58 protein-coding genes and 2 tRNA genes (1 of these 60 only partly in view) are annotated in these 54,319 nt (G+C 67.7%); 32 read left to right on the forward strand and 28 right to left on the reverse strand.

Going from position 1 to position 54,319, the window contains the following annotated elements; translation table 11 throughout:
• The first annotated feature begins 67 nt into the window (after positions 1-67).
• Both OXQ95_RS05790 and OXQ95_RS05795 read left to right on the forward strand, forming a co-directional pair.
• Positions 68-364, forward strand: coding sequence for a hypothetical protein (locus OXQ95_RS05790; RefSeq protein ID WP_267380525.1), 297 nt, complete (start codon positions 68-70; stop codon positions 362-364).
• The gene (locus OXQ95_RS05795) at positions 361-993 is read left to right on the forward strand and encodes a hypothetical protein (RefSeq protein ID WP_267380527.1); all 633 of its coding nucleotides are present in this window, start codon (positions 361-363) and stop codon (positions 991-993) included. Before OXQ95_RS05790 ends, OXQ95_RS05795 begins: the two co-directional genes overlap by 4 nt.
• Before the next feature lie 286 nt (positions 994-1,279).
• Here OXQ95_RS05795 and OXQ95_RS05800 read toward each other — a convergent pair whose 3' ends face one another.
• Together OXQ95_RS05800 and OXQ95_RS05805 are read right to left on the reverse strand one after the other, a co-directional pair.
• Positions 1,280-1,507 carry a hypothetical protein gene (locus tag OXQ95_RS05800; RefSeq protein ID WP_267380529.1) on the reverse strand — a complete coding sequence of 76 codons (228 nt, stop codon included), beginning with the start codon at positions 1,505-1,507 and terminating at the stop codon, positions 1,280-1,282.
• An 8-nt stretch (positions 1,508-1,515) separates the two neighbouring features.
• Positions 1,516-1,743, reverse strand: coding sequence for a hypothetical protein (locus OXQ95_RS05805; protein ID WP_267380530.1), 228 nt, complete (start codon positions 1,741-1,743; stop codon positions 1,516-1,518).
• A gap of 88 nt (positions 1,744-1,831) precedes the next feature.
• Here OXQ95_RS05805 and OXQ95_RS05810 point away from each other — a divergent pair, with 88 nt between their 5' ends.
• From OXQ95_RS05810 to OXQ95_RS05885, 16 genes are all read left to right on the forward strand, one after another.
• Positions 1,832-2,479 (forward strand): hypothetical protein, encoded by a 648-nt coding sequence (locus tag OXQ95_RS05810; RefSeq protein WP_267380532.1) that lies wholly within the window; start codon positions 1,832-1,834, stop codon positions 2,477-2,479.
• A complete protein-coding gene (locus OXQ95_RS05815; protein WP_267380534.1) occupies positions 2,476-3,219 on the forward strand; it encodes a hypothetical protein in 744 nt (247 codons plus the stop codon). The genes OXQ95_RS05810 and OXQ95_RS05815 overlap by 4 nt, the downstream gene beginning before the upstream one ends.
• Positions 3,212-3,472: a hypothetical protein gene (locus tag OXQ95_RS05820; protein WP_267380536.1), complete on the forward strand. Its 261-nt coding sequence runs from the start codon at positions 3,212-3,214 to the stop codon at positions 3,470-3,472. Before OXQ95_RS05815 ends, OXQ95_RS05820 begins: the two co-directional genes overlap by 8 nt.
• The gene (locus tag OXQ95_RS18790) at positions 3,465-4,472 is read left to right on the forward strand and encodes a tyrosine-type recombinase/integrase (RefSeq protein ID WP_267380538.1); all 1,008 of its coding nucleotides are present in this window, start codon (positions 3,465-3,467) and stop codon (positions 4,470-4,472) included. Before OXQ95_RS05820 ends, OXQ95_RS18790 begins: the two co-directional genes overlap by 8 nt.
• A gap of 94 nt (positions 4,473-4,566) precedes the next feature.
• Positions 4,567-4,640: transfer RNA gene (locus OXQ95_RS05830), tRNA-Cys, on the forward strand.
• Positions 4,641-5,268: 628 nt separating this feature from the next.
• Complete coding sequence (locus OXQ95_RS05835; protein ID WP_267380540.1) at positions 5,269-5,580, forward strand: STAS domain-containing protein; 312 nt, start codon at positions 5,269-5,271, stop codon at positions 5,578-5,580.
• Positions 5,577-5,945 carry a response regulator gene (locus OXQ95_RS05840; protein ID WP_267380542.1) on the forward strand — a complete coding sequence of 123 codons (369 nt, stop codon included), beginning with the start codon at positions 5,577-5,579 and terminating at the stop codon, positions 5,943-5,945. The genes OXQ95_RS05835 and OXQ95_RS05840 overlap by 4 nt, the downstream gene beginning before the upstream one ends.
• On the forward strand, positions 5,942-7,909 hold the full coding sequence (locus OXQ95_RS05845) for a chemotaxis protein CheA (RefSeq protein WP_267380544.1): 1,968 nt from the start codon (positions 5,942-5,944) through the stop codon (positions 7,907-7,909). Before OXQ95_RS05840 ends, OXQ95_RS05845 begins: the two co-directional genes overlap by 4 nt.
• Positions 7,896-8,423 carry a chemotaxis protein CheW gene (locus tag OXQ95_RS05850; RefSeq protein WP_242095354.1) on the forward strand — a complete coding sequence of 176 codons (528 nt, stop codon included), beginning with the start codon at positions 7,896-7,898 and terminating at the stop codon, positions 8,421-8,423. Before OXQ95_RS05845 ends, OXQ95_RS05850 begins: the two co-directional genes overlap by 14 nt.
• 41 nt (positions 8,424-8,464) lie before the next feature.
• Positions 8,465-10,276 (forward strand): methyl-accepting chemotaxis protein, encoded by a 1,812-nt coding sequence (locus tag OXQ95_RS05855; protein ID WP_267380547.1) that lies wholly within the window; start codon positions 8,465-8,467, stop codon positions 10,274-10,276.
• Entirely contained in the window at positions 10,273-10,752 is a 480-nt protein-coding gene (locus tag OXQ95_RS05860; RefSeq protein WP_267380549.1) for a chemotaxis protein CheW, read from the forward strand. The genes OXQ95_RS05855 and OXQ95_RS05860 overlap by 4 nt, the downstream gene beginning before the upstream one ends.
• Positions 10,753-10,841: 89 nt before the next feature.
• Entirely contained in the window at positions 10,842-11,699 is an 858-nt protein-coding gene (locus OXQ95_RS05865; RefSeq protein WP_242095351.1) for a CheR family methyltransferase, read from the forward strand.
• 1 nt (position 11,700) lies between these two features.
• Positions 11,701-12,783 (forward strand): chemotaxis response regulator protein-glutamate methylesterase, encoded by a 1,083-nt coding sequence (locus OXQ95_RS05870; protein ID WP_242095350.1) that lies wholly within the window; start codon positions 11,701-11,703, stop codon positions 12,781-12,783.
• 52 nt (positions 12,784-12,835) lie between these two features.
• Positions 12,836-14,545 carry a hypothetical protein gene (locus OXQ95_RS05875; RefSeq protein WP_267380559.1) on the forward strand — a complete coding sequence of 570 codons (1,710 nt, stop codon included), beginning with the start codon at positions 12,836-12,838 and terminating at the stop codon, positions 14,543-14,545.
• 118 nt (positions 14,546-14,663) lie between these two features.
• Complete coding sequence (locus OXQ95_RS05880; RefSeq protein ID WP_267380560.1) at positions 14,664-15,452, forward strand: alpha/beta hydrolase; 789 nt, start codon at positions 14,664-14,666, stop codon at positions 15,450-15,452.
• Positions 15,445-16,605, forward strand: a complete 1,161-nt coding sequence (locus OXQ95_RS05885) for a HAMP domain-containing sensor histidine kinase (protein ID WP_267380561.1) — start codon at positions 15,445-15,447, stop codon at positions 16,603-16,605. Before OXQ95_RS05880 ends, OXQ95_RS05885 begins: the two co-directional genes overlap by 8 nt.
• A 146-nt stretch (positions 16,606-16,751) precedes the next feature.
• On the opposite strand, the gene OXQ95_RS05890 is transcribed toward OXQ95_RS05885, so the two are convergent.
• Complete coding sequence (locus OXQ95_RS05890) at positions 16,752-18,233, reverse strand: trehalase family glycosidase (protein WP_267380562.1); 1,482 nt, start codon at positions 18,231-18,233, stop codon at positions 16,752-16,754.
• Positions 18,230-19,492, reverse strand: a complete 1,263-nt coding sequence (locus OXQ95_RS05895) for an MFS transporter (protein WP_267380563.1) — start codon at positions 19,490-19,492, stop codon at positions 18,230-18,232. Before OXQ95_RS05895 ends, OXQ95_RS05890 begins: the two co-directional genes overlap by 4 nt.
• A 223-nt stretch (positions 19,493-19,715) precedes the next feature.
• Between OXQ95_RS05895 and OXQ95_RS05900 the strand changes: the two genes are divergently transcribed.
• A complete protein-coding gene (locus tag OXQ95_RS05900; RefSeq protein ID WP_267380564.1) occupies positions 19,716-22,157 on the forward strand; it encodes a TonB-dependent receptor in 2,442 nt (813 codons plus the stop codon).
• A gap of 61 nt (positions 22,158-22,218) precedes the next feature.
• Here the strand turns inward: OXQ95_RS05900 and OXQ95_RS05905 are convergent, their stop codons facing one another.
• From OXQ95_RS05905 to OXQ95_RS05915, 3 genes are all read right to left on the reverse strand, one after another.
• Positions 22,219-24,198, reverse strand: coding sequence for a hybrid sensor histidine kinase/response regulator (locus OXQ95_RS05905; RefSeq protein ID WP_267380565.1), 1,980 nt, complete (start codon positions 24,196-24,198; stop codon positions 22,219-22,221).
• Between the two features lies 1 nt (position 24,199).
• The gene (locus tag OXQ95_RS05910) at positions 24,200-25,711 is read right to left on the reverse strand and encodes an ATPase domain-containing protein (protein WP_267380566.1); all 1,512 of its coding nucleotides are present in this window, start codon (positions 25,709-25,711) and stop codon (positions 24,200-24,202) included.
• Positions 25,712-25,801: 90 nt separating this feature from the next.
• Positions 25,802-26,224, reverse strand: a complete 423-nt coding sequence (locus OXQ95_RS05915) for a (deoxy)nucleoside triphosphate pyrophosphohydrolase (protein WP_267380567.1) — start codon at positions 26,222-26,224, stop codon at positions 25,802-25,804.
• 73 nt (positions 26,225-26,297) lie between these two features.
• Here OXQ95_RS05915 and OXQ95_RS05920 point away from each other — a divergent pair, with 73 nt between their 5' ends.
• Positions 26,298-26,465 (forward strand): Flp family type IVb pilin, encoded by a 168-nt coding sequence (locus tag OXQ95_RS05920; RefSeq protein WP_242095340.1) that lies wholly within the window; start codon positions 26,298-26,300, stop codon positions 26,463-26,465.
• 113 nt (positions 26,466-26,578) lie between these two features.
• Positions 26,579-26,746: a Flp family type IVb pilin gene (locus tag OXQ95_RS05925; RefSeq protein WP_242095339.1), complete on the forward strand. Its 168-nt coding sequence runs from the start codon at positions 26,579-26,581 to the stop codon at positions 26,744-26,746.
• 96 nt (positions 26,747-26,842) lie between these two features.
• Here OXQ95_RS05925 and OXQ95_RS05930 read toward each other — a convergent pair whose 3' ends face one another.
• Genes OXQ95_RS05930 through OXQ95_RS05945 form a run of 4 tightly spaced genes read right to left on the reverse strand, consistent with a single transcriptional unit; the run spans position 26,843 to position 30,676 of the window.
• The gene (locus OXQ95_RS05930) at positions 26,843-27,790 is read right to left on the reverse strand and encodes an acetyl-CoA carboxylase carboxyltransferase subunit alpha (RefSeq protein ID WP_242095338.1); all 948 of its coding nucleotides are present in this window, start codon (positions 27,788-27,790) and stop codon (positions 26,843-26,845) included.
• 10 nt (positions 27,791-27,800) lie between these two features.
• The gene (locus tag OXQ95_RS05935; protein WP_242095337.1) at positions 27,801-28,727 is read right to left on the reverse strand and encodes a tyrosine recombinase; all 927 of its coding nucleotides are present in this window, start codon (positions 28,725-28,727) and stop codon (positions 27,801-27,803) included.
• A 7-nt stretch (positions 28,728-28,734) separates the two neighbouring features.
• Positions 28,735-30,558: a hypothetical protein gene (locus tag OXQ95_RS05940; protein ID WP_267380568.1), complete on the reverse strand. Its 1,824-nt coding sequence runs from the start codon at positions 30,556-30,558 to the stop codon at positions 28,735-28,737.
• Positions 30,542-30,676 carry a hypothetical protein gene (locus tag OXQ95_RS05945; RefSeq protein ID WP_267380570.1) on the reverse strand — a complete coding sequence of 45 codons (135 nt, stop codon included), beginning with the start codon at positions 30,674-30,676 and terminating at the stop codon, positions 30,542-30,544. The genes OXQ95_RS05940 and OXQ95_RS05945 overlap by 17 nt, the downstream gene beginning before the upstream one ends.
• A gap of 75 nt (positions 30,677-30,751) precedes the next feature.
• Between OXQ95_RS05945 and OXQ95_RS05950 the strand changes: the two genes are divergently transcribed.
• The 4 genes from OXQ95_RS05950 to OXQ95_RS05965 all read left to right on the forward strand — a co-directional run bounded on the left by OXQ95_RS05950 (position 30,752) and on the right by OXQ95_RS05965 (position 33,254).
• Complete coding sequence (locus OXQ95_RS05950) at positions 30,752-31,324, forward strand: shikimate kinase (protein ID WP_242095335.1); 573 nt, start codon at positions 30,752-30,754, stop codon at positions 31,322-31,324.
• Positions 31,321-32,421, forward strand: coding sequence for a 3-dehydroquinate synthase (gene aroB, locus OXQ95_RS05955; protein WP_267380572.1), 1,101 nt, complete (start codon positions 31,321-31,323; stop codon positions 32,419-32,421). Before OXQ95_RS05950 ends, aroB begins: the two co-directional genes overlap by 4 nt.
• Entirely contained in the window at positions 32,421-32,561 is a 141-nt protein-coding gene (locus tag OXQ95_RS05960) for a DUF2256 domain-containing protein (protein ID WP_267380574.1), read from the forward strand. Before aroB ends, OXQ95_RS05960 begins: the two co-directional genes overlap by 1 nt.
• Positions 32,562-32,711: 150 nt before the next feature.
• Positions 32,712-33,254: a hypothetical protein gene (locus OXQ95_RS05965; protein ID WP_267380576.1), complete on the forward strand. Its 543-nt coding sequence runs from the start codon at positions 32,712-32,714 to the stop codon at positions 33,252-33,254.
• Between the two features lie 37 nt (positions 33,255-33,291).
• On the opposite strand, the gene OXQ95_RS05970 is transcribed toward OXQ95_RS05965, so the two are convergent.
• From OXQ95_RS05970 to radA, 5 genes are all read right to left on the reverse strand, one after another.
• A complete protein-coding gene (locus OXQ95_RS05970) occupies positions 33,292-33,621 on the reverse strand; it encodes a DUF423 domain-containing protein (protein ID WP_267380577.1) in 330 nt (109 codons plus the stop codon).
• Positions 33,618-35,369, reverse strand: coding sequence for a cation:proton antiporter (locus tag OXQ95_RS05975; protein ID WP_267380578.1), 1,752 nt, complete (start codon positions 35,367-35,369; stop codon positions 33,618-33,620). The genes OXQ95_RS05970 and OXQ95_RS05975 overlap by 4 nt, the downstream gene beginning before the upstream one ends.
• A complete protein-coding gene (locus tag OXQ95_RS05980) occupies positions 35,369-35,797 on the reverse strand; it encodes an iron-sulfur cluster assembly scaffold protein (RefSeq protein ID WP_267380579.1) in 429 nt (142 codons plus the stop codon). The genes OXQ95_RS05975 and OXQ95_RS05980 overlap by 1 nt, the downstream gene beginning before the upstream one ends.
• Positions 35,794-36,360 (reverse strand): CvpA family protein, encoded by a 567-nt coding sequence (locus OXQ95_RS05985; RefSeq protein WP_267380580.1) that lies wholly within the window; start codon positions 36,358-36,360, stop codon positions 35,794-35,796. Before OXQ95_RS05985 ends, OXQ95_RS05980 begins: the two co-directional genes overlap by 4 nt.
• Before the next feature lie 406 nt (positions 36,361-36,766).
• Complete coding sequence (radA, locus tag OXQ95_RS05990; RefSeq protein WP_242095328.1) at positions 36,767-38,140, reverse strand: DNA repair protein RadA; 1,374 nt, start codon at positions 38,138-38,140, stop codon at positions 36,767-36,769.
• A gap of 89 nt (positions 38,141-38,229) precedes the next feature.
• Between radA and OXQ95_RS05995 the strand changes: the two genes are divergently transcribed.
• Positions 38,230-39,384, forward strand: coding sequence for a glycosyltransferase family 1 protein (locus OXQ95_RS05995; protein ID WP_267380581.1), 1,155 nt, complete (start codon positions 38,230-38,232; stop codon positions 39,382-39,384).
• Positions 39,385-39,627: 243 nt separating this feature from the next.
• Here OXQ95_RS05995 and clpX read toward each other — a convergent pair whose 3' ends face one another.
• The 5 genes from clpX to OXQ95_RS06020 form a co-directional block, all read right to left on the reverse strand.
• The gene (gene clpX, locus OXQ95_RS06000) at positions 39,628-40,893 is read right to left on the reverse strand and encodes an ATP-dependent Clp protease ATP-binding subunit ClpX (RefSeq protein ID WP_242095326.1); all 1,266 of its coding nucleotides are present in this window, start codon (positions 40,891-40,893) and stop codon (positions 39,628-39,630) included.
• A gap of 111 nt (positions 40,894-41,004) precedes the next feature.
• Positions 41,005-41,694 carry an ATP-dependent Clp protease proteolytic subunit gene (locus tag OXQ95_RS06005; protein WP_242095325.1) on the reverse strand — a complete coding sequence of 230 codons (690 nt, stop codon included), beginning with the start codon at positions 41,692-41,694 and terminating at the stop codon, positions 41,005-41,007.
• A 54-nt stretch (positions 41,695-41,748) separates the two neighbouring features.
• Positions 41,749-42,681 carry a glycosyltransferase family 2 protein gene (locus OXQ95_RS06010; protein WP_267380584.1) on the reverse strand — a complete coding sequence of 311 codons (933 nt, stop codon included), beginning with the start codon at positions 42,679-42,681 and terminating at the stop codon, positions 41,749-41,751.
• Positions 42,682-42,814: 133 nt separating this feature from the next.
• Complete coding sequence (gene tig, locus OXQ95_RS06015) at positions 42,815-44,509, reverse strand: trigger factor (protein WP_267380586.1); 1,695 nt, start codon at positions 44,507-44,509, stop codon at positions 42,815-42,817.
• Positions 44,510-44,571: 62 nt separating this feature from the next.
• Positions 44,572-44,656, reverse strand: a tRNA-Leu gene (locus tag OXQ95_RS06020).
• Between the two features lie 108 nt (positions 44,657-44,764).
• Here OXQ95_RS06020 and OXQ95_RS06025 point away from each other — a divergent pair.
• Both OXQ95_RS06025 and OXQ95_RS06030 read left to right on the forward strand, forming a co-directional pair.
• Positions 44,765-45,040: a hypothetical protein gene (locus tag OXQ95_RS06025; RefSeq protein WP_242095322.1), complete on the forward strand. Its 276-nt coding sequence runs from the start codon at positions 44,765-44,767 to the stop codon at positions 45,038-45,040.
• A 30-nt stretch (positions 45,041-45,070) separates the two neighbouring features.
• The gene (locus OXQ95_RS06030) at positions 45,071-45,289 is read left to right on the forward strand and encodes a hypothetical protein (RefSeq protein WP_242095908.1); all 219 of its coding nucleotides are present in this window, start codon (positions 45,071-45,073) and stop codon (positions 45,287-45,289) included.
• A 168-nt stretch (positions 45,290-45,457) separates the two neighbouring features.
• Here the strand turns inward: OXQ95_RS06030 and OXQ95_RS06035 are convergent, their stop codons facing one another.
• Genes OXQ95_RS06035 through gatC form a run of 6 tightly spaced genes read right to left on the reverse strand, consistent with a single transcriptional unit; the run spans position 45,458 to position 50,119 of the window.
• Entirely contained in the window at positions 45,458-46,108 is a 651-nt protein-coding gene (locus OXQ95_RS06035; RefSeq protein ID WP_267380589.1) for a peptidylprolyl isomerase, read from the reverse strand.
• A complete protein-coding gene (gatB, locus tag OXQ95_RS06040; RefSeq protein ID WP_267380591.1) occupies positions 46,105-47,589 on the reverse strand; it encodes an Asp-tRNA(Asn)/Glu-tRNA(Gln) amidotransferase subunit GatB in 1,485 nt (494 codons plus the stop codon). Before gatB ends, OXQ95_RS06035 begins: the two co-directional genes overlap by 4 nt.
• On the reverse strand, positions 47,586-48,002 hold the full coding sequence (locus OXQ95_RS06045; RefSeq protein WP_242095319.1) for a type II toxin-antitoxin system VapC family toxin: 417 nt from the start codon (positions 48,000-48,002) through the stop codon (positions 47,586-47,588). Before OXQ95_RS06045 ends, gatB begins: the two co-directional genes overlap by 4 nt.
• A complete protein-coding gene (locus tag OXQ95_RS06050) occupies positions 47,999-48,301 on the reverse strand; it encodes an AbrB/MazE/SpoVT family DNA-binding domain-containing protein (protein WP_242095318.1) in 303 nt (100 codons plus the stop codon). Before OXQ95_RS06050 ends, OXQ95_RS06045 begins: the two co-directional genes overlap by 4 nt.
• Positions 48,302-48,347: 46 nt before the next feature.
• The gene (gene gatA / locus OXQ95_RS06055) at positions 48,348-49,832 is read right to left on the reverse strand and encodes an Asp-tRNA(Asn)/Glu-tRNA(Gln) amidotransferase subunit GatA (protein ID WP_267380595.1); all 1,485 of its coding nucleotides are present in this window, start codon (positions 49,830-49,832) and stop codon (positions 48,348-48,350) included.
• Positions 49,832-50,119, reverse strand: coding sequence for an Asp-tRNA(Asn)/Glu-tRNA(Gln) amidotransferase subunit GatC (gatC, locus tag OXQ95_RS06060; protein WP_242095316.1), 288 nt, complete (start codon positions 50,117-50,119; stop codon positions 49,832-49,834). The genes gatA and gatC overlap by 1 nt, the downstream gene beginning before the upstream one ends.
• Before the next feature lie 46 nt (positions 50,120-50,165).
• On the opposite strand from gatC, the gene OXQ95_RS06065 reads away from it, so the two are divergent.
• Together OXQ95_RS06065 and ruvX are read left to right on the forward strand one after the other, a co-directional pair.
• The gene (locus OXQ95_RS06065) at positions 50,166-51,278 is read left to right on the forward strand and encodes a DUF3089 domain-containing protein (protein ID WP_267380598.1); all 1,113 of its coding nucleotides are present in this window, start codon (positions 50,166-50,168) and stop codon (positions 51,276-51,278) included.
• Positions 51,275-51,754, forward strand: a complete 480-nt coding sequence (gene ruvX, locus OXQ95_RS06070; protein ID WP_267380600.1) for a Holliday junction resolvase RuvX — start codon at positions 51,275-51,277, stop codon at positions 51,752-51,754. Before OXQ95_RS06065 ends, ruvX begins: the two co-directional genes overlap by 4 nt.
• A gap of 9 nt (positions 51,755-51,763) precedes the next feature.
• Here ruvX and OXQ95_RS06075 read toward each other — a convergent pair whose 3' ends face one another.
• Complete coding sequence (locus tag OXQ95_RS06075) at positions 51,764-52,369, reverse strand: TIGR02466 family protein (protein ID WP_267380677.1); 606 nt, start codon at positions 52,367-52,369, stop codon at positions 51,764-51,766.
• A 245-nt stretch (positions 52,370-52,614) separates the two neighbouring features.
• Here OXQ95_RS06075 and OXQ95_RS06080 point away from each other — a divergent pair, with 245 nt between their 5' ends.
• Both OXQ95_RS06080 and OXQ95_RS06085 read left to right on the forward strand, forming a co-directional pair.
• Positions 52,615-53,598, forward strand: a complete 984-nt coding sequence (locus OXQ95_RS06080; protein WP_267380602.1) for an aspartate carbamoyltransferase catalytic subunit — start codon at positions 52,615-52,617, stop codon at positions 53,596-53,598.
• A protein-coding gene (locus OXQ95_RS06085) for an amidohydrolase family protein (RefSeq protein ID WP_267380604.1) crosses the window boundary here: on the forward strand, positions 53,595-54,319 show its 5' portion. Its footprint extends 508 nt past the window's final position; the window shows 725 of its 1,233 coding nt (coding positions 1-725); the start codon lies at positions 53,595-53,597; the stop codon falls past the right edge of the window. Before OXQ95_RS06080 ends, OXQ95_RS06085 begins: the two co-directional genes overlap by 4 nt.

Genomic DNA, 54,319 nt, shown 5'->3' on the forward strand with positions numbered 1-54,319 from the left:
GGGAGGGACCGCCCTGGGCTTCGACTTCGCCCCCTTTCATCCCTCCCGTCACACAATTGGACATTTCATGAGCAAGTTCCTTGCCACTGCCGCCGAGATCGTCGGCGGCATCGCGCTAGTCGCTACGGGACTCGGGGCCGTTCCCGGCCTGGGGCTCGGCGCAAGCGCTCTTCATGTCATCGGCGTCGTTGCCAAAGTTTCATCCTTTGCGGCTGCAGCCTTGGCTGCGGGTAGTGCACTGACCGCGAAACGTATTTCCAGCGCCTCGCCGGACGAGTGGTCTGCCAATCCAAACGCTGGAATGGATATCGTCTTCGGGCACGTCATGCCGGGGGCGGTGCGCTTTACAGGAGCAGCGCCATGAGCGCGGTGAGTGTAATCGTTCAGTCCTGTAGCGTCTCGCTACTGACCGATGGAGCCTTGTGTGCACATGACGGCACACTTCGCGCGATTGCTTCCAAGGTCGCGATCAACCAGCGCCTTCGGATGGCGATTGTAGGGATCGGTCGAATTCGGCCGAATGAGATTGCCGCCAAAATACCTGTCAGATCGCAGAACGAGGCCATACGAAGCCTGCCCGCCTTCCTTGCAATGCACCGCCAGTGGAACGCGGAAAACGCCGCCGACTATGAACGGGCCGGCCGAAACGACTGCCACCTAATTGTCGGCCTTTGGTCCGACGATGAAGACGCACCCGAGGCTTGGATTGTTGGTAGCAGCCAAGCGTTCTTCGGTCCCAGCTACCGCCCCTTCACCCTCGCGCAAATAGATCAACTATGTATGCCGCCGATCGCGGCCGGTGCGTTCGATCCTGCCGTGTTCGATCCCAGGGCATCAGGCGCGGCCGTGCTCTCCGAGCAGCGGAAACACCTGAACCGCGGAAAACACTGGGTAGGGGGGTTTGGCGAGTTGACAACAGTCACCGCCGAAGGGGTGAATTTTGATCGGCTATTAGGATGGTCTGACAAGGTTGGGGAGGCCATCACACCATGATCCCCCCCGTTGAACATCGTACTGTCGACAGCCGCCAGCTGGCTAACGTCTTCCATCAGCGGCATCACAACGTCCTTACTGCGATTGACCTAGTGTTACGCCAGTGCCCCGCCGCAGCACCGCACTATCGCTTTGATCGCCATCCCGTGACTGCTGGGCTCGGGGGCACCCGCTTTTGTCGCCACGCCGCAATTGATCGTGAAGGATTTATGCTTCTCGCGATGGCGTTCCCGTCAACACTTCGGGAGCAGGCGCTACATTGGCTGACGTGGCTTTCGGAAACAAGCTAAAGATATTGGACCTGAACTTGAACTCCAACTAGGTCGTCGTTCAAGGATATACCGGCCTTCACTTCTAAGAGATGGTTGACGGCGATTACCTTGAAGCGATCCTCTCGACGGTCGGGCCAACGAATAGTGATCTTTTCACCTACACGCGGAACAATAGGTAACTTCGTATCATGAATGATGGCCGCGTCCTCGATCGTGCCTTCATGAATGCGGACCAAAAACATGGGTTCTCCTAACGTGCCGGCTTCAACTGCATGGGAAAGTCGGGATCGGCATGCATGCCCATATTGAGTAAGCGTCGAATGGCTTGCGGCCGGGATAGCCCGAGGCCCGCGTTCTTCTCGATCCATCGATCTAGATCCGCCAGCTGCTCGGGTTGAAGGCGAACGCCAATCATCGTGCCGACACCAGTTGCGGGGCGGCCTCTTTTTTTGGCAACAGAAATGCTTGCGTCACTCATGAGTTTATGACTACATAAAAAACGAGCCGAGGCAAGGAGGCAACCTCGCACCCGGCTCTAACCGCAACCGATCATCTGGAGATCGATCATGGCTACTCGCGCCCTTAGCGCCGACGCCGGACGTGCGTCATCCGAAATCCCCGAGGAAATTTCCGCCCCGAGCCGGCGCGGTCTATTGGCGATCGTCGCCGGCGCGGGTGTCGGAGCATTCGCTATCAACGGTCCGCTTCAAGCCGTCGCGCCCGCGATGCGGCCTTGGGATCGTCTCTGCGCCATTTACGAGCATTCGGCCGCCAGCTCGGCCGATTATTTCGAGACCACGTTCAAGCCTGCGTGGGATTGCTTCGATGCGGTCGTGGGCGAGCCGCCACGGTTATCTTTCATCCATCGTGCCTCGAATGGGCATGAGTGCGAAGTGCCGGTCTCGCTCGAAGATGAGACGATCCCGCATCCTATTGGACCATACCGGACACAAGCCAAGGCGGCCGCGAGAGCGCACAGAGAGTGGCTGGAACGCCGAAGGGCAGCGGAGGCGAGCCCTCAGTGGCAGGCCATGAGCAAACACATGGACGGGCTGTATGACACCGAAGATCGGTCACGGGCCGCTCTTATGGCCACCGATGCGCCGGACGCATGGGCGTTGGCGTTCAAATTGCAACTCGCCCTAAGCAACGACGAAATGTGGGAAGCTGACCGCGAAGCGCTACTTAATGACGTAAAGCGGTTCCTCGCATGACCAACGACCTAGACCTGTTGGCGTTCGGCCCGAGCGATTGGGGCGAACGCCAGCTGGCGCGGCTGATCGATCGCGAATGCATCGCCAGCCATAAAACTTTGGGCGGGGTATTTACACCTGATCAGCTGTTAGCTAATCAAGCCTCAACAAGTGAGGTAATGATGAGCGACGGAATGATGATCCCGGCCTACATGCAGCCCGTTTGCACCGCCGGACAGGTGTCCTCGATCTTGGCGCGCCCACGTCCGACCATCACCGGCTGGATCAACCGGTACGAAGCGCTCGGCATTCCTCAGGTGGCGCAGGGATCGACGCGAATGTTCACCTGCGCTGACATCGGCAAGCTGACGGCGCTCCGGCTCGCGATCAGCGCCGGCAACATGGCGGACGCGTTGTTCAGCGGGCTTGACCTGATCGAGCCCGAGATCGCTTCCGAGTTCGAGGACCTTTTCGCGCAAGCGCAGCTGGACGAATGGGGCGCTAGCGGGAGCCTGCGCCCCCGCCTGCCTATGTTCGACGCCAAACAGCTGCGACTGGTCAATCGCGGACCCGCCGGTCTCGTCGCTGAAGGTTTCTTCCCGACGCGAGCCCGGCCGGACAGCGCGTACATCGCTGACCTCGCCGGCTTCCAGCTACCGGAAACGGTCCTGCCCCTCGGGCAGGCCCTCCGCAACGCATGGACTCGCATGCTGCATCTGCTGAACGGATTTAGCTTGGACGAGGAAGGTCGCGATGGCTGATCGTGCCACCCTCCCCCACTGGCCGCGCCTGATGCGCATCGACCTTGCCGCGCAGTATCTGGGTGTGAGCGCATCGACATTCCGGGGACTGGCTATCACTCCCCAGAATATCGGCGCGTGCGTCGTCTATGATCGGCAGTCGCTCGATCGCTTCGCCGATCACCTGGCAGGCCAGCCCCTCACGCCGGAAGAGCGGTCGGCGCAATCGGCCGATGTCGAGCGGGCGTTCCTTCAGAAGCGCCGCCGTGGGTAAGGCGCTCAAATATACCTACCGCGTCAAAGGGACATATTGGCGCTTCCGGCGCGCCGAACTGGACGTTGCGTTGCCGGGCTCCCCCGGCGACGCGCAGTTCCACGCGCGCTACGCTGAGCTGCTGGCGCTGGCCAACGCGAAGCCGAAGGCGGCGCCTTCGCGAACGTCCTGGGCATGGCTGGTGGGCCAGTATCTCACCAGCGCAGAGTTCCGCGCACTCGCTTCCGAAACCCGCGACGACTATGAGCGCACCTGCGATCTGATCGTAGTTGAGCTGGGTGACCAGCCGTTCGCGCTAACGACCCGGCGCATGATCAAAGCGGTCCGCGATGCCTACAGCGACACGCCCCGCAAGGCGGACAAGATCCGGCAGATGACGAGCCGCCTCTATAGCTGGGCGGACGAGAGCGAGCTTGTGCCCGAGGGCTTCAACCCCGTTAAGGGGCTCAAGAAGCTGAAGCACAAGGTCAACCCCTATGTGCCCTGGTCGGATGAAGAGATCGAACTGTTCCTCGACAAGGCGCCCGCTCATGCCCTGACGCCCGTCCTACTCGCTCTCTACACCGGGCAGCGTGCTTCTGACGTCGTGGCGATGACGTGGAACGACTACAAGGGATCGACCATCCGCGTCCGTCAGGACAAGACTGACGAGTTCTTGGACATCTACTGCCATCCCCGACTGCGAGACCACCTGGACCGCCTGAAGGCGACCGGTGGCAAGCGCGCCGTCGTCATGTCGCTCAGCGCGGCCGACAAGCCCTACAACGGCGGGAGCCTGTCGCAGGCACTTTCCCGCGCGATCGAGGCGATTGAGGAAATGCCGCATCGAACCATGCACGGCCTCCGCTACGCAGCGGCCGCTCGCCTGGAGGAAGCGGGCTGCACGATCGCCGAGATTTCGGCCGTCCTGGGCCACCGCACCTACCAGATGGCAATGAAGTATATCGAGCAGCGCAAGGCTGCCAAGCGGGCCGGCGAAAAGCTGGAGGCGCGCGCGTGATTGCGAACTCGCCTACAAAAAGTGCGAACTTTTCCCCCAGCGGCGTTGACGCGGCGGCAGAAAGCACGCAAACGCGCGCCTCCCACGCAATCGAGGCCCGATGGCGGAGTGGTGACGTAGAGGACTGCAAATCCTCGCACCCGGGTTCGATTCCCGGTCGGGCCTCCAGCGGTCAAGCCGTTGTTTTCAGCACCCTTATCGACATGACCCCGGCAGCAGTGGGGCTGCTTTCGATCACTGGCGTGTGTAGATCGCGTGCAACTGTGTAGCGATTGTTCGATCGGGTGCGCTGATGGCGGCATCAATATGCTGCCCGTACAGCCATCGGACAGACGTAGCGGGCCGATTAGCCGAATTCCATTTTCATCATCCCGACGGGACGGTCTTAGCCGCCCCCCCCCGGCCCCGCGTCGTCGCCGACGAACGGTCCAGCGACTGACGGGCAGTTCATTCTTGCATTCGACCGGATGAACACACCGCTCGGCCTTGTCCCGTGGAGCCCCTGCCGACGGCGGCTAATCGCTTTCCGTCACAGGTGACCTGCATGTCTCCCAAGCCCTTCAAAAGCCTCCATGATTAAGGACACAACAGCCCTTGTTCCCGGCGCCCTTTCGCCCGATCGCCTTGATCTCGACCTGAAGAGATCTGTTCATTTCGGTTCGTCTATTCCGATCGGCGGCTCCGCCCACAAACAACGAACAATAACGCTCGCCTTTCGGCGCCGATGAATAGAAACCGTTTTGGGGTTATTAACTTGTCTCCGCTATCCCCGGACCTCGGCACGGACGGGGGTTACATGGCAACAGAGATCAGGACCGCAGAGGCGGTCACCATACAGTCGGTCGCGGACCTGCACGCGGAGCTGTCCGACGGTTTGGCCGCGGGTGCGGACATCGTCATCGATGCATCGCCGATAAGGGCCGCCGATCTGAGTTTCGTCCAATTGGTCACGGCCGCGCGTATCGAAGCCGAACGGCGCGGCACGGCGCTGACGCTCGCGCAGCCCGCCAATGCCGTCCTCACCGCTTTGCTCGATCGGGCCGGCTTCACCGCACAGCCCGATCCCGCCTCTGCCCATTTCTGGTTCCACGGAGAATGTCCGCGATGAGCGCCTCTATCCTTACCGTCGACGACAGCGCCAGCCTGCGCATGGCGATCCGCATCGCGCTCACCGGCGCGGGCTATGCCGTGACCGAGGCGTGCGACGGCGTCGAGGGTCTCGCTAAGGCGGCCGACGCCGAGTTCGACCTGATCGTCACCGATCTCAACATGCCGAACATGGACGGCCTGACGATGATCCGCGAGCTTCGCAAGCAGCCCGCCCAGGCCGGCGTGCCGATCATCTTCCTGACCACCGAAAGCGACGCCGACATGAAGGCCCAGGCCAAGGCGGCCGGCGCGACCGGCTGGCTGGTCAAACCCTTCGTCGCCGACCAGCTCGTCAAGGTCGCGCGCAAGGTGCTCGGACGGTGAGCGCCGAGGATCCGGTCGCCGCCTTTCGGGTCGAGGCCGCCGAACTGCTCGATCAGGTCGAGCAGGGGTTGCTGGATCTCGGCCACCGGCTGGACGATCACGATCTCGTCAATGCGGTGTTTCGCGGGCTGCATACGCTCAAGGGTTCGGGCGCGATGTTCGGCTTCGACGCGCTGGCGGGTTTCACCCATCATTGCGAAAGCGCGTTCGACCGCGTGCGCAAGGGCCAGGTGCCAGCGACCGCCGAGCTGGTCGCGGTGATCCTGTCCGCGCAGGATCATATGCGGGCGCTGGTGGATGGCGATGCGCCTACTGCGGATGGCGACGCGATCCTCGCGCGGCTCCAGGCGGCGATCGACGGTGCCGCCTATACCGCGCCCGAACCGTGCATGGCGGCCGGATCCGAGGTGCGGCGCGGGTGGAAGATCCGCTTCCGCCTGCCGCCCGATGCCATGGCGAACGGCACCAATCCGCTCGTCCTGCTCGAGGAACTGCGCACGCTGGGCGACTGCACGATCGTTGCGGACACCGGCGGCATCCCCGCGCTCGCCGATCTCGATCCCACCCACTGCCATGTCGGCTGGAACGCGACGCTGTTCGGCGACGCGACGCGGGACGATATCGAGGACGTCTTCATCTTCGTCATGGACGACATGGTGCTGGCGATCGAATCCCTGATGCCCGAACCCGCCGCGATCGTGGCGCCGCTCGAGGCCGCGATCCCCGCCGCCCCCGCGCCGGTGGCGCCGGATCAGCCCACCCCCACCGCGAAAGCCGCAGCCGCCCGGACGGAGGAAACCGTCCGCGTTCCGGCGGAGCGGCTGGACGCGCTGATGGACCGCGTCGGCGAACTGGTGATCGCGCAGAGCCGCCTTTCGCAGCTCGCGCATGGTTGCCACGATCTGGTGCTGCGCTCGGTATCGGAGGAGATCGAGCGGCTGGCCGGCGAATTGCGCGACACGATGATGGTGCTGCGCATGGTGCCTGTCGCCTCGCTGTTCGGGCGCTTCCGCCGGCTGATCCACGATCTTGCGCGAGACACCGGCAAGACGATCGAACTCGCGACCGACGGCGAAGCGACCGAGGTCGACAAGACGGTGATCGAGCGGCTGTTCGATCCGATGGTCCACCTGATCCGCAACAGCTGCGATCATGGGCTGGAGGAGCCGGGCCAACGCACCGCCGCGAGCAAGGCGGCCGCCGGTACGGTGCGGCTGTCGGCGCATCAGGCAGGCGGCGAGGTGGTCATCACGATCCGCGACGACGGGCGCGGCATCGATCGCGGGCGTGTCCGCGCGAAGGCCGAGGCCAACGGGCTGATCCAGCCCGGTCAGGCGCTGACGGAACAGGAACTGCTCCAGCTCATCTTCGCGCCCGGCTTTTCCACCGCCGCGCAGGTCACCAGCCTGTCGGGCCGGGGCGTCGGCATGGACGTCGTCAAACGCACCATCGAGGGGTTGCGGGGGTCGATCGACGTCCAGTCGGTTGACGGCGCGGGATCGACGATCTCGCTGCGCATCCCGCTGACGCTCGCGATCATCGATGGGCTGCTCGTGCGGGTGGGTGCGGCCCGCTACGTGATCCCGCTGACCGCGGTCGAGGAATGCCTGGAGCTGAGCCTCGAAGACGATATGCGCCACCGCGGGCGCAGCCTCATCACCCTGCGCGAGCGGCTCGTGCCGTTCGTGCGGCTGCGCGAGCTGTTCGCGACCGATACCCGCCCCGATCCCTATCAGAAGATCGTGGTGGTCACGACCGCGCAGGGCCGCGTCGGGCTGGTCGTCGACCAGATCGTCGGCAACCACCAGACGGTCATCAAGCCGATGTCGTCGCTCCACCGCGATGCCGCCACCTTTGCCGGCGCCACGATCCTGGGCGACGGCGAGGTCGCGCTGATCCTCGACATCGCCCAGCTCGTGACGCTCGCCCAACCCGACGAGGAGAGCCGCCGTGCAGCCGGATGAGATCCAAACGGGCGTCGTCGCCCATCAGGACTGGACGAACGGCGAACTCGAGGTGCTCGTCTTCGATCTGGGCGGCCAGAGCTTCGCGGTCGAGGCGGTGCTGGTGCGCGAGATCCTGGACATGATGCCCGAAACGCGGGTGCCGGGCGCGCCCGCGCTGTTCGCCAGCGTCGTGAACTTCCGCGGCAAGATCATCCCGCTGGCCGATCTGCGGCTCGCCTTCGGCATTCCGGCCTCCGACGCCACGGTCGACAGCCGGATCGTCGTGATCGAGATCATGCTGGACGGCGAGGCGGTCACCGCCGGGCTCAAGACCGACAAGGTCCATGAGGTCGCGACCTTCGCGGCGAAATCGAGCGAGGACGTGCCGGTGGTGGGCCTGCGCTGGCGCCGCGATTTCGTCCGCGCGCTGGTGCGCCACGGCGCAGGCGACATCGTCGTGCTGCCCGATCTCCACGCGATCTTCGACGCGATCACACGGGGCGAGCCCGTCGCACCGCGATCCATTCACTGATCTGTCCTTTGGGGGGAACTACAATGCGTGCAACCATCAAAATGAAACTGGGGGCCACGTTCGGCATCCTGATCCTGATGATGCTGGCCGTCGTCGGCGTCGGCATCACCCGGATGAGCAGCCTCAACTCGGCTATCACCGAAGTCATCGGGGGGCCTGCGCACCGCCTGAACGTGGCGCAACAATTCGAGATCGAACTGGGCCTCGTCCTGCGGCTCGAAAAGAACATGGCGCTGACGACCGACGAGGCGCTGACGCGCGACTTCGACCGTCAGAGCGCCGAGCATCGCAAGAAGGCGGAGACGCTTCTCGGCGAAGGCATCGCCTCCGCGACCGTCAGCAAGCCTTTGTGGCTCAAGATGCAACAGGAATGGGATGTCTATAAGGCGATCAACGATCGGATCCGTGCGCTCGGAATGAAAAACGAGAACGCCGAAGCGGGCCGGCTCTCGATCACCGACGCGCGAAAGGCCGCGCTCGAACTCACCGCGTCCGCCGACGAAGTCGTCGCTCTGCTCCAGCAGCAGATGCACCAGGCCGACCTGGACACCGACGCCCTCTATGCCCAGGCCCGCGCGACGCTGCTGGCCGCCGCGGCGCTCGCGATTCTCGTCGCTGTCGCCGGAGCGCTGTGGATCTCCATGCTGGTGTCGCGGGGCCTGAAGCGGATCGGGGCCGCGATCGATGCCGTGGCCATCGGCGATCTCGATCAGGACGTCACGGTGACGAGCAACGACGAGATCAAGGACCTCGTCGCCACCGTCAACCGCATGACAACCAACCTGCGCATGAGCGCCTCGCTGGCGGACGCGATCGCGGGCGGCGACCTGACGGTCGATCACACGCCGCTGTCGGACAAGGACAAGCTGGGCCATGCGCTGATCGCGATGGTGGAGCGTCTGCGTCGCGTGGTGGGTGACGCATCCGCCGCCGCCGCCAATGTGGCAGCGGGGTCGCAGCAGCTCTCGGCCTCGTCCGAGCAGGTCTCGCAGGGCGCGACCGAACAGGCCGCCGCCGCCGAGGAGGCCTCGGCATCGATGGAGCAGATGGCCGCCAACATCAAACAGAACGCCGACAACGCCGCGCAGACGGAAAAGATCGCGCGCCAGTCGTCCAAGGATGCCGAGGCGAGCGGCGTGGCGGTCGACAAGGCGGTGGGCGCGATGCGCACCATCGCCGAGAAGATCGGCATCGTCCAGGAGATCGCCCGCCAGACCGACCTGCTGGCGCTGAACGCGGCGGTCGAGGCGGCGCGCGCCGGCGAGCACGGCAAAGGCTTCGCGGTCGTCGCCTCGGAGGTGCGCAAGCTGGCCGAGCGCAGTCAGACCGCGGCGGCCGAGATCGGTTCGGTGTCGACGGAGACGGTGAAGGCCGCGGCCGAAGCGGGCGACATGCTCACGCGCCTCGTGCCCGACATCCGCCGGACCGCCGAACTCGTCGCGGAGATCAGCGCGGCGTGCCGCGAGCAGGATATCGGGGCGAGTCAGATCAACCAGGCCATCCAGCAGCTCGACACCGTCACCCAGCAGAATGCGGGCGCCTCGGAACAGATCTCGTCCACCTCGGAAGAGCTGGCGGGTCAGGCCGAGGAATTGCAGACCAGCATCGCCTATTTCCGGGTCGACGATGGCGACGCCCGGGTGCAGCCGGTGACCGCCGCACGCAAGGCGCCGGCGTCGGCCCGCAAGGCGCCTGCCAAGGTGAAGGCGGCCGCCAAGGCCAAGCCCGCACCCGCCGGCAAGGCGCGGGCAGGTTCGGTCGGTGACCAGCAGGCGCGAGTCCGCGGCTTTGCGCTCGATCTGGCGCAGGGTGGCCCGGACGACGAAGACGCCGAATTCGGCCAGGCCGCATGAGCGCCGCCGCCCAGGTCCAGGCCGTCACCTTCGGCCTGGGCGACGAGGTCTTCGCCCTGTCGGTGACGATGGTGCGCGAGATCCTCGACTACACGCCCGCCTTCCGCGTCCCCCATGGGCCGGATTGGATGCTCGGCCTCACCGACGTTCGCGGCCAGGGCGTGCCGATGGTAGATCTGCGCACACGGCTGGGTCTGGCGCGCGCCGAACCCACGCTGGCCACGCGCGTGCTGATCGTGGATGTCCCGCTCGCCGATCGGCAGGTGGCGCTCGGGCTGGTGGTCGATCGCGTGCTGGCGGTCGCGACCTTCAGCGCCGACCGGATCGAGGCCGCGCCCGATATCGGGCTGCGGTGGCGTTCCGATTATATCCAGGGCGTCGTCCGCGACGCGGGCGCCTTCGTCGTCCTGGTGGACATCGCGCGGATCTTCGCTGCCGATGACTCCGATGTCGCCGCGCTTGGCGTCGCCGCCTGACCCGGCCCCGGTCGGAGCATGGCCCCGCGCCGCGCCGGCCGGGGCGTTCCGGAACCATCCCTTTGGCCGATCGACCGGAAACCGCTCCCATGTCCGCTGCCTCGACCCTCATGATCGCCCGCACCGGTGTCGATCGGCTCAGCCCGCAGAATCTGGCGCGCCTATCCGCCTTCGTCTTCGACCGGACCGGAATCAAGATGCCGCTGACCAAGGCGGTGATGCTGGAAGGCCGCCTGCGTCGGCGGTTGCGCGACACCGCGTGCGCGACGCTCGACGCCTATTGCGACCATTTCTTCAGCGGCCAAGCCGACGATGCCGAGACCGGCCATCTCATCAACGCCGTAACCACCAACAAGACCGACTTCTTTCGCGAGCCGGGCCATTTCGACTTTCTCGTCGATACGGTGCTGCCGGCGTTCGCCGCGACCGGCCGGCGTCGGCTGCGGGCGTGGAGCGCGGCGTGCTCGACGGGTGCGGAACCCTATACCATGGCGATGCTGCTCGACCGGTTCGCGCAGGCGAACGGCATCGACTATGGCATCCTGGCGACCGACATCGACACCGAGGTGCTGGAGACCGCACGCCGCGGCATCTATCCCGCCGCGCTGGTGGAGCCCGTGCCCCCTGCCCTGCGCAACCGCTATCTCACCCGCGCGCTGGCCCCCCGCGACGATCGCGTCCGGATCGTGCCCGCGCTCCGATCGGCGGTCGGCTTCGCCCCGCTCAACCTGATGGACGACCATTATCCGGTCGGCGCGCCGATGGACGTGATCTTCTGCCGCAACGTGCTGATCTATTTCGACCGCGCCACGCAGGAAGCCGTCGTCCGGCGGCTGTGCGCGTGCCTGCGCCCCGGCGGCCATCTGTTTCTCGGCCATTCGGAATCGATCGCGGGGCTCGATCTGCCGGTCAGACCGGTCTCCTACACCGTATTCGAACGGAACTGACATGAAGAAGGTCCGGGTTCTCGTCATCGACGACAGCGCGAGCGTCCGCCAGGTGATGACCGCGATCCTCCAGGAGGATCCCGAGATCGAGGTGATCGCGACCGCCGCCGACCCGTTCGCGGCGGCGCGCTACATCCAGGAGGAGGTGCCCGACGTCATCACGCTCGACGTCGAGATGCCGCGGATGGACGGCGTCACCTTTCTGCGCAAGCTGATGAGCCAATGCCCCACGCCCGTGGTGATGTGTTCGTCGCTGGTCGAGGAGGGATCGGAGACCTTGCTCCAGGCGCTGGAGGCGGGCGCGGTCGACGTGATCCTGAAGCCGCGCATCGGCGTGGCCGATCATCTCGCCGAGGCGCGGATGATGATCCGCGAGACGGTGAAGGGGGCCGCACGGGCGCGGGTGCAGGCGAAACGAAGCGGCGATCGCGCCCAGGCCCAGGCCCCGCAACGCAGGCTCACCGCCGACGCGGTGCTGCCGCCACCCAGCGGCAAGGCGATGAGCCGCACGACGGAAATGGTCGTCTGCATCGGCGCCTCCACCGGCGGCACCGAGGCGCTGCGCGAGGTGCTGGAGGCGCTGCCCGCCAACGCGCCGGGGATCGTCATCGTCCAGCACATGCCCGAAAGCTTCACCAAGGCCTTTGCCAAGCGGCTCAACGGGCTGTGCGAGGTCGACGTGAAGGAGGCCGAGGACGGCGACACCGTGATGCGCGGCCATGTGCTGATCGCGCCGGGCGGGCTGCGCCACACGATGCTCGAACGCCAGGGCGCGCGCTATGTGGTGGCGGTGCGCGAGGGACCGCTGGTTTCGCGCCATCGCCCGTCGGTCGACGTGCTGTTCCGGTCCGCGGCGCGCAACGCCGGCGCCAACGCGGTCGGCATCATCATGACCGGCATGGGCGACGACGGCGCGCGCGGTCTGCTGGAGATGAAACAGGCCGGTGCCCGCACGATCGCGCAGGACGAGGCCAGCTCCATCGTGTTCGGCATGCCCAAGGAGGCGATCGCGCGCGGTGCCGCCGACCGGATCGCCCCGCTGAACCACATCGCGCGCGAGCTGCTGCAGGCTGCGGCACGATGACGTGGCAGCATCGCCACCGCCCCGCGGCGCCCGCCCGACCAGGAGAGACGACATGTATCTGACCCATATCGATGGCGAAGGCGCCGCCGATCTGCTGACCGGCGTCCAGAAGGATCTGACCGATCTCGCCGCCGGGCTCGATGCCCGCTTCCTGCGTGCGGGCACGACGCTCGCCACCGCCGTGACGGCGATCGGCCGGGTGATCGACGCGCTCGACGATGTGACCAAGGCGCTCGACGAGCGGGCGGCGGGGGCCGCCGTGCGCGATCTGGGCGACGTGGCGGAACGGCTCGCCGCGCTGCCCATCGCCCAAGCGGAGCGCACGGCCGATCTGGCGACCGTGTCGGCGATGACCAAGTCGCTGCGCGAACAGGTGGTGGACATGCACCATGCGCTCCAGGTGCTGCGGATCTACGGCGTCAACATCAAGATCGCGGCATCGGGCGCGGATCAGTTCGTCGTCTTCGTCGACGGCATGACGCGGACGTTGGGCGTGGGGGAACAGGAACTCGACGCCTTCCAGCTCGTCCTGAAGGGGCTGACCGCCGCGGTCGCGGCCGCGCATCAGGCCGAACGGCTGCTCGCTGCGGAATGCGGCAAGGTGGCGCCCGACGTGCCGCGCAAGCTGGCCGGCGATGCGGCGGAACTGCACGCGCATCTCGAAACCGTCGCCGAAGCCGCACGGCGCGTCAGCGTGATCGCCCGCGACATTCAGGGCCGGGTGGCGACGATCCTGGGTGCGCTCCAGGTCGGCGACAGCACGCGCCAGCGGCTCGAACATGTCGTGGCCGCGCTCCAGATGCTCGATGCCCGGCCGGCAACTGGGGACGGCGCGGCCGAGCATGCGGTCGTCGCGCATGTCTATCGCATGCTCGACGCGCAACTCGCGGCGATCGCGACGGACTTCGATCGCGAGGCGAGCCTGCTGGTGGGCTCGCTCGGCGAGCTGGCGCCGGATACCGCGCGCCTGTTGTCGCTGATCGAAAACGGCAACGCCGACGAGGGGCGCAACTTCCTCCAGCGGCTGGAACACGGGATCGGCGATGTCGAGCGGCTGACGTCGCAGCTCCACGAGGCGGACCGGCGCTCGCACGTGATGGTGGGGGCGATCACCGAAGCCGTGGACGCGCTGGCTGCCCGGTCCGACCGGATCCGGCGCATCCGGCTCGACGTGCAGGACATCGCCATCAACACGCGCCTGATGTGTCGCCGGTTCGGCGATGTCGGCAAGGCCGTCGCCGTGATCGCGAGCGAGGTCGACGTCTATGCCAACCGGCTCGGCACCGCGCTGGACGGCGTGATGGGGCCGATCCACGAGCTGACCCAGGTGGGCGTGTCGATGAAAGCCGCCCAGGGCGGGCCGGAACGGATAGACGGCTCGCAAGCGCTGTCGGAGGCGTTGAGCACGATCGGGGATGGCTGCCGGCGCACCGAACGCGGGGTAAGCCGGGGCAGCGACGATGCGAACGAAGTGATCGCGATCATCGATCAGACGAGCGCCGAGCTTGCCGACGAACTGGCGCTGAGCGACGCCATCCGGCAGGCGGGTTCGTCGCTCGCCCTTGCGGCGGGCGACGACACGGCCCTGCCCGATCGCGCGGATGCGGTGCTGCGCGACCTGCTGCCGCGGATCGCCGACCTGTACACCATGGCGCAGGAGCGTGGCGTGCATGACGAGTTTCTGCTTGCGGGCATGTCGCCGGTCGGAAGCGTTTCGAGCGACGACGGCCTGTTCGACGAGGATGACGACGGCCTGTTCTGACGCTATGCCGGGGCCGCTCCTCCATCCTCGCGGATGAGACGATACGCCCCGCGAACGATCCCCTTTCCTCGCGAACCCGATCCTCGTAAGCGGCGCAGGCGCGTGAGAGGGCGACACCATGAATACGATCGCTCGAAACAATGTCACCATCGGCGGCGCGGGCGAGCGTGCCATGGTCTTCGCGCATGGCTTTGGTTGCGATCAGAACATGTGGCGGTTCGTCGAACCGGCGTTTCGCGGCAGCCATCGTACCGTGCTGTTCGACCATGTCGGTGCGGGTTCGTCGGATCTGTCGGCCTATGATGCCGCCAAATATGCCAGGCTCGACGGCTATGCTGAGGATGTCATCGAACTCGGGCAGACACTGGACTTGCGCGATGCCGTCTTCGTCGGCCACTCGGTCAGCGCGATGATCGGCGTGTTGGCGTCGGCCGCCCAGCCCAGGCTCTTCTCCGACCTCGTGCTCGTCAGTCCGTCGCCACGCTACATAGACGATGACGACTATGTCGGTGGCTTCGCGGCGGATGAGATCGACGAACTGCTCGACTATCTGGCCAACAATCACATGGGCTGGGCCGCCACGATGGCGCCGACGATAATGGGCAATGCCGATCGGCCCGAGTTGGCGCACGAGCTGGAAGCGAGCTTCTGCCGTACCGATCCGGCGCTGGCCGCGGCGTTCGCCCGCGTGACCTTCACGTCGGACAATCGATCCGATCTGGGCGGCGTCCGCGCGAGGACGCTGGTGCTGCAATGCCGGGATGACGCCATCGCGCCGGTTGCGGTCGGAGAGTTCGTTCAGCGGGCGATCCCGAACAGCAGGATGCAGTTGCTCGATGCCTCGGGCCACTGCCCGAACCTCAGCGCACCCGATCAGGTGATCGCCGCGATCCGCGCCTTTGTCTGAGACGGGCGATCCGCCGGTCCCGGCCCTGCCGGTCGAGGATTTCGCCGACCTCTACGACGATGCACCCTGCGGCTATCTGTCGATGCTGGACGATGGGCGCATCTTCAAGGTCAACGCGACGCTCGCGACCTGGACGGGGTTCAGCCACGCCGAGCTGGCCGGCAAGCGGCTGGCCGATCTGCTCACGGTCGGGACGCGCATCTTCTTCGAGACGCATGGCGCGCCGATGCTGCGCCTTCAGGGACGCATCGAGGAACTGGCGCTTGAGCTGAAGGCGAGAACCGGCGAACGCATCCCGGTTTTCGCGCACGGCGTCGAGCATGTGGGATCGAGCGGGCGTCCCCACTACCGGCTCGTGCTGGTCAAGGCCGGGCAGCGGCGTCGCTGGGAACACGAGCTTGTCGAGGCGCGCAGGGCGAGCGAGACCCTGCTCGCTGCCGCGGTCGATACCGCCGAACTGCGCGAGCAGTTCATCGCCGTTCTCGGACATGATTTGCGCAATCCCGTCGCGTCCATCGAGGCCGGCATGCGGCTGCTGAGGCGCCGGGAACGGCTTGGCCCGGACGGGTTTCGCGTGGTCGAGCTGGTGGAGGGCAGTGTCGCGCGCATGTCTGCGCTGATCGACGACGTACTCGACTTCGCGCGCGGCCGGCTGGGCGGCGGCGCCCCGCTCGACGTCAGACGGCAGGTCGCCATCGCCCCCTTGCTGGCGCAGGTGGCGGAGGAGCTGCGGCTCTCCTCGCCTCACCGCGTCATCGACGTGCGTTTCGGCACGATGCTGCCGGTGGACTGCGATCCGTCCCGGCTCGGACAGCTCGCATCCAACCTGCTCGGAAACGCGCTGACCCACGGCGCGAAGGACGCACCCGTCAGCCTGAGCGCGACCACCGCCGACAACGTGCTGACGATATCGGTGGCGAACGCCGGCACGGCCATTCCGCCGGACGCCATGGCGCGACTGTTCCAGCCGTTCGTGCGTGGCGAGGTGCGTGCCAGCCAGGAGGGGCTTGGACTGGGTCTCTACATCGCATCCGAGATCGCCAAGGCCCATGGCGGCGCGCTCGGCGTGACCTCGTCGGACGAAGAGACGCGGTTCACCTTCTCGATGCCACTCGCCTCGACCGCGAACGAAGACACCATGCCGCCGGCATAGATCGGCTCGTCATCGCTCGACGGCCGGCAAGACGGTGCGCGCCTTCAGCCCTTTGCCCTCGGTCCGGTGCTGCAACGTCGTGCGGAGGATAGGCAGCGACCGCCTTCGACGGAGATCCCGCGGGATCGCGCCCCGGCAGCGATCGGTCAGGGATCGAGAAACGCGAGCGTCACGCCGTTCGTCCAGCCGAAGCCGATTTCCGCCACATATTCCCCGCCGCTGCCGGGGCGTCCGCGTTCGACGTCGTATTTTTCCAGCAGGACGCCGCTTGCACGGTAGTTGCGCTCGACCATCGACGACCAGCGCTCGGCGATGGTCCGGGCGAGCGCGATATGGCCGTGACGGCGCAATCCCTGCGCCACGATCCATTGCAGCGGCGCCCAGCCGTTCGGCGCGTCCCATTGCTCGCCGGTCTCGTCGAGCGTCGTCACGATGCCGCCGTCGCGCAAAAGCTGCTCGATCGCGCGCACCGAGATCGCGCCCCGCTCCGCGTCGCTGACGGCCGTGAACAGGGGAAAGCCGCACGCGGCGGTGAGCTGGTTGGAGACCCGCGCCGCATCGATGTCGTAATCGGCGTAGAAACCGCCCGCGGCGTTCCAGAGATGAGCGTTGATCGCCGCCGCGCGCTTGGCCGCCCGGTCGGCGAACGCTGCGGCGTCGGCGGCATGGCCCAGCGCTTCGGCCTCGTCGGCGATCGCCTGCTCCAGCCCGTGCAGCAGGCAGTTCAGATCGATCGGGATCAGGCGCGTGGTTCGGATCGTCGCCAGCGTGCGACCATCGCCCAGCCAGCGCGAGCTGAAGTCCCAGCCGCTCTCCGCCGCGGCGCGAACGTCGCGCCATAGCGTCGCGCTGTCCCGGTCGGGGGCCTCCGCCGCCAGCGCCACGTCCTCACGCCAGGATTCGTCCCGCGGGGAAGGCTGATCGTCCCAATAGCGATTGAGGACCGCGCCGTCCGCCAGCCGCACGACGCGGCGATGCTCCTCGCCCGGCTGCAACCTCTCGGCCCCCGCCATCCAGAAGCGGTGCTCGGTCTGCATCCACTGGAGACGCTGGCGCCGTGCCGCCTCGCCTCGCGCGTTCGACAGGCCCGCAACCAGATAGAAGACCGGCGGGTGCGAACGGCCGAGATAATAGGTGCGCGTGCCGTTGGGGATGTGGCCGAACCGGTCGAGCAGGCTGCCGAAATTCGCGATCGCGTCCTCGATCGGCTGTGGGTTGCCGAGCCGTCGATGCGCGAGAAGCGTGAAATAGCTGTCCCAATAATAGAGCTCGCGGAAGCGACCGCCGGGAACCACGAACGGCCGCGGCATCGCGATCTCGGAGGATTGCGGCGCGGCCTGGGTCTGCGCGCGGGTGAGCACCGGCCAGAGATTGCGGATATGGTCGACCAGCGGCGCTTCGCCGCGCACGGCTTCGCGGTCGTCGGCGGGCAGTTCGAAATGGTGCGCGACGAAAGCGCGCAGCGCGTCGTCGTCGGCGGGTGGAGCCGCGTCCCATGCGCGCAGGATGTCCGCGAGCGGGCGTCGCGGCACGGCATCGGCGAACGACTTCGAATCGGCGAACAGCGCGCGTTCCTGAACGGCCGTGAAGATCGGACCGAACAGCGCGGCCGGGCCCGGCGGCGTCATGCGCCCACCGCCGCCGCGTCGCGCTGGCGTCGGCGCATGACCGGCAGGGTCGCGGCGATCACGCCGATCGGGACGAGCAGGAAATAGAAGGCGAGCGCGCCGGACAGGTGCTGGAAGAGCAGCCCGGTCAGAAACGATCCGATCGTGCCGCCGAGTGCGGAGAAGATCACGATCAGCCCGATCATCGCCGGGTGGTGCGCCTGTGGCAAGGCGCTGAGCGCGACCGAACACACGGTCGGATAGATCGGCGCCATGAACAGCCCCAGAAGCGGAAACAGGAACGCCGCGACCGGGGCGTCGGACCAGCCGATATCGGCACGCGGCACGACGCCGCGCGCGAGCGGCAGCGAGACGAGGATCAGCACCGCGATCGCGCCGAGACAGGCGAGCAGCACGAACAGCCACGACCGGCGCCGCAGCAGCCAGCCCGAAGCCAGCCGGCCGAGCGCGAGCGAGGCGAGGAAGATCGTCGACATCTGCACGCTCATCGCGGTCGGCAGATGCAGGACTTCGCGGTTGAAGGTCGGCAGCCAGCTTCCCACGCCCTGTTCGATCAGCACGTAGAAGAACAGCGCCACGAGCATGATCGTCGTGGCCGGCAGCATCGCCAGCGTCGCCATCTCGCGCCAGCCGGCCTGCGACGATGCGGCGCGGGCCGCCGGTTCGCCCAGCGACACCGTCGCCCACAGCAGTGCGCTGACGCCGCACAGCCCCGCGAGCAGCCAATAGACATGCAGCCACGCGCCACCACCGACGAACCAGGAGAAGATCCAGATGCCGGCCAGCACACCGACCATGAACGCGCCCTCCACGGTGTTGGTGATGCCGGCATGTTCCGCCGGATCGCGCGCCAATTGTCCGATCGTGGCATAGGTGGCGACCTTGACGATGCCGAAGCCCAGGCCGGTCATGACGAACAGGCCCTGCATGGCGGTGAAGCTGCCCAGCGTGGACACGATCAGGCACGTCGCCGCCATGAGCATCAGGACGCCGATGATGGCGCGCCGGAACCCGAACGCGGCGACGCGGGTCGCGAGGAAGAAGGAGGCCGCCACCACCGACAGATCCTTGCACGCCTCCAGACCCGAACCCATCACCTTGGTCGCGCCCAGATGCTCGATCGATTGCAGGATGACGACGCCGACGCTGTTCATGAGGATGCCGAGCGTCGCATAGCTCAGCGCCAGCGCGACGATCGTCCGCACGCGCATCGATGGATTCCGCCCGGACGGCTTGGGCTTCGCGCCGACGTAACTCATGGGGTCCCCGCCTGTTCGGATCGATCGTCCGTTCACCGCCTGTCTAACAGTTCTGAAACGCTTTTCAACGGCGTTGCGTCCGATCCCGTGCATGATGCTGCGGGTGCGCGTGGCGCAAGTGACCATCCGTACAAAGGCATGAAAAGAATATTGAAATGCGTTTCAAACGCATCTAACCCAAATCCGGCGAGGCAAGCGTGCCCGTTCGACAGGGAGAGGGTGGATGAAGGCCATGAATTTCACGCATGTGATCGCGGGGCTGCTTTGCGGCTCGGCGATGCTGTCCGTCCCGGCGGTCGCGCAGACCGCGCCTGCCGACGCTTCGTCTCAGGCGCCATCGGCCCAGGCCGCACAGCCGGATGCGACCCCCGACGACATCGTCGTGACCGGCACCCCCAATCGCGAGGGCCTGCGCAAGCTCGATGCGAGTTATTCGATCTCGACCGCCACCGCCGAGCAGATCCGCGAGGTCCAGCCCACGTCGACGGCGGATCTGCTCAAGATCGTGCCCGGCCTGTGGGTCGAGAGTTCGGGCGGCCAGGCCGGCGCGAACGTCTTCATCCGCGGCTTCCCGTCGACCGGCGACGCGCCCTTCCTGACGGTCGAGATGAACGGCTCTCCGATCATCCAGCCCTCGTCGCTGTCGTTCCTGGAGGACAGCTCGGTCTTTCGCCTGGACGACACGGTCGAGCGCGTGGAGGTGCTGCGCGGCGGCCCCAGCCCGATCTTCGCCAACGGCCAGCCCGGCGCCACCACCAACTTCATCCTGAAGACGGGCACGCAGGATCCGCAGCTCTCGTTGCGCACGACCTATGGCACCGAGGGGACGTACCGGCTGGATGCGGTCGCCCAAGGGCCGATCGACGCCAACACCACGTACATGCTCGGCGGTTTCTACCGCTATTCGGACGGTTTCCGTCACACCGGCTTCACGGGCGATCTCGGCGGTCAGGTGACGGGCAGCATCACGCATGATTTCGGCGCGGGCAAGCTCACGGTCTATGGCCGCTATCTCGGCGACAAGGACGCCTTCTACACGCCGATGCCGCTCGTCCAGAACGGCAGCGGCTTCCAGACCTTCGCCGGCTTCGACGCCCGCACCGACACGCTGGTCGGCCGCGAGATCGAGACCACGATGATCGAAACCGGGCCAGCCATCAACGGCGGCGCGACCCAGAAGAAGCAGGTCGATCTGTCGAACGGACGCGGCGCGCATCTCTACACCTTCGGCAGCACGTTCAACTATGATCTGGGCTTCGTACAAGTCCAGAACAACGTGAACTACACCAGGGGCACGGCCGATACGTCCGCGCTGTTCACCGGCAGCAACCCGCAGACCGTCGCGGCCTATCTCGCGGCCTCGGGCGGCGCGGGCACCGTGACCTATGCCGACAGCGGCGTGGCGCTGACGCCCGGCCAGCAGACCATCCAGGCGGGCATCTGGTCCGTCCAAAAGCATATCGAGAGCTTCACCGACGAACTGAAGATCTCCAAGCAGCTGTTCGCGGGCAACACGCTGACGCTCGGCGGCTATTATGCGCATGTGAACGATCATGACGTGTGGAATCTCGGCAACAACATCCTGCTGGCGCTCGAGCCGCAGGCGCGGGTGCTGAACGCGACGCTCGTCAACGGCACCCAGTTGACCCGCAACGGCTTCACCAGCGCGAACAGCTATGACGTCAACGCCTATTACCGCAGCGACAACGTCGCGGGCTATGTCAGCGACGAGTGGAAGATCGGGCAGTTGCGGCTCGACGGCGGCGTCCGCGTCGAGCACACCATTCTGACCGACCATTACGAGAACAGCTCCACCGGCGATCTCGATAACAATCCGCTGACCGCGTACAACAACGGCGCCACCTATCTGAACGGCACCTTCTCCGACGCGCGCTACACGAAGACGCAAGTGAGCTGGACGGCCGGCGCGGATTATGCGTTCGGAGACCATCTGAACGGTTTCGTGCGCGCCAACCATGGTGCGTTGCTTCCGCAGTTCGACGATCTTCGTGGCAATGCGACCGCGATCCAGAACATCAAGCCGCAGGTCGCGGACCAGTACGAAGCCGGCCTGAAGACGGCGACGCATCTGTACGACCTTTATCTTACCGGCTTCTACAATCGCTTCCACAATCTCGTGTTCCAGGACATCCGGATCATCAATGGCGTGGAGCAGAACGTCGTCCAGTTCGGCGGATCGCGCGCCTATGGCCTCGAATTCGAAGGCGCGGTGCGGCCGGTCGCGGGGGCCCAGCTCGCCGTGCGGGGCGTGGTGCAGAACGGCAAGTTCGTCGATTTCGGCACCAATTCGGGCAACGACGTCAACCGCCAACCCCGGTTCCAGATCGCGGCCATCCCGTCCTACACCTTCCGCACGGGCTGGGGTCAGGCGCGGTTGTTCGGCACCTTCACCCATATCGGCGACCGCTTCGCCGATCTGGAGAACCAGCAGCGGCTCGGCAGCTACAACACGGTCGATCTTGGCGGCTCGCTCGACATCAACGATCGCTTCTCGATCCAGGCCACCGGCGAGAACGTGACCAACACGCTCGCGCTGACCGAAGGCAATGTGCGGACCGTCGGGGCGGCCAATCAGAACGGCTATTTCCTGGGACGGCCGATCTTCGGCCGGCATGCCACGATCACCGCGGCCTACAAGTTCTGAGGCCGCCGACGGGAGATCGGCCAGCAACGGCGCGATGCCGTCGGCCGGTCTCCCGCCCGGATCATTCCACCACCCTCAGCCGCCGCCCATTGGCCGGACGCTGGCGAAGGAGCTCGTCCACCTTGTCGGCGAGGTCCACCTGGCGGAACGGCTTGCCGAGCCGGACGACGTCGTCGGGCACGTCCTCCCCGGTCGCGGCATAGCCCGTCACGAGCAAGGTGGGGATGCGCATGCCGATGGAGCGCAGCTCGCCGATCAGTTCGCCGCCCGTCATGCCCGGCATCAGATAATCGCTGACCAGCACGTCCGCCTCGATTCCGGATCGAAGCGCCGACAGCGCCTGGCTCGCCGAGCCCACCTCCACCACGACATAGCCGAGATCGCGCAACATATCCGCGGTGGCGGACCGGACGAGCTCCTCGTCGTCCACCAGCAGGATCCGGGCCGCCCGCCGCGCGGGTGCGGGGTCGCTCGCCTTGCGCGCGGCGTCGTTGGCCACCTCGTCGGTGGCGGGTAGCCAGAGTTCGACCGCGGTGCCCGCCCCGGGCTCGCTGCGCAGGTGGAGAATGCCGCCGGATTGCGCGGCGAGCCCATGGACCATCGACAGGCCGAGACCCGTCCCCTTGCCGACACCCTTGGTCGAGAAGAACGGCTCGGTCGCACGCGCCAGCGTCGCGCGGTCCATGCCGGTGCCGTTGTCCTCGGCGATCAGCCGGACATAGCGGCCGCCCTTCAGGTTCAGCGGATTGCGCTCGTCGACCGCGACCTCCGCCACCGACAGGAGAAGCCGTCCGCCGCCCGGCATGGCATCGCGGGCGTTGATCGCCAGGTTCAGCAGCGCCAGCTCGAGCTGGTTCGGATCGACCCGCGCCGACGGCAGGTGGCGCGGCACTTCGAGCACGACGGCGATCGTGGGGCCGAGCGAGCGCCGGACGAGATCGACGATCCCGTCGATCAGCGCACCGACATCCACCGCCCGCGGCTGGAGCGCCTGTTTGCGGGCGAAGGCGAGCAGCCGCTGCGTCAGCGTCGCGGCGCGTTCGGCCGCCTGCAGCGCGCCGCCCACCATCCGCTGCGTCTTCTCGTCGTCCTTGTGGCGACGGCGGAGCAGATCGAGGCTGCCCACGATGGGAGTCAGCAGATTGTTGAAATCATGCGCCACGCCGCCCGTGAGCTGGCCGATGGCGTCCATCTTCTGCGCCTGGGCGAGCTGGGCGTCGGCCTCTTTCTGGTCCGTCACGTCGGACACCACCCCCGCCATCCGCAGCGGCTCGCCGTCCGGATCATACCGGACGCGGCCCTTCGCCGCGATCCAGCGGCTGGTGCCGTCCGCCGCCAGGATCGCGCATTCCACGTCGAGCGCGCCAGACAGGAGCGCCTTGCCGAACGCCTCCTCGATACCCGGACGCTGCGCCGGATCGACATGGGCGAGGAACGTCTCGACGCTCCACTGCGCCACCGGCTTGGCATAGCCGAAGATCTCGTCGTGCCGCGGCGTCCGGCGTGCGTCCCCGGTGCGGAAGTCGATGTCCCAGCTGCCCATCCCGGCCGCGTCGAGCGCGATCTCGAGACTTTCGCGCGCGGCCGCCAGTTCGGCGGTGCGATCGAGCACCGCGCGCTCGAGCGTCTCGGCGGCATCGCGCACCTCATATTGCCGACGCCGTGCCTTCAGCGACGACAGGACCGCACCCAGCATCGCCTCGGCATGAAGGGGACGCTGCAACAGCACGACGTTGCCCAGCTCCGCGAGGCGCTTCGTGGCGGCCTCGGTACGCGGCGCCGCGGCGCCGTTGGCGAGCACGATGAAGGGAATGTCCGACCAGGTGGGTTGAGCCGCCACCCAGGCGGTGAGCGCGGCCGGATCGCCGATCGCGAGCGCCTCTTCGGTCAGCAGGATCATCCCCGCCCCCGCCTCAGCGGCCGCGATCAACTCCGCTTGATCCTTGCAGACCATCGCGGCCATACCGTGCCGCCCGAGCAGCTTGGCGGCGATGGCGGCGTCCCGCCCGCGCGGCGCCAGGATGAGGATGCGGTCTTCCATCTCAGCCATTCCCGGCGAACGATCCCGGCCGATGGCGCATCAGCGTCGTGCCCTCTCCCGAAAAGGTCGGAACGCCGGTCAGGATGCCTTGAAAATCCCGCAGCGCTTCCCCGACCTGCAGCCCTTCTTTGCCGATCTGAAACTCGCGGATCGTGCGCTCGTGCGGCGCGGTGCGCGTCTTGATGACCGAGATCGCCTGGCGCACCTCGCCCAAGGCCTCGAAGAAGCGGAGCTGCACCACGGTGTCGGAGAGATAGCTGAGATCCACGTCCTGCCGGACATCGCCGGTGACGCCGTGAAGCCCGAGGATCAGCATGCTGACCACCCCCTGCTGCCCCAGATAGGTGAGCATCTCGTGCATCTGGAGCACCAGAAACTGTTCGCTCGGCATCGATTGCAGATAGGCGTTGAGACTGTCGATCACGACCATCCGTACGCCGTCCTTCTCGACCGCGCTGCACACCGCGCCGGCGAATTCGCCGGGCGACATCTCGGCCGGATCGATCGCGCGGATCGTCAACTGGCCGCTGTCGATATGCGGCTGGAGATCGAGGCCAAGCGCCGCGCTTCGCTTCAACAGCGTCGGCAGGCGTTCGTCGAACAGGAAATACGCCGCCTTCGTGCCGCGTTTCAGCGCCGCCAGCATGCACTGGACCGCGGCGGTGGTCTTGCCGATGCCCGCAGGCCCGGTCAGCAGCGTGGCGGTTCCCGGAACCAGCCCGCCGCCCATCAGCAGGTCGAGCTGACCCGATCCCGTGGACACCGGATCGGCAAGCGAGCTGCCGTCATGGCGCGCCGCGACCAGCCGCGGATAGACCCGCAATCCGCCGCGCTCGATCTCGAAATCATGATAGCCGCCACGATAGCGCAGGCCGCGCATCTTCATGACATGCAGCCGTCGTCGCTGCGCCCCGAAGCCGGACAGCGTCTGTTCGAGCGACACCACCCCGTGTGCGATGCTGTGGAGCTGCAGGTCCCCGCCCGACGCGCTCTTGTCGTCGAGGATCAGCACGGTCACTTCACGTGTCGAGAAGAAATGCTTCAACGCCAGGATCTGCCGCCGGTAGCGGATCGCACTTTGCGCGAGCAGCCGCAGTTCGGACAGGCTGTCGATCACGATGCGCTTGGGCTTGGCGGCGTCCACCTTGTCCATGATGTCGCGCACCGTCTCGCCGAGTTCGACCTCGCTCGGGTGAAGCAGCGTCTGTTCCTGATCCTCGCCCAGCCCGTCGGCCGGCACCATCTCGAACAGTTCGATCGAATCCAGCGTCCACCCGTGCGTCGCGGCGACGGCGCGCAGCTCGATCTCGGTTTCGGCGAGCGTGATATAGAGGCCGGACTCGCCCGCGGCGGCACCGGCCAAGAGAAAGCCCAGGCCCAAAGTCGTCTTGCCCGTGCCCGGCGTGCCTTCCACCAGATACATGCGGTGGGGCGTGATGCCGCCGCCCAGGATCCGGTCCAGCCCCTCGATGCCGGTGGATGCCACCGGCGGGATATGTTCGTCAGCTCGCATGGGCATCTTCCGCATCGCGTGCCCGACACCAGGATCGTGCCGGGCCACCGATCATAGGGGCCCCTCCCCAGTTCGCAAAGTGCCGCGTTGTCAAAGCTGTGCGTCGAGCAGCCCGATCAGCGGGCGGTCGGCGGGGGGCATCGGCAGCGCGTGCATCTCGGCCGGGCGCACCCAGCGCAGCGCCGCCGCTTCCAGCGCGCGCGGGACGCCGGTCCATTTGCGCGTGACGAACAGCAGCAGCAGCAGGTGACGATCGCCGAGCGGCGCGCTGGCGAACGCCGCCGGCGCCAGGCACGCGCAGGGCACGGTGATCGCCAGTTCCTCCTCCAGCTCGCGGATCAGCGCCTGCTCGGGCGTTTCCCCGGCCTCGATCTTGCCGCCCGGGAATTCCCATAGACCAGCCAGCGACTTGCCCGCGGGGCGTTGCTGCAACAGCACGCGGCCGTCCGCATCCACCAGCGCGGCGGCGCAAACGGGCAGGATCAGCGGCGTGGCGACGGCGATGGAAGACATTCGTTAACCCCATGCCACTAACCCGGCTTTCATGAAACCGACGCGTCCATCCGTAAAGGCCGTGATTTGCACGGTGTCGCGCCTGGTACGCGATTCCCGCGCCGCGACGGCCATCGAATATGGCCTCATCGCCGCGCTGATCGTCGTCGGCGTGATCGCCGCGATCGGCGGCGTGGGCACCGTCACCAGCGGCATGTGGAACAACACCAGCGCGCGGGTGAGCGCCGTGACGCCGCGGTAAAAATACCCGCTGGATTTAAGCCTTTATCAACCGTCGAGGCCTAATTCTTTCGGTGCTGCTCCGGTTCACCGGTTCAGCCGGGTGACTGAAGCTTTCAAGACATGGAGACCGGTATGCAGATGATCCGCAAGGTTTTTGGTAACAAGAAGGGCGCGACCGCCATCGAATACGGCCTGATCGCCGCACTCATCGCGGTTGCCGCGATTGCCGCGATGCAGGGCCTGGGCAACAAGCTCCAGACGACCTTCAACAACGTTTCGTCGAACATGAAGGCCACGTAAGCCTTACCCGACGATCGAAAACGCGAGGGGGCGGCGGAACCTGGTTCCGCCGCCCCTTTTCGTCGTGCGTGCGCCTCTTCGTCGCGCGCGAAAGCGTTACAGCCGGCCCATCGCCAGAAACTTCTCGCGCCGGCCCTGCCGCAATTGCTGTGCGCTCTGACCGCTCAGTTCGCCGAGCGTCGCGCTCAGTGCCGCGCCGAGCGAGGCGATCGCCGCCGCCGGTGCGCGGTGCGCGCCGCCCAAGGGTTCGGGCACGATCGTGTCGATCACGCCGAACGCCTTCAGATCCTGGGCGGTGACGCGCATCGCCTCCGCCGCCTCGGGCGCCTTGTCCGCGGTACGCCACAGGATCGAGGCACAACCCTCCGGGCTGATGACCGAATAGACCGCGTGTTCGAACATCAGCACGCGGTTGCCCGCGGCGAGCGCCACCGCGCCACCCGATCCACCCTCGCCCACGATCGCCGCGACCACGGGAACGCCCGCGTTGAGGCACGCTTCGGTCGAGCGCGCGATCGCCTCGGCCTGGCCGCGCTCCTCGGCCTGGATGCCGGGAAACGCGCCCGAGGTATCGACGAGCGTCACGATCGGCAGCCCGAACCGGTCCGCCAGCGCCACCAGCCGGATCGCCTTGCGATAGCCCTCTGGCTTGCCCATGCCGAAATTGTGGCGAAGCCGGCTGGCGGTGTCGTCGCCCTTTTCATGGCCGATCACCATCAGCTTGCGCCCATCGAGCGTGGCGAAGCCACCGAGGATCGCCTGATCGTCGCCAAAGGCGCGGTCGCCCGCCAGCGGCACGAACTCGTCGAACAGCCCGGCGACATAATCCTTGAAATGCGGGCGCTCGGGATGCCGCGCCACCTGCGTCTTCTGCCACGGCGTCAGCCTGGCGAAGGTGTCCTTCAGCAGCTTGTCGGATTTCGCCTGGAGCCGCGCGATGTCGGCGGCGATATCCACGCTGCCGTCCGCCGCGGTATCGCGCAGTTCGTCGATCCGGCCCTGAAGCTCGGCGATCGGTTTCTCGAAGTCGAGGAAGCTTGCCATGACGGTTCGGTTAGGTCGGGCCGCGCGCGGCGTCAACGCGGGGGCCCATCTCGGCGAGCGGGTGCCGGGTGTTGACCAGCTCGACCAGCCGGCTCGCATCGACATGCGTGTAGATCTCGGTGGTCGCGATATCGGCATGGCCGAGCATCGTCTGCAGCGCGCGCAGATCCGCGCCGCCCGCCAGCAGATGCGTGGCAAAGGCATGGCGCAGCACGTGCGGGCTGATCCGATCGGGCGGGATCCCGGCGTCCGCGCCCAACGCCTTGACGATCTGGTGAAGCCGCACGCGCGACAGATGACCCTTGCCGGAGGGAAACAGCCAGGGATTGGCCGCGTCGCTCGCCTCGCGCCAGGCCGCCACCGCGGCGCGGGCGCGGTCCGAGATCGGCACCAGCCGTTCGCGCCCGCCCTTGCCGCGCACGATCAGGAACGGCTTGTCGGGATGCACCGCGCCGCGCGGCAGGCCGACGAGTTCGCTCGCGCGCAGGCCCGATCCGTAGAGCAGCTCGATCAGTGCGGCGAGCCGCAGGTCGTTCGGATCCGGAATCGCACGCGCCAGCCGAGCATCGATCGCGGTGAATAGCGAATCGACGTCGGCGCGGCTCAGCACCTTGGGCAAGGAACGCCCCGCACCCGGCCGCGGCAACGCGGCGCCGGGATCGTCCGCGCGCAACCCCTCGTCGGCCAGAAAGGCGTAGAAGCGCCGCAGCGCCGCCGATTTGCGCGCGACGGTGGCGGTGGCCAGCGCGCGCCATTCCTCCGCCACCCGCCCGAGCATCGCGGCATCCGCCTCGCCCAGCCGGCCGCCCAGCACCTCGGACGCGAGCATCAAGTCGCTGCGATAAGCGGCGATCGTGTTCGCCGCGGCGCCGGCCTCCGCCGCGAGCATCTCGAGAAAGCGGTCGACGAGCGCGCGGTCGCCGCCGCCTGCGCTCATCCGGCCATCAGACCCGTGCAATCGCCTCGGCCGCGATCATCCGCGCCTCGCCCTCCAGCCCGACGGCGCGCAGCGCGCCGACGATGCGATACAGCGCCTGGGGCGGCACGCCGCGCCAGTCGCCCGTCTGCATCCCGATCGCCGCCAGCAGCGCGACGGTGCCCGGCTGGCCGGCACGCGCGGCGCGATCGAGCGCCGCAGTCCAGGCGTTTTCCGCCCCGATCTTCACGTCGAGCGATTCGGCGGCGCGTTCCACATCCGCCGGCGCGACGCGCCCGAGCCCCGCCATGCCGGCGAAGAACATCCGCCGCTTCAGCACGGCATCGCCCTTGCCGGCATAGCCGTTCAAGTCGCGATAGCTCACCGTCCGCCCCTCGGGATCGGCCAGCGCGAGCATCGCCCAGGCATCGCTCCCTTGCGGCACATAGCCCTGCCAGCGCAGCGCGGTGCGATCGAGCCCGGCCGACAGCATCGCCGCGATCAGCGTCGCGGCATCCGCATCGTTGGCGGCGGGCATCACCAGCCCGGCCGCACGCGCGGTCAGCACCATCCGGGCATAAGGGATGCGGGCGTCCGCATTGCCCCATAATTGCCGGAGCGCGGCGGCGCGCGCGTCCGGGCTCGCGCCCGCATAGGCGGTCTGAAGATCCTGCGCGGTCGCATCCGCGGCGCTCGGCGAATCATTCGCTGCGTCCACCGCGCCATAAAGGTCGATCAGCGCCGCGCTCGACAGCACGCCCTGCGCCGCCGCCGCCTCCGCGGCCGCGATCCGGTCGTTCAGCGGCACGCCGGGCGACAGCGCGCGCCAATAGGTCACTTGCCGCCCCACCCCTGCATAGAGCGAATCGGGGATGGCGACGCCCGTGGCGGTGGCGAGGCCGAAGCGCCACGCGGTCAGCCGGTCGACGCCGTCCCATTCGATCGTCACCGCCTGGCGACCCTGGCCGCCGATGCCGAGCACCTTCTGCGCGAGCAACAGGTCCACGCCGCCCGCGACGTGGTGGCGCCGGGCCGCGGCGAACAGCGCGGTGCCGCGCGCCGACTGACCCGCAAGCCCGGCGCACATCGCCTGCGCCAGCGTCCAGCCGCCCTCATGGCCGATCCGTACGCCGGCATCGGCGAGCGGGCACAGGCCCGCGGGATCGCCGTTCGCCAGCTCGGCGTTCATCGCCACCTGCAGCAATTTGGGCGTATAATTTGCGTCGTCGACGCCCTGAACCACCGCGCGCGCCGCGACCGATTCGCCCATCCGCAGCAACAGCCATGCGCGTTCGGCGGCGAAATCGGCGCCGTTCACATGCGGCGGCGTCGCCACGCTGGAGACCAGCGCGCGCCGCAGCAGGATGGACATCCAGCGCGACGGCAGCGGCGCGGACAGCCGCCGCATCAGCATCTCGACCATGCGCCCGTCGGCCTCGCCGAACGTATCCGCGGCGAGCCCGCCCTCGGCCGGCCCCGCCGCCCCCACCAGCGCGAGCGAGCGCCGCGCGGAGGCGGGCAGCTCATATTCGGCGAGCACGCGCGCATCCGGCGGGGTCGGCGTCGGGGTGGGCGTCGGCGTCGCGCCGGGCGTGTCCACCGGCAGCGGCTGCACCGTCGCCGACACGGGCGACGCACCCGCTATAGGCGCAGCACCGCTCGGCCGCGGCGCGGGGCCTGCGGAACCGGGTGCGCGCGGCGCGGCCGCGGTCGCACGCGGGGCGGGCGCGGGCTCGCCGAAACCGGGCGGCAGGATCGATTCGGGGCGTTGCTGCCCGATCGCGGGATAAGCGGCGGCCGCGGCGAGCGCGAGGCCCAGGCCGCCGATCAGCGCCTTATTGGAGGTTCGCAAGCGCGACGGCCTTTTCCACATGCGTCTGCGGCCGCTCGGTCGTGCGCCCGGCCAGGAGGACCATCCCTCCGATCACGATGACGGCGAGGACGGCGATGGTCAGGACGAGGCGGGACATGGACGAACCTTACATGTTGCACGGACGCGCAAGCTTTTGGCGAACCCGCATGGTCGCTGTATAGCGCGAGGCTCGATGTTGCAAAGCCACGATCCCCAGGCGGCCAGCCCCGCCCCGCCCCCAGACGCTCCGCCGCCCGAAAAGGGCAAGCCGATCGTGCTCGTCGGCCTGATGGGCGTCGGCAAGACGACCGTCGGCCGCCGGCTCGCGGTGCGCCTGGGCCTCGCCTTCGTCGATGCCGATCACGAGATCGAGCGCGCCGCGGGCATGAGCGTGACCGAGATCTTCGAACGCTTCGGCGAAGCCTATTTCCGCGACGGCGAGCGGCGGGTGATCGCGCGGCTGATCGACGGCCGGCCCAAGGTGATCGCCACCGGCGGCGGCGCGTTTCTCCACCCCGAAACGCGCGCGCTGATCCTCGAACAGGCGACCGCGGTGTGGCTGAGCGCGCATCCCGATGTGCTGGCCGACCGCGTCGCGCGGCGTGACACGCGGCCGCTGCTGCGCGGGCGCGATCCGCGCGTGGTGCTGCGCGAACTCGCCCGCGTCCGCGATCCGGTCTATGCGCTGGCCCCCATCCATGTCGCCAGCCAGCGCACGCCGCACGAGGCGACCGTCGCCGCCATCATGAAAGCCATCGGCCGATGAAGACCGTTACCGTTTCGCTCGGCGAGCGCAGCTATCCGATCCATATCGAAACCGGGCTGCTGACGATCGCGGGCGACCTGCTCGCGCCGCTGCTCCAGGGCCGGCGCGTGGCGATCGTGACCGATTCGAACGTCCTGCCGCATCTGGCCACGCTCCAGGCGGCGCTCGCCGAAGAGGATATCGCCAGCGAGGCGATCGTGCTGGCGCCGGGCGAGGCCACCAAGAGCTGGAGCGTGCTGGAAACGCTGTGCGACCGGCTGCTCGAACTCGGGATCGAGCGCGGCGATCACGTGATCGCGCTTGGCGGCGGGGTCATCGGCGATCTGGTCGGCTTCGCCTGCGCGATCCTGAAGCGCGGTTGCCGCTTCGTGCAGATTCCGACCACCCTGCTGGCCCAGGTCGATTCGTCTGTCGGCGGCAAGACCGCGATCAACACGCGCGCGGGCAAGAACCTGATCGGTGCCTTCCACCAGCCGGTGATGGTGCTGATCGATCCCGCCGTGCTCGACACGCTGCCGCCCCGCGAATTGCGCGCGGGCTATGCCGAGGTCGTCAAATACGGCCTGATCGACGATGCGCCCTTTTTCGCCTGGTGCGAGGCGAACGGCGCGGCGCTGCTGGCGGGCGACGAGGATCTGCGCGAACGGGCGATCGCGCACAGCGTCGCGGCCAAGGCGCGGATCGTCGCCGCCGACGAGCACGAGACCAACGGCACGCGCGCGCTGCTCAACCTCGGCCACACCTTCGGCCATGCGCTGGAGGCGGAGGCCGGCTTCGACGGCACGCTGATTCATGGCGAGGGCGTCGCGGCGGGCTGCGCGCTCGCCTTCGCCTTTTCCGCCGCGCAGGGGCTTTGCCCGGACGCCGACGCGGCGCGGGTGGCGGCGCATATGCGCGAGGTGGGGCTGCCCGACGGCCTCGCCGCCACCGGCATCGCCGCGAGCGGCGCGCGGCTCGTCGATCACATGCGCCACGACAAGAAGATGGACGCCGGCACGCTGCCCTTCCTCCTCGCGCGCGGGATCGGCGGCACCGTCCTCGATCGCGGCGTCGATCTGGCCGATGTCGCGGCGTTCCTCGACGCCCAGCCACGCTGATGCCGAACGGCGTCGCCAAGGCCAACCTCCCGACCAAGACCTGCCCCGCCTGCGAACGCCCGTTCGCCTGGCGCAAGAAATGGGCGCGGGACTGGGAAAGCGTCGTCTATTGCTCGGATGCGTGCCGCCGGAAACGCTGAGTTCGAGAGCGGCGCCGTTTATGGTGCCGGTGTGTGACCGAGGCGACGCAAGGACCGCTTACGCCCAATTGCGGCCATTCCGCGTGGTCCTCAACAGCCCTATAAGCATCCATCGTTGCCGGCGTGGCAGTGCCAACGGAGGGGGAGCCTATGACAGACGGTGCGAAGAGACAGTTGCTTTCCGGCGAACAGATTGTCTGGGAGGGGAGGCCATATTCTGGACTTGTTCTTCGTCCGATTGAAGTCTTCTTGATCCCGTTCAGCCTTGTGTGGGGCGGATTCGCGCTGTTCTGGAATACGAGCGTTTGGACGACCAATGCGGACTTATCCTTTAAGCTGTTTGGCTTGCCTTTTTTGATTGCCGGCCTCTACGTGACAGTTGGTCGTTTCTTTGTGGATATTTATCTTAGAAAGAGAACAGCCTACTTCGTGACGAACAAGCGCGTCCTCATTGCAAGGGGAGCAAACGGATCAAGTGTGAAATCGCTCGACATCAATCGTCTACCCTCTTTGGAACTCCATGAGCGATCGGACGGATCGGGTACTATTCGGTTTGGAGCATCAGGAAGCTGGTTCAACGGCGCCAATAGCTTCGGTATGTGGCAGCCGACCTTTGATCCCACCCCCCAGTTTATTCGTGTTCCGCAGGTCCGGTCTTTGTACCAACTGATCCAAAAGCATACGGACGGCTAACCACCACCTCCAGCCATTGCCATATCGTCGCCGGCCCCTACCCCCGCGCGCGCCACGCCAGCCACAGCCAGCCGCCGATCAGCAAGGCGCCCCCGATCGGCGTCACCGCGCCAAGCCAGCGCGGCGCGCCGATCGCCATCAGGTACAAAGTCGTCGCAAAGACGAAGCCGCCGCCGACGAACAGCCACGCCGCCCCGCGCGCCTCCATCCGGATCGCGACCAGCGCGGCGACGGCGTGGATCAGTTGGTAATGGCCGCCGGTCTTCAGCCAGTCGGCCGCCGCCCCGCTCGCGCCATGCGCGCCGAACGCCCCCGCCGCGACCGCCATCGCGCCCGACAGCGCGGCGAGGATCATCAGCAGGTTCATGCGCGCGCATCCTTCATCTCGGCGGTCAGCGTCTCGATGCCCGCGCGCAGATCGCCGCTGTCGCTCTGCAACCGCAGCCGTTCGGCATCGGCCTTGCGATACTCCGCCTCGGTGCGGTCGATATCGTCGCCGTCCACCTCCAGCGCGTCGAGCGCCAGCCGCCCCATGCACACCGCCGATTCGAACACCTCGCGCACCGCGCCGGCGATCGGGGCACCCGCCATCCGCATCATGCTGCGCCGGTCATAGGCGCGCACGAACACTGCGGCATCGGGAAACGCCGCCTTCACCCCGGCCAGCATCTCGGCGTCGATCACGTCGCCGTCGATGCAGAACAGCAGCAGCGCCGCATCCGCCGCGCCCGCTTGGCGGAGCAGATCCATCCGCGTGCCATCGCCATAATAGACCTTCGCGCCGAACGTGCCCGCCGTCTCGATCATGTCGGTATCGGTGTCGATCAGCGTCACCGAAATGCGCTGAAGCTGGAGCATGCGCGACACCGTCTGCCCGAAGCGGCCATAGCCGATCACGATCGCGCTCGCGCCGTCGTTGCTCGGCGTGGCCAGCCCCGCGCCGTCCTTCACGGGCTCGGCACGGAAGCGGCGCGTCACGCCCATCAGGAACGGCGTCGTCGCCATCGACAGCGTGACCACCGCGCCGAACAGGCTGGCGGCCTGCGGTTCGATCAGCATCGCCGCCTGCGCCTGGGCGAACAGGACGAAGCCGAACTCGCCCCCCTGGCTCAGCAACAGCCCGAGCGCCAGCGCGCCGCGCCACGGCATCCGGAACGCCTTTCCGATCGCGAAGATGATGAGCGTCTTGGTGGCGATCAGCGCGAGCGCCATGCCGACGACGAAGAACGGCCGCTCGGCGATGGCGTGAAGATCGAGCATCATGCCGACCGCCAGGAAGAACAGCCCGAGCAGGATCGAGCGGAACGGGTCGACATCGGCCTCGAGCTCGTGGCGATAGGGGCTGTCGGCCAGCATCACGCCCGCGACGAACGCGCCGAGCGCGGTGGAAAGCCCCAGCGCCTCCATCACCGCCGCGCTCGCGATCACGGTGAACAGTCCGGCGAAGATGAACATCTCGCGCTCGCCGAGCACGCCGATCAGCGTGAACAGCGGCCGCAGCAGGAACCGCCCGGCCAGCACCAGCCCGGCGATCGCGCCCACCGTGTACAGGGCGAGCAGCCATCCCGGCGGCGCGCTGGCATCCGCCGGCGCGCGGCTGAGCGCGGCGACGATCGTGATGAGCGGCACGATCGAGAGATCCTGGAACAGCAGGATCGAAAACGCCCGTTCGCCGAACGGGGTGCGCAGCCGGCCCGCCGATTGCAGCATCGGCAGCACCTGCGCGGTGGACGACAGCGCCAGCGGCAAGCCGAGCGCGAGCGCGGCGGAGGGCGAGACATGCGCCAGGCCGAACACCACGCCCGCCACCGCCAGCCCGCATGCCACCACCTGAAGCAGTCCGACGCCCAGGATATCCTGCTTCATCGCCCATAAGCGAGAGGGCGAGAGTTCGAGCCCGACGAGGAACAGCAGCAGCGTGATGCCGAGTTCGGCGATCCCCATCTTCTGTTCGGCATCGCCGACCAGGCCCAGCACGTGCGGCCCGACGATCGCACCGGCGACCAGGAAGCCCAGCACCTGCCCGAGCCCCAGCCGGCGGAACAGCAGCACCGATCCGAGCGCGAAGCCCAGCAGGACCACACCGTCGCGCAACGTCGAGACGGTGTGCCCCATCAGCGCGGCCCCCGCGCGGCGTCGGCGGCGTCTGCGGCGGCTTCGAAGGCCAGCCGGATCGAGGGGTGGCGCGCGGTATAGTCCAGCGCGGGTTCGAACACGCCGAGCCCCGGCCAGACGGGCGCCTCGCCTTCGCGCGCCAGCCATGCGGTCAGCGCGTCGCGCGCCGCGGCGAGTTCCTCGGGCGTGCGGCCCAGGATGTTCGCGGCCAGCAGCGACGACGCGGCCTGGCCCAGCGCACAGGCGCGCACCAGCAGCCCCACCGCGCTCACGCGCCCCTCCGCATCCAGCGCGACGTCCACCGTCACCCGGCTGCCGCAGATCGGCGATCGCCGCTCCGCGGTGGCCATCGGTGCCGCCAGCCGTTCGTGATACGGGATCGTGGCGGCGAGCCGCAGGATCTCGGCATTGTAGAGCGGCGTGCTCATCGCGTCGGCTCGCTCATATTATCGGGATTGGCAGGCAATGGGCGCGCGCCGAAGACGGGGAGCCCGTGGCGGCGGCGATCGACGAAATCGGCGATACCCGCGCTCGTCGCGTTGAGCAGCGGATAGGTGCGCGACGCGGTCATCCAGAGCGGCCGCCGCGCCGCGCCGCCGCCGACCGTGTCGATCACCAGCGTGGCCAGCAGGAAGACGAGGCTGGCGAGGATCAGCCCCTTCAGCGCACCGAAGCCGAAGCCGAGCGCGCGATCGACCGGCCCCAGGATCGAGGTGCGCGTCCGCCGTCCGATCGCGCTCGCCACCAGACGACCGCCGATATAGCAGCCGCCGGCGATGATCGCGAAGGCGAGCACCGCCGCGCCCGACGGCGTGCCGACGACGTGCGTCAAGGCCAGAGCGAGGCTGATGTGGAACAGCTTCAGCGCGGCGACGATCGCGATCCACGCGAAGAGCGACAGCACCTCCGTCACGAACCCGCGCACCAGCCCCATGATCGCTGCCCCTGCGACCGCGATGAGCACGATGATGTCGAGGGCGGTGAGGTTCATGCCCGCTGGAATAGGGATGCGGACGGACAATCGCTAGTGTGCGCGTGGAAGGGGGCGGTCGGGGCGTCGGCGCGATTTCATCCTGTTCGTGTCGATGGGCGGGATCGTGCACGACGAATGGCGGGTCTCTATAAGTACCCTCGCCCAACTGGGCCCCGGCCTTCGCCGGGGAACAGGTTCGGAATGGGAAGCTGACGGGCGCCGGAGCGATCCTCACCCCGTTTCTCCCTTGTTCCCCGGCGAAGGCCGGGGCCCAGTTGGGAGACGATCATGATGGCCGCTAACTTTTCCGATCAGGCCGCCATTGAACACCATTAGGAAGAATGGGCTCACGCACAGCGTGAACCCGCCCCCTTCGTGCCGCCATGCGGACCGGGCGGATGGCACAGTCGCCGTACGCCCCCACTCACCCCCGCCCGAGCATATGATCGACGAAGCTCGCCAGCGTGCGAAACCCCGTCAGCGTCAGGTCCGCCTTGCCGCTGGCCACCGCCGCGGGCACCAGCGCGCGTTCGAAGCCGAGCTTGGCCGCCTCCTTCATCCGCAACGGCCCATGCGCCACCGGCCGGATCTCGCCCGACAGCGCGACTTCGCCGAACGCCACCGAATCGATCGGCACCGGCCGCTCGCTCAACGCCGAGATCAACGCCGCCGCCACCGCCAGATCGGCGGCGGGATCCTGCACGCGGTAGCCGCCCGCGATGTTCAGATACACTTCGCACGCCGAAAAGCTCAGCCCGCACCGCGCCTCCAGCACCGCGAGGATCATGGCGAGGCGCCCCGAATCCCAGCCGACCACCGCGCGCCTGGGCGTCGCCCCGCTTGCGAGGCGCACCGTCAGCGCCTGGATCTCGACCAGCACCGGGCGCGTGCCCTCCAGCGCGGGAAACACCGTCATCCCCGTCACGCTCTCGTCGCGGTGCGTGAGGAACAGCGACGAGGGGTTGGCGACCTCGGTCAGCCCCTCGGTCGCCATCGCGAAGACGCCGATCTCGTCCGTCCCGCCGAACCGGTTCTTGATCGCGCGCAGGATGCGATATTGGTGGCTGCGCTCGCCCTCGAAGCTGAGAACGGTGTCGACCATATGCTCGAGCACGCGGGGCCCCGCGATGCTGCCGTCCTTGGTCACATGCCCCACCAGCACGACGGCGGTGCCACGCTCCTTGGCGAAGCGGATCAGCTCCTGCGCCGAGGCGCGCACCTGGCTGACCGTGCCGGGCGCGCCCTCGATCAGGTCCGAATGCATCGTCTGGATCGAATCGATCACCAGCAATGCGGGCGGCTGGCCCTGCGACAGCGTCGTCAAGATATCGCGCGTCGATGTGGCCGCGGCGAGCTGCACCGGGGCGCTGCCGAGCCCCAGCCGCCGCGCGCGCAACCGCACCTGATCCGCCGCCTCCTCGCCCGAGACATAGGCCACGCGCAGGCCCGACAGCGCCATTTTCGCCGCCGCCTGCAACAACAGGGTCGATTTGCCGATGCCGGGATCGCCGCCGATCAGCGTGGCGGACGCCTCGACGAAGCCGCCGCCCAGCGCCCGATCGAGTTCGGCGATCCCGGTCGCCATCCGATCGGGCAGCGCGATGTCCGCATCCAGCCCGACGAGCTGGATCGCCCGGCCCCCGGTCTGAAGATTGTGCTTGGCGTGGAAGGGCGTGGCGGCGGTGTTCGCCTCCTCCACCATCGTGTTCCATTCGGCGCAATCGCCGCATTGCCCCGCCCAGCGCGACGCGACCGAACCGCACGCCTGGCACACATACCGTTTCTGGGGCTTCGCCATGACGCCATTGTAGGAGAACGATTGGGGAACATCAATCCCGGTCGGGCGGGGGGATGGCGTTTGCCGGCCCTCCCCGCTAACGCGCCGCGATGCAGCCGACCGATCTCCGCGTGGCCCTGTTCAGCGGCAACTACAATTACGTGCGGGACGGCGCGAACCAGGCGCAGAACCTGCTCGTCGGCTATCTGCTGTCGCGCGGGGTGAACGTCCGCGTCTATTCGCCGACCACGAACAAGCCCGCCTTCGCACCGACGGGCGATCTGGTGAAGGTGCCGGGCTTCTCCTTCCCCGGCCGCGGCGAATACAAGCTCGGCCGCTATTTCCCCAAGGAGACCCGCGCCGATCTGGAGGCGTTCGCGCCCAACATCATCCATGTCTCGGCGCCCGAATTCCTGGGGCACGGCGCGCTCACCTATGCGCGCACGCACGGCATCGCCTCGATCGCCTCGGTCCACACCCGCTTCGAGACGTATTTTCGCTATTATCATATCGGCCCGCTCAACATCGGCTTCGTCGAGCCGGCGATCCTGTGGATCCTGAAACGATTCTACGGCCGTGCGGATCGCCTGCTGGTGCCGACCCCTTCGGTCACCGCGCTGATCCGCGAATGGGGCGTGACGACGCCCGCCGATCTGTGGCCGCGCGGTGTCGATCACGATCGCTTCAATCCGCAGGCGCGCAGCCTCGAATGGCGGCGCTCGCTGGGCATCGCCGATCACGAGATCGCGATCGGCTTTCTCGGGCGGCTGGTGCTGGAAAAGGGGCTCGACGTCTTCGCCGACGTGACGACCGCGCTGCGCGCGCGCGGCATCGCGCACCGCGTGCTGGTGATCGGCGAAGGGCCGGCGCGCGATTGGTTCGCCGAGCGCGTGCCCGACGCCGCCTTCGCCGGCTTCCAGCGCGGCGACGATCTGGGCCGTGCGGTCGCCTCGATGGACATCCTGTTCAACCCCAGCATCACCGAGACCTGGGGCCAGGTAACGTCCGAGGCGATGGCGGCGGGCGTGCCGGTGGTGGCCGCGCGCGCGACGGGCGCGGTCGATCTGGTCGAGGACGGCGTCACCGGCTTCCTCGTGCCGCCGCGCGACACCGAAGCCTATGCCGAAGCGATCGGCCGGATCATCGCCGAACCCGCGCTGCGCCGGGCGATGGGCGAAGCCGGCCATGCCCGCGCCGCCGGCTTTCGGTGGGACAGCGCCAACCAGAAGGTGCTCGATGCGTACATGACGCTGCTCGGCGGGTAGAGTTGAACTTGATCTTGCTCCGTTCGCCCTGAGCTTGTCGAAGGGCCTGTACCGACTGCGAAGGCAGGCCTGCGGAGAGCGTGCTTCGACAAGCTCAGCACGAACGGATTTGATAATCCAATCAGGCCGCTGACATCCCGATCCAGGCCCGCGACCTTCCCATCGGATGGGACGACGGCCCACACGAAAACGGGCGCCGATCGCTCGACGCCCGCTTCATCGCTGCCGGAAGGCGCGCCGCCGTCAGGCCGCGTCGCCCGCCTTCTTCTTTTCGGCATAGACGCGGATCGGTTCCTTGCGGCCCTCGATCACGTCCTTGTCGATCATCACTTCGTCCACGCCGTCCATCCCGGGCAGTTCGAACATCGTGTCGAGCAGGATGCTCTCGAGGATCGACCGCAGCCCGCGCGCACCGGTCTTGCGCTCGATCGCCTTGCGCGCGACCTGCACCAGCGCGTCGTCGGTGAAGCCCAGCTCCACGTCCTCCATCTCGAACAGCTTCTGGTATTGCTTCACCAGCGCGTTCTTGGGCTCGCTCAGGATCTTCACCAGCGCGTCGATGTCGAGATCCTCGAGCGTGGCGATCACCGGCAGACGGCCGACGAATTCGGGGATCAGACCAAACTTCAGCAGATCCTCGGGCTCGGTCTGGCGCAGCAGCTCGCCGGTGCGCCGCTCCTCGGGCGCCGCGACATAGGCGCCGAAGCCGATCGACTTGCCCTGCAGGCGATCGCCGATGATCTTTTCCAGGCCGCTGAACGCGCCACCGCAGATGAACAGGATGTTCGTCGTGTCGACCTGCAGGAATTCCTGTTGCGGATGCTTGCGCCCGCCCTGCGGCGGAACGCTCGCGGTCGTGCCCTCCATCAGCTTCAGCAACGCCTGCTGGACGCCCTCGCCCGACACGTCGCGCGTGATCGAGGGGTTCTCGGCCTTGCGGCTGATCTTGTCGATCTCGTCGATATAGACGATGCCGCGCTGCGCCCGCTCGACGTTATAGTCCGATGCCTGGAGCAGCTTGAGGATGATGTTCTCGACATCCTCGCCGACATAGCCCGCCTCGGTCAGCGTCGTCGCATCCGCCATCGTGAACGGCACGTCGAGGATGCGCGCCAGAGTCTGCGCGAGCAAAGTCTTGCCGCAACCCGTCGGGCCGACGAGCAGGATATTCGACTTGGCAAGCTCGACATCGGCACCCTTGGCGCCATGGTTCAGCCGCTTGTAATGGTTGTGCACCGCCACCGACAGCACGCGCTTGGCCTGCTTCTGCCCGATGACATAGTCGTCGAGCACGTTGCAGATCTCCTGCGGCGTCGGCACCCCGCCGTCCTTCTTGGACACCAGGGCGGACTTGGTCTCCTCGCGGATGATGTCGTTGCACAGTTCCACGCACTCATCGCAGATGAACACCGTGGGGCCGGCGATCAGCTTGCGCACCTCGTGCTGCGACTTGCCGCAGAACGAGCAATAGAGGGTGCTCTTGGAGTCGCCACCGCTCAACTTCGTCATTCAAACCATCCTTCGGGCGGAGACCGGCCCCGCCGATTGTGGGACAGGCATGGTAACCCGCCCCTTACGCAAACCACAATGGCATAAAGTGCCTAACGATTTCGTCCCGTCTCAGGCGGCCTTCGCCATATCGTCGGCGGGCGCCGGGCGCTTGTCGAACACCTCGTCGACCAGACCGAATTCCTTGGCCTCATGCGCCTCGAGGAACGTGTCGCGATCCATCCGGCGCTCGATCTCCTCGATCGGCTGGCCGGTATACTGCGAATAGAGCTGGTTCATCCGGGCGCGGATGCGCAAAATTTCCTTGGCCTGGATCTCGATGTCGCTGGCCATGCCCTGCGCGCCGCCCGAAGGCTGGTGGATCATGATGCGCGCGTTGGTGAGCGCGACGCGCATGCCCTTCTCGCCGCTCGCCAGCAGGAAGCTGCCCATCGACGCCGCCTGCCCGATGCACACCGTACCCACGCGCGGCCGGATATAATTCATGGTGTCGTGGATCGCCATGCCCGCCGTGACGACGCCGCCCGGCGAGTTGATGTACATGAAGATGTCCTTCTTCGGATTCTCGGATTCGAGGAAGAGCAGCTGCGCGGTGATGAGGCTGGCCATGCCATCCTCGACGCCGCCCGTCACGAAGATGATCCGCTCGCGCAGCAGGCGCGAGAAGATGTCGAAGGAACGTTCGCCCCGGTTCGACTGTTCGATGACGATGGGAACCAGACCCGCCTGGGTCTGCTGGAGACCGAGGCCGGCATGCGCCAGCGGGCTCGCGAAATCGCCGGTCTCGAACGGATTGTGCATGGAAGAACTCGCTTGTGTGGGATGACCGCAACATCGGCGCTTGTCGCGGCGAGTTCAAGCCCCGCGCGACGGCGCGCGGTGCGCCAGATAGGCAAGCCGCCGCACCTCGTGCCGGCCGTGCACCACGGTGTCGAGGATCAGCCCCGTGAACACGTTGAGCGCGGCGAACAGCCCGAGACCCGTGATGAGAATTGCGGTCGGGAAGCGCGGGACCAGATGCGTGTCCACATAGGTGAGGATCAGCGGCACGCCCAGCGCCAGCGCCAGCGCCGCGAACACGCCGCCGATCGCGCCGAAGAACAGCAGCGGCCGCTCGATGCGATAGAGCGTCACGATCGTGCGCAGGATGCGCCAGCCGTCCGAATAGGTGCTGAGCTTCGATTCGGAGCCCTCGGGCCGCGCATAATAGGGCGTCTCGATCTCGGCGACCGGCATCCGCAGTTCGAGCGCATGGACGCTGATCTCGGTTTCGATCTCGAACCCGGCCGACAGGGACGGAAAGCTCTTCACGAACCGCCGCGAGAACACGCGGTAACCCGATAGAATGTCGGTGAAGCTGCGCCCGAACAGCCGCGTCAGCATGCCCGTCAGCAGCGCGTTGCCGAATTGGTGGCCGCGGCGATACGCCTCCGCCGCTTCGTGCACCCGGCTGCCGACGATCATGTCGAGCTGTTCGTCGAGCAGCCGATCGACCAGCGCGGGGGCGGACGCTGCGTCATAGGTCGCGTCGCCATCGGCCATCACATAGATGTCGGCATCGATATCGGCGAACATTCGCCGCACCACCGCGCCCTTGCCCTGGATCCGCTCGCTGCGCACCACCGCGCCCGCGGCTGCGGCAACGGCGCAGGTCCGGTCGCGGCTGTTGTTGTCATAGACGTAGATGGTCGCGCCCGGCAGCGCGGCGCGGAACCCTGCCACCGTCTGGGCGATCGCCGCCTCTTCGTTGTAGCAGGGCAGCAGGACGGCGATTCTGGGTTCGGTCATGTGTCGCTCCCTGCCTTCACGGTGTTCCCCGGCGAAGGCCGGGGCCCAGTGGGGAAAGGTCTATAACGAAGCCGAGCGATCCGCCACGTTGGTCCTCCCCACTGAGCCCCGGCCTCCGCCGGGGAACAGGAGATCAGCCCTCGGTCGTCGTCGCGGCCTTCTTCGCGCGCGGCTTCTTCGCCGGTGCGGCGTCGGGGGCTTGCGTGCCCTCCGCATTCTCGGCCGCCACCGGCGACGATTCGAGCACCTGGGTTTCCGCGCTCACCGGCGCCGCCTTCTTGGCGCGCGGCTTCTTCACGGGCGCGGGTGCGGGCTCGACCTCGGCACCGGCATTGGCGCCCTTGGCGACGGGCTTGGTCGCTTCGGCAGGCTCGGCCGCTTCCGCGGGCGCGGCGTGATCCGCATGGTCGTGATCGGCGTGATCGTGCCCGGCGTGATCGTGATCGGCGTGATCGTGATCGTGATCGTCGTGGTTGTGGACGTGCGTGCCGGTCGCGAAGCCGTCTTCGCTCTCGATCGCGGCTTCCAGCTCCTCGCGGGTCGTCTCGCGATCGGTGATCTCGGCCTTGCCGAACAGGAAGTCGACGACCTTGTCCTCATAGAGCGGCGCGCGGAGCTGGGCGGCCGCCATCGGCTCCTGCTGGATATACTGGATGAAGCGCTGGCGATCCTCGGCGCCATATTGCTGCGCGGCCTGCGCGATCAGGCGGTTCATCTCCTGCTGGCTCACCTCGACGCCGTTCGCCTGGCCGATCTCGGACAGCAGCAGCCCCAGGCGCACGCGACGCTCGGCGATCTTGCGGTAATCCTCGCGCTCATTCTCCATCTCGGCCTTGGCGGCTTCGGGATCGGCCTCGTGGCCGGCCTCATGCTCCAGCTGCGACCAGATCTGCGCGAACTCCGCCTCGACCATCGAGGGCGGCACTTCGAAGTCATGACCCTCGGCCAGCTGGTCGAGCAGCTTGCGCTTCATGTGCGTGCGCGTCAGGCCGTTATGCTCCTGCTCGATCTGCCCCTTCAGCAGGCCGGTGAGCTGCTCCAGGCTTTCGAGGCCAAGCCCCTTCGCCAGATCGTCGTCGATCGTGCTTTCGCCCGCCACCTTGACCGACTTGATCGTCAGGTCGAACGTCGCCGCCTTGCCGGCCAGCGACTTCTCCTGGTAATCCGCCGGGAAGGTCACGTCGATGCGGCGCTCCTCGCCCGCCTTGGCGCCGATCACCTGCTCCTCGAAGCCCGGGATCAGCCGGCCGCTGCCGATCTCGACCGCCATGTCGGTGCCGGTGCCGCCGTCGAAGGCGACCTCGTCCACCTTGCCGACGAAATCCATCGTGACCAGGTCGCCGGTCTCGGCGGCCTTGTCGCCCGCATCGTCCCACTTCTTCTGCTGATCGGCGAACTTCTTCAACTGCTCGGTCACCGCTTCGTCCGAGACGGGCACCGTCAGCCGCTCCAGCGTCAGCGAATCGATCGCCGGCGTCGGCACCTGGGGCAGAACCTCCATCTCGACGGTCAGTTCGGCATCCTTGCCGGGCTCGTACCCCTCGCCGAGCGACACCGAGGGCTGCATCGCGGGGCGCAGGCCCTTTTCGGCGACGAGGCCCTGAACGCCTTCCTGGATCGCCGCATTCAGCGCGTCCTGGTGAAGCGCCGGGCCGTGCATCTTGCGCACGAGGTTCGCGGGCACCTTGCCGGGGCGGAAGCCGGGCATCTTCATCTGCGGCGCGAGGCGCTTCAGCTCGGCATCGACCTTCGAATCGATGTCCTTGGCGGTGATGGTCAGCGTGAAGGCGCGCTTCAGCCCCTCGCTCAACGTCTCGACAGTCTGCATGAACGGGCCTTCCGGTAAGGATAATCGGTTGAGGCGTGCGTCCCGCCGCGGGGCGGCGGGACTGGTGCGGGCGAAGGGACTCGAACCCCCACATCTTGCGATACTTGGACCTAAACCAAGCGCGTCTACCAGTTCCGCCACGCCCGCAAGGACACCGCCGGTCGGCGGGCGTCTATACCAGCCGGGCGCTCCGGGGCAAGCGCCGAGGCAACCGCTGCGCGAACAAGGCGTTGATGGCCTGCAAGGAGAAACCCGATGGCCAGCATACCCCCCGCCGAATTCCCGACGCCGACACCCGATTTCGACCAGCCCGACGCGCCCGGCCACGAGATCGACACGCCCGCGCCCGATACCGACATCCCCTCGCCCCAGCCGACCGAGACGCCCAACATGGACGCGCCGAACCCGGTGGGCTTCGCGATGCCGACCAGCAGCGACGTCGGCACGCGCGAGGCCGGCGACACCGGCGATATCGGCAGCACCGACGCCATGACCGCAAGCACCGGCGGCCTTGCCGGCACCAGCCGCTAAAGAAGGACGATCATGACCGATCCCGAGACCATGCCCGACAGCCCGCCCCCCGCGGACGACCATCCCGACAGCCCGCCCGACCGCGCCGATCCGCGCAGCGACATCGAACAGGCGGTGGAAGCGCGCAGCGACGCGGTGGCGCGTGGCGAAGGCGGCCCCGAACCCGAAACGATGACCGCGCCCGGCCTGGCCGACGGCGTGGGCGGCACCGGCGGCGTGGTGCGCAATCAGGACGACGATGCGCAGTAGTTTTTAGGGGATGCCCAATCTGTTCCCCGGCGAAAGCCGGGGCCCAGGTGGGAGAACCCTTATTGGAGAACGCCGCGCCTCGTCACGATGGCCTTCCCAACTGGGCCCCGGCCTTCGCCGGGGAACAGTTCAGCCATTACCCTGATCGCGGCATAAAGCGCCCAAAGCTCACCGCGAAACCGGCACCCGCCGCGCCGAAACGATCCGCACCGCCTCCACCGGCACCTCGCCCTTGAAGGCCCCGCGCAACGTCGCCGTCGGCGACACCGGTGCGTCCATCACGCCCACCACCACGTCCATACCCTCGACGACATGGCCGAAGGCGGCATAGCCCAGATTGTCGCCCGGCTTCGTCGGATCCGCATCCATCCCCGGCTGATCGCCCACCAGAATCGTGAACTCGCCGCGCGCGGTGCCCGGGGCGAGCCGCGCGGTGGAGATCGTGCCGTTCAGATGCTTGATGCCGGTCACCGTGGTCGGCTCGTGACGGACGGGCGGCAGCGACCGCTTGGGGTCGCCGTTCGCGCCGAACTGCACGAAGCCGAAATGATCCGCCACCTTCACGTCGCGGTAGAAGGTGACGCCGTCCAGCCGGTGCTGGTCGACATAGCGCAGGAAATTGCCCGCGCTGATGGGCGCATGCACCGTATCCGCCTCGATCACGATCCGCCCCGCGCTCGTCTCCAGCGCCACGCGCGGCAGTGGCGCGGACGCGACGGGCACGGGCGACGTCGCCACCGGCGCCGCGTTCGTCTGCGCAAGCGCGGGCATCGCCCACAGGCCGAGCACGGCAAGCAGCGACGGCGCGGCCATGCTCATGCCACCGACGGCCCGAGCAGCGTCTTCAGCCGCGCGTTGACCACGCCGGGATTGGCCTTGCCGCCCATCGCCTTCATCGTCTGGCCGACGAAGAAGCCGAACAGCTTGTCCTTGCCGCCGCGGTAATCGGCCACCTTGTCCGCGTTCGCCGCCATGATCGCGTCGATCGCGGCGTCGATCGCGCCGGTGTCGCTGGTCTGTTTCAGCCCGCGATCCTCGACGATCCGGGCCGGCGCCTCGCCGGTTTCGAGCATCACTTCGAACACCTGTTTGGCAAGGCTGCCCGACAGCGTTCCGTCGGCCACCAGCGCCAGCAGTTCCGCCGCCTGCACCGGCGTCACCGGCGAATTCGCGATGTCGCGCCCGGTGCGGTTGAGCGCGCCGAACAGTTCGGACGTCGTCCAGTTCGCCGCCGCCACCGGCGGCGCGCCCGCCTCCAGCAGCGCGTCGAACCAGCGCGCCGCCTCCACCTCGGCGGTCAGCACGGCGGACTGATAGGCGCCGATCCCCGCCGCCTCGTAACGCCGGCGCTTGGCGTCGGGCAGCTCGGGCAGGCTCGCGCGGCATTCGTCGAGAAACGCCTCGTCCAGTTCGAGCGGCAACAGATCGGGATCGGGGAAGTAGCGGTAATCATGCGCATCCTCCTTCGACCGCATCGACCGCGTCTCGTTGCGGTCAGGGTCATAGAGGCGGGTTTCCTGCGCGATCGTGCCACCATCCTCCAGCACGTCGATCTGGCGCCGCGCCTCCTGCTCGACGACCGCCATCACGAAGCGGACCGAGTTGACATTCTTCGTCTCGGTGCGCGTGCCGAGCCCCGCGCCGGGCTTGCGCACGCTGACGTTCACGTCGGCGCGCATCGAGCCTTCCTCCATATTGCCGTCGCAACTGCCGACATAGCGCAGGATCGCCCGCAGCTTGCGGAGGTAAGCGCCGGCTTCGGCCGGAGACGCCATGTCGGGCCGGCTGACGATCTCCATCAGCGCGACGCCCGACCGGTTGAGGTCGACATAGCTGCGCGTCGGGTGCTGATCGTGCATCAGCTTGCCCGCATCCTGCTCGACATGGATGCGCTCGACGCCGATCCGCTTCGTCGCGCCGTCGGAGTTCTTCTCGTCCAGCGCGATGTCGATCGCGCCCTCCCCCACCAGCGGATGGTAGAGCTGGCTGATCTGATAACCCTGCGGCAGATCGGCGTAGAAATAATTCTTCCGGTCGAAGCGCGACCAGCGGTTGATCTGCGCATCGATCGCCATGCCGGTGCGCACCGCCTGGCGGATGCATTCGCGGTTCGGCACGGGCAGCATGCCCGGCATCGCCGCGTCGACCAGGCTGACCTGCGTGTTCGGCTCCGCGCCGAACGTCGTCGCCGCGCCCGAGAAGAGCTTGGCGTTCGACGTCACCTGCGCATGGACCTCTAGGCCGACGACGACCTCCCATTCCCCGGTAGCGCCCTGGATGCGGTATGCGGTGTCGGTCATGGATGCGTCTCGGGTGTGATGAGGGAAAGATCGGGGAAGTAGCGATGATAGAGCCTGGCATCGCGGGTCAGCAAGGTGGCGCCGAGCGACAGCGCGTGAGCCCCGATGAAGAAATCGGGCAGCGGCCGCTTCGCCTCTCCTTCCCCACGCTCGGCGCGCGCTTGCAGGAAGCGGTGCCCGGCCAGGAACGCCGTCGCGTCGTCCAGCACGGACGACGTCAGTTCCAGCGGCGCCACCGCCACCTGAAGCGCGCGGAGCGTCGGGTAATCGCGGCTGAGTTCGGCGATCACGATCGCGTCGATCGCCAGGTCGCCATCGGCACGGGCCTCGGCCAATTGCCTTAGCGACCATGGCCGCCAATGCGGATCGTCCTGCAACACGTCGATGAGGACGTTGGTGTCGACGAAGATCACCAATCCTCGTGCCGATGCGGCCGGACATGGTCCATGTAATCGTCGGTCGTCGCAAAGCCGGTGTCGAGCGTGCCAACCACCGATCCGATCTGTGCGAGATACCGCGCCTTGCGCTCCTCGCGCGTTTCGGTCGGCTGGCGGGGCACGACCACCACCTGTCCGTCGGCATTCAGGCCGACGGTCACCTCGCCGCCCGGCACCAGACCGGCGCGCTCGCGCAAGCCCTTGGGAATGAGCACTTGACCCTTGCTGGTCATGTTGCCGTCGCTCGCTTCGGTGACGGGGCTATAGGCGTTCATCGCTCATCTCCAGTGTTACCGCGGTAACACTTTGTGGTTCAAGCGTCTACCACCAGGCCTCCGGCCGCGCGACGAAGCCGGCGCGCTGCTCGATCGCGAGGCCGGCGTTCAGCACGCCCTGCTCGTCGAGCGGCTTGCCGATGATCTGCAGGCCGAGCGGCAGGCCGTTCGCATCGAGGCCGCCCGGCACGCTCATCGCGGGCAATCCCGCGAGGCTCGACGGCACGGTGAAGACGTCGTTCAGATACATCGCGATCGGATCGGCCGATTTCTCGCCCAGCGCGAACGCCGCCGACGGCGCCGTCGGCGCGAGCAGCACGTCGCATCGCTCCCAAGCACGCTCGAAATCGCGCGCGATCAGCGTGCGGACGCGCTGCGCCTGCGTGTAATAGGCGTCGTAGAAGCCGGCCGACAGCACATAGGTGCCGATCAGGATGCGCCGCTTAACCTCGGGGCCGAAGCCGTCGGCGCGCGTCGCGGCATACATGTCCTGCAGCCCCGCCCCCTCGGGCAGATCGCGGATGCCGTAGCGCACGCCGTCATAGCGCGCGAGGTTGGACGAGGCCTCGGCCGGCGCGATGATGTAATAGGCGGGCAGCGCGTATCTGGTGTGCGGCAGCGAGACCTCGACGATCTCGGCACCGGCGTCGCTCAGCCAGGCGATGCCCTGCTGCCACAAGGCCTCGATCTCCGCGGGCATCCCGTCGACGCGATACTCCTTGGGAATACCGACGCGCAAACCTTTCAGATCGCCCGACAATCCCGATTCCCACCGGGGCACGTCGAGCTTCAGCGAGGTCGCGTCGCGCGGGTCGAACCCGGCCATCGCCTCCAGCAGGATCGCGCAGTCGCGCACGTCGCGCGCCATCGGCCCCGCCTGATCGAGGCTGGAGGCGAACGCGATCGTGCCCCAGCGCGAGCAGCGGCCATAGGTCGGCTTGATCCCCGCGATCCCGGTGAAGGCGGCGGGCTGGCGGATCGATCCGCCGGTGTCGGTGCCGGTCGCGCCCGGGCACAGCCGCGCCGCGATCGCCGCCGACGAGCCACCCGAGGAGCCGCCGGGTGCCAGCGCCGCATTGCCGCCGTCACGTCGCCGCCACGGCGAGATCACGTTGCCGAACGCCGACGTCTCGTTGGACGAGCCCATCGCGAACTGGTCCATGTTCAGCTTGCCGAGCATCCCCGCGCCCGCATCCCACAGATTCTGCGACACGCGCGATTCATAGGTCGGCACGAAGCCTTCGAGGATGTGGCTCGCCGCCGTCGTCGCCACGCCGCTGGTGCAGAACAGGTCCTTCATCCCGATCGGCACGCCGGCCAGCGGCTTGGGCGTCTCGCCCGCCGCGCGCGCCGCGTCGGCGGCGTCGGCGGCGGCGATCGCATGTTCGGGCGTTTCGACAAGGAACGCGTTCAACGCCTTGGCGCGGCTCACCTTCGTCACGAAGGCGTCGGCGATTTCGCGTGCGGAAAAGACGCCCTCGCGCACGCCGTCGCGGATCGCGGCCACGCCCAGATCGGTCAGCTCGGTCATTATTCGATCACCTTGGGCACGGTGAAGAAGCCGTGTTCGGCCTGGGGCGCGTTGGCCAGAACCTGTTCGCGGATGCCGCCATCGGTGACGACGTCGTCGCGCAACCGCAGATGGTTGGGGATCACCGCCGTCATCGGCTCGACACCTTGGGTGTCGACCTCCTCCAGCATTTCGATCCAGCCCAGGATGTTGCCGAGCTCGGGCGCGATCCGGGTCGCGTCCTCCTCGGTGATCGCGATGCGGGCCAGGCTCGCGATCTTCTTCACGGTTGCGGGTGTGACGGACATGGCGCCCGGCTAGCATCCGGCCCGCGCCCCGTGCAAGGGTGCAACGATGGCCCGCAAGTTCCTCTATGCCTTCGCCGTGCTGATCGTGCTCGTGATCGCGGGCGCCTTCGCCTATCGGCTCTACGGCACGCAGCTCCTGCGGATGGCACTCGTGCCGCGAACGGCGTTCGCCGTGCAGCGCCGCGTCTCGCCCAATGCCTATGCGCCCGCCGCGATGTGGATCGCGCGGCCCGACATCGCCGGCAACCCCTCGCTCTGGACGCCCGCGGGGGCTGCGCCCACGACCACGGCCACGAAGGGCGCGGCGGTCTTCTTCGTCCACCCCACATCCTATCTCGCGCGCGATCACTGGAACGCGCCGCTGAACGATGCCGAGGCCAATGCCCGCGCCGCCTTGTTCCTGCGCGCACAGGCGAGCGCGTTCAATGGCGTCGGCCAGGTCTGGGCGCCGCGCTACCGCCAGGCGACGTTCGGCGCATTCCTGACGACCGCCGCCGACGCCGGTCGCGCGCTCGATCTCGCCTATGGCGACGTGGCCGCGGCGTTCGACGCATTCCTGACGCAGATCGGGCCCGACCGGCCGATCGTGCTGGCCGGCCACAGCCAGGGCGCGCTCCATCTCGAACGCCTGCTTCGCGAGCGGATCGCGCCCGACCCCGCCTTGTCGCGCCGGATCGTCGCGGCCTATGTCGTCGGCTGGCCGATCTCGCGCACGACGGATCTGCCGCGGCTCGGGCTGCCCGAATGCACGCGCGGCGATCAGGCCGGCTGCATCCTGTCCTGGCAGAGCTATGCCGAGCCCGCCGATCCTTCTCTGGTGGTCGAGGGGTATGACGCGACTACGGGATTCACCGGCGCGCCGCGCAAGGGCACGGCGATGGTCTGCACCAATCCGCTGACCGGGACCGCCGATGCCGCCGCGCCGGCCAGCGCGAATCTCGGCACGCTCTATCCGACCAAGGATCTGTCGAACGCGGCGATGACCGCGCACGCGGTGCCCGCGCGCTGCGCCCCTCCGGGGCTGTTGCTGATCGGGCCGCCCCCCAACGTCGGCAGCTATGTGCTGCCGGGCAACAACTATCATGTCTATGATTACAGCCTGTTCTGGGCGAATGTTCGCGCGGATGCGGCGCGGCGGCTGGCGGCGTTCGGGCGATGAGCATGCTGACCGTCGATCGCGCCGTCTTTCGCGAAGCGCTGCCGCTGGGCGGCCGGATGATCGGCCTCGACGTCGGCACCAAGACGATCGGCACCGCGCTGTGCGACGCGGGGTGGAGCTTCGCCAGCCCCGCGCTGCTCGTGCGCCGCACCAAGTTCATGAAGGACAAGGCCGCGCTCGCCGGGCTGATCGCCGCGCAGGCGGTGCGCGGAATCGTGATCGGACTGCCGCTCAATCTCGACGGCAGCGAAAGCCCGCGCAGCCAGTCGACTCGGGCGTTCGCGCGCAACTGCGTCGACATGGGTCTGCCGATCCTGCTGTGGGACGAGCGCTGGTCGACGCAAGCCGTCACGCGCACCCTGATCGAGGCCGATATGAGCCGCGCCAAACGTGCCGAGCGGGTCGACAACATGGCCGCCGCCTATATCCTGCAGGGCGCGATCGATGCGCTGGTGGCGGGTGATCCGGCGTTCTGAAACAGGCACTTACCAGCGATAGTTGAAGCTCACGCTGATCCGCTCGCCCTTGCCCGTGCCCGCGGGCACCTCGTGGCGCAGCCAGCTTTCCCACAAGAACACGCTGCCCGCCACCGGCACCGCCTCCACGAAGGTGCGCAGGGCGTCGGGCGCGCCGGCGAGCCGTGGCGGCGCGGCCATCATCATCGGCAGCCGGGGATCCTCCAGCTTCAGCCCGCGCGCACCCTCGGGCAGCGCGATATAGACGGTGCCCGACACGACGCTGTGCGGATGGAGATGCGCGGTGTGGGCGCCCCCGGGTTTCAGGACGTTCGCCCAGAGGCTGTCGAGCTTCAGCTTGCGCCCGCCCAGATCGAACGCGCATTCCTTCGCGAACGCCGCCACATGCCGGTCGAGCGCGCGCTTCAGATCGGCGAAGGCCGGATCGCGCTGCGGCAGGTCGTTCAGCGACGCATAGGAGGTATAGCCGCGATAGCCATGCGCCTTGGACCAGCGCCGCCCCGCCCCGTCGTCCTCGGCCAGCGCACGGCACGACGCCTCCAGATCGGCGACGAGCGCGGGATCGTCGAGCGACCCTTCGTACAGGAGCGAGGCGAAGAGCGTGCGGACCGTCATCGCCGCGCCATAGCGCAGCGACCACGCCGCGTCAGCCGCTGTCCTACAGGGCGGCATCCGTGCGATCTCGGCGGCATGCCGAACACCGTCCGCCACCCCGCCCGCCCGCTGGAGCGACAGCCACACTGTCCTTCCACTTCGATGCTTCACACACCTCCACTTCCTCCACTTCCTCCACTTCGGCCCTCCGCTTCGGCGCCGCACGGCTTGCACGGCCGTGTTCCGGCCGCTACCCGACACCCTCGATGACCAGATCGGACCACCGCCCCGCCACGCTGATCGACGGGGGCGCCGTGTTCCCGCACCGGCACCTGACCGGGATCGACGGCCTCGAGCCGCACGAGATCGCCTTCCTGCTCGACGAGGCCGAAACCTGGGTGGAGGCGAACCGCGCACATGCCACGCCCGACAAGAGGCTGGCCGGCCTGACGCAGATCAACGCCTTTTTCGAGAATTCGACGCGCACTTTGCTGTCGTTCGAGATCGCGGGCAAGCGTCTGGGCGCCGACGTCGTCAACATGCACGCCGCGCAATCCAGCGTGAAGAAGGGCGAGACGCTGATCGACACCGCCAAGACGCTGAACGCGATGCGCGCGGACGTGATCGTCATCCGCCACATGGCGTCGGGCGCGGTGCGGCTGATCGCGGGCAAGGTGGATTGCCCCGTGCTCAACGCGGGCGACGGGCGGCACGAGCATCCGACCCAGGCGCTGCTCGATGCGCTGACGATCCGGCGGCGGCGCGGCGCCATCGCCGGCCAGCGCGTGGTGATCTGCGGCGACGTGCTCCACAGCCGCGTCGCGCGGTCGAACATCCTGGCGCTCACCGCACTGGCGGCGGAGGTGCGGGTATGCGCGCCCTCCACGCTGATGCCGCCCGCCATCGAGCGGATGGGCGTCACCGCCTTCACCGATTTCGACGCCGCGCTGGTGGGGGCGGACGTGGTGATGATGCTGCGCGTGCAGAACGAGCGGATGGCGGGCGGCTATATCCCCTCGGCGCGCGAATATCGGATGCGCTACGGGCTGACGGAGGCGCGGTTCGCGCGCGTGCCCGACGCGCTGGTGATGCATCCGGGGCCGATGAACCGGGGCGTCGAGATCGACTCGGTGGTGGCGGACCATGCGCGCTCGGCCATCACCGAGCAGGTGGAGATGGGCGTGGCGGTGCGGATGGCGTGTCTCGACGTGCTGACCCGGCGTGCGCGCGGCGTGGAGGGCTGGGCATGAAGCGCGCATTCCTCAACGCATCGCTCGTCTGCCCGGTGGGTGGCGAGCGGCCGGGCGGCCTGCTGGTCGAGGACGGCACGATCCGCGCGGTCGGCAATTTCGACCTGCCTTCCGACGCAGAAACGGTGGATTGCGGGGGCAAGATGCTGGCGCCCGCGCTGGTCGATCTGGGCGTGTTCAAGGTCGATCGCGCCGCCTGCCGCGCGGGCGGGATCGTCCGCGTGGGGCTGATGCCCGATCAGTCGCCGGTACTGGACGATCCCGGCATCGTCCAGCGCGCCGCGCTGATCGGCAAGCCCGATCTGTGGATCCACCCGATCGCCGCCGCCACGCGCGGGCTGGCGGGCGCGGATCTGGCCGAGATGGCGATCTGCGCTTCGGCTGGCGCGCGTGCGGTCGGCACCGGGCGGGGATGGATCGCGGATGCCGGCGTGATGCACCGCGCGCTCGCCTATGCGCGCGATCTCGACGTTGCGGTGGTCGTCCATGCCGAGGATGGCGGGCTGATCGGCGATGCGGTGGCGACCGCGGGCGAGACCGCGACTCGGCTCGGCCTGCCCGCCGCCCCCGCCGCCGCCGAGGCGCTGGCGATCGCGCGCGACCTGATGCTGGCGGAGGATACGGGGGCACGGCTCCACATCCGCCAGGTGACGACCGCGGGCGGATTCGATCTCGTCCGCGCGGCCAGGCGCCGGGGGGTGCCGGTGACGTGCGGGATCAC

The sequence above is a fragment of the Sphingomonas sp. GC_Shp_6 genome (assembly GCF_026540835.1).
Lineage (GTDB): Bacteria > Pseudomonadota > Alphaproteobacteria > Sphingomonadales > Sphingomonadaceae > Sphingomonas.

Excerpts from the sequence above, each read along its gene's own strand:
- OXQ95_RS05790 (WP_267380525.1), top strand. The coding sequence starts at position 68 with ATGAGCAAGTTCCTTGCCACTGCCGCCGAGATCGTCGGCGGCATCGCG.
- OXQ95_RS05795 (WP_267380527.1), top strand. The coding sequence starts at position 361 with ATGAGCGCGGTGAGTGTAATCGTTCAGTCCTGTAGCGTCTCGCTACTG.
- OXQ95_RS05800 (WP_267380529.1), bottom strand. The coding sequence starts at position 1,507 with ATGTTTTTGGTCCGCATTCATGAAGGCACGATCGAGGACGCGGCCATC.
- OXQ95_RS05805 (WP_267380530.1), bottom strand. The coding sequence starts at position 1,743 with ATGAGTGACGCAAGCATTTCTGTTGCCAAAAAAAGAGGCCGCCCCGCA.
- OXQ95_RS05810 (WP_267380532.1), top strand. The coding sequence starts at position 1,832 with ATGGCTACTCGCGCCCTTAGCGCCGACGCCGGACGTGCGTCATCCGAA.
- OXQ95_RS05815 (WP_267380534.1), top strand. The coding sequence starts at position 2,476 with ATGACCAACGACCTAGACCTGTTGGCGTTCGGCCCGAGCGATTGGGGC.
- OXQ95_RS05820 (WP_267380536.1), top strand. The coding sequence starts at position 3,212 with ATGGCTGATCGTGCCACCCTCCCCCACTGGCCGCGCCTGATGCGCATC.
- OXQ95_RS05835 (WP_267380540.1), top strand. The coding sequence starts at position 5,269 with ATGGCAACAGAGATCAGGACCGCAGAGGCGGTCACCATACAGTCGGTC.
- OXQ95_RS05840 (WP_267380542.1), top strand. The coding sequence starts at position 5,577 with ATGAGCGCCTCTATCCTTACCGTCGACGACAGCGCCAGCCTGCGCATG.
- OXQ95_RS05855 (WP_267380547.1), top strand. The coding sequence starts at position 8,465 with ATGAAACTGGGGGCCACGTTCGGCATCCTGATCCTGATGATGCTGGCC.
- OXQ95_RS05860 (WP_267380549.1), top strand. The coding sequence starts at position 10,273 with ATGAGCGCCGCCGCCCAGGTCCAGGCCGTCACCTTCGGCCTGGGCGAC.
- OXQ95_RS05865 (WP_242095351.1), top strand. The coding sequence starts at position 10,842 with ATGTCCGCTGCCTCGACCCTCATGATCGCCCGCACCGGTGTCGATCGG.
- OXQ95_RS05870 (WP_242095350.1), top strand. The coding sequence starts at position 11,701 with ATGAAGAAGGTCCGGGTTCTCGTCATCGACGACAGCGCGAGCGTCCGC.
- OXQ95_RS05875 (WP_267380559.1), top strand. The coding sequence starts at position 12,836 with ATGTATCTGACCCATATCGATGGCGAAGGCGCCGCCGATCTGCTGACC.
- OXQ95_RS05880 (WP_267380560.1), top strand. The coding sequence starts at position 14,664 with ATGAATACGATCGCTCGAAACAATGTCACCATCGGCGGCGCGGGCGAG.
- OXQ95_RS05890 (WP_267380562.1), bottom strand. The coding sequence starts at position 18,233 with ATGACGCCGCCGGGCCCGGCCGCGCTGTTCGGTCCGATCTTCACGGCC.
- OXQ95_RS05895 (WP_267380563.1), bottom strand. The coding sequence starts at position 19,492 with ATGAGTTACGTCGGCGCGAAGCCCAAGCCGTCCGGGCGGAATCCATCG.
- OXQ95_RS05900 (WP_267380564.1), top strand. The coding sequence starts at position 19,716 with ATGAAGGCCATGAATTTCACGCATGTGATCGCGGGGCTGCTTTGCGGC.
- OXQ95_RS05905 (WP_267380565.1), bottom strand. The coding sequence starts at position 24,198 with ATGGAAGACCGCATCCTCATCCTGGCGCCGCGCGGGCGGGACGCCGCC.
- OXQ95_RS05910 (WP_267380566.1), bottom strand. The coding sequence starts at position 25,711 with ATGCGAGCTGACGAACATATCCCGCCGGTGGCATCCACCGGCATCGAG.
- OXQ95_RS05915 (WP_267380567.1), bottom strand. The coding sequence starts at position 26,224 with ATGTCTTCCATCGCCGTCGCCACGCCGCTGATCCTGCCCGTTTGCGCC.
- OXQ95_RS05925 (WP_242095339.1), top strand. The coding sequence starts at position 26,579 with ATGCAGATGATCCGCAAGGTTTTTGGTAACAAGAAGGGCGCGACCGCC.
- OXQ95_RS05930 (WP_242095338.1), bottom strand. The coding sequence starts at position 27,790 with ATGGCAAGCTTCCTCGACTTCGAGAAACCGATCGCCGAGCTTCAGGGC.
- OXQ95_RS05935 (WP_242095337.1), bottom strand. The coding sequence starts at position 28,727 with ATGAGCGCAGGCGGCGGCGACCGCGCGCTCGTCGACCGCTTTCTCGAG.
- OXQ95_RS05945 (WP_267380570.1), bottom strand. The coding sequence starts at position 30,676 with ATGTCCCGCCTCGTCCTGACCATCGCCGTCCTCGCCGTCATCGTGATC.
- OXQ95_RS05950 (WP_242095335.1), top strand. The coding sequence starts at position 30,752 with ATGTTGCAAAGCCACGATCCCCAGGCGGCCAGCCCCGCCCCGCCCCCA.
- aroB (WP_267380572.1), top strand. The coding sequence starts at position 31,321 with ATGAAGACCGTTACCGTTTCGCTCGGCGAGCGCAGCTATCCGATCCAT.
- OXQ95_RS05960 (WP_267380574.1), top strand. The coding sequence starts at position 32,421 with ATGCCGAACGGCGTCGCCAAGGCCAACCTCCCGACCAAGACCTGCCCC.
- OXQ95_RS05965 (WP_267380576.1), top strand. The coding sequence starts at position 32,712 with ATGACAGACGGTGCGAAGAGACAGTTGCTTTCCGGCGAACAGATTGTC.
- OXQ95_RS05970 (WP_267380577.1), bottom strand. The coding sequence starts at position 33,621 with ATGAACCTGCTGATGATCCTCGCCGCGCTGTCGGGCGCGATGGCGGTC.
- OXQ95_RS05975 (WP_267380578.1), bottom strand. The coding sequence starts at position 35,369 with ATGGGGCACACCGTCTCGACGTTGCGCGACGGTGTGGTCCTGCTGGGC.
- OXQ95_RS05980 (WP_267380579.1), bottom strand. The coding sequence starts at position 35,797 with ATGAGCACGCCGCTCTACAATGCCGAGATCCTGCGGCTCGCCGCCACG.
- OXQ95_RS05985 (WP_267380580.1), bottom strand. The coding sequence starts at position 36,360 with ATGAACCTCACCGCCCTCGACATCATCGTGCTCATCGCGGTCGCAGGG.
- radA (WP_242095328.1), bottom strand. The coding sequence starts at position 38,140 with ATGGCGAAGCCCCAGAAACGGTATGTGTGCCAGGCGTGCGGTTCGGTC.
- OXQ95_RS05995 (WP_267380581.1), top strand. The coding sequence starts at position 38,230 with ATGCAGCCGACCGATCTCCGCGTGGCCCTGTTCAGCGGCAACTACAAT.
- clpX (WP_242095326.1), bottom strand. The coding sequence starts at position 40,893 with ATGACGAAGTTGAGCGGTGGCGACTCCAAGAGCACCCTCTATTGCTCG.
- OXQ95_RS06005 (WP_242095325.1), bottom strand. The coding sequence starts at position 41,694 with ATGCACAATCCGTTCGAGACCGGCGATTTCGCGAGCCCGCTGGCGCAT.
- OXQ95_RS06010 (WP_267380584.1), bottom strand. The coding sequence starts at position 42,681 with ATGACCGAACCCAGAATCGCCGTCCTGCTGCCCTGCTACAACGAAGAG.
- tig (WP_267380586.1), bottom strand. The coding sequence starts at position 44,509 with ATGCAGACTGTCGAGACGTTGAGCGAGGGGCTGAAGCGCGCCTTCACG.
- OXQ95_RS06025 (WP_242095322.1), top strand. The coding sequence starts at position 44,765 with ATGGCCAGCATACCCCCCGCCGAATTCCCGACGCCGACACCCGATTTC.
- OXQ95_RS06030 (WP_242095908.1), top strand. The coding sequence starts at position 45,071 with ATGCCCGACAGCCCGCCCCCCGCGGACGACCATCCCGACAGCCCGCCC.
- OXQ95_RS06035 (WP_267380589.1), bottom strand. The coding sequence starts at position 46,108 with ATGAGCATGGCCGCGCCGTCGCTGCTTGCCGTGCTCGGCCTGTGGGCG.
- gatB (WP_267380591.1), bottom strand. The coding sequence starts at position 47,589 with ATGACCGACACCGCATACCGCATCCAGGGCGCTACCGGGGAATGGGAG.
- OXQ95_RS06050 (WP_242095318.1), bottom strand. The coding sequence starts at position 48,301 with ATGAACGCCTATAGCCCCGTCACCGAAGCGAGCGACGGCAACATGACC.
- gatA (WP_267380595.1), bottom strand. The coding sequence starts at position 49,832 with ATGACCGAGCTGACCGATCTGGGCGTGGCCGCGATCCGCGACGGCGTG.
- gatC (WP_242095316.1), bottom strand. The coding sequence starts at position 50,119 with ATGTCCGTCACACCCGCAACCGTGAAGAAGATCGCGAGCCTGGCCCGC.
- OXQ95_RS06065 (WP_267380598.1), top strand. The coding sequence starts at position 50,166 with ATGGCCCGCAAGTTCCTCTATGCCTTCGCCGTGCTGATCGTGCTCGTG.
- ruvX (WP_267380600.1), top strand. The coding sequence starts at position 51,275 with ATGAGCATGCTGACCGTCGATCGCGCCGTCTTTCGCGAAGCGCTGCCG.
- OXQ95_RS06075 (WP_267380677.1), bottom strand. The coding sequence starts at position 52,369 with ATGACGGTCCGCACGCTCTTCGCCTCGCTCCTGTACGAAGGGTCGCTC.
- OXQ95_RS06080 (WP_267380602.1), top strand. The coding sequence starts at position 52,615 with ATGACCAGATCGGACCACCGCCCCGCCACGCTGATCGACGGGGGCGCC.